This is a genomic window from Streptomyces rhizosphaerihabitans (assembly GCF_025399795.1).
GTDB lineage: Bacteria > Actinomycetota > Actinomycetes > Streptomycetales > Streptomycetaceae > Streptomyces > Streptomyces rhizosphaerihabitans.
Window position 1 is genome coordinate 1 of sequence record NZ_JAODTZ010000048.1, and the last position, 57,671, is coordinate 57,671.

A 57,671-nucleotide genomic window follows, 5' to 3' on the forward strand; every position below is an offset into this window, starting at 1 on the left:
ACGATCATGGTCAGGCCCGCCCCTCGACGGGCGCCCCGGCACCCCACCGCCCCGGATGACAGGCCCCGCCGCTCACCGGCGCGGCGGATATACGCGAAGCCCGCAGCCCTTGCCGCGTTAGCCTGGAGCGTCAGACTCCAGCCAGCTCAGTGAGGGGCGCAAGGATCCCGTGCGCATCGCCAGATTCTCCATCGACGGCAACGTCGCTTTCGGCGCGGTCGAGGGCGACAAGCCGGACGAGCTCGTCCTCGACATCATCAAGGGCATCCCGTTCGCGGACTTCGAGCTCTCCGGTACGAAGGTCCCGCTGAACAAGGTCCGGCTGCTGCCGCCGGTGCTCCCGAACAAGGTCGTGGCCTTCGGCCGCAACTACGCGGAGCACGCCAAGGAGCTCGGCAACGAGGTGCCCGACGCCCCGTTCGCCTTCTTCAAGCCGTCGACCTCGGTGACCGGTCCGGGCGACCCGATCCAGTACCCCTCCTTCTCCAGCGAGCTCCACCACGAGGCCGAGCTCGCGGTCGTCATCGGCCGGATGTGCCGTGAGGTCCCGCGCGAGCGGGTCAAGGACGTCATCCTCGGCTACACCTGCGCCAACGACGTCACCGCCCGCGACGTCCAGAAGCGCGAGAAGCAGTGGGCCCGGGCCAAGGGCTTCGACAGTTCCTGCCCGCTCGGCCCCTGGGTGGAGACGGACCTCGACCCCTCCGACCTGACCATCCAGTGCACGGTCAACGGGCAGCAGCGGCAGCTCGGCCGCACCAGCGAGATGATCCACTCCATCGAGGATCTGATCGTCAACATCACCGAGGCCATGACGCTGCTCCCCGGCGACGTGATCCTCACCGGCACCCCGGCTGGGGTCGGCCCCCTGAACGTCGGCGACGAGGTCGCCGTCACCATCGAAGGCATCGGCACTCTCACCAACAAGGTGATCAAGCGTGGCTAACGCGACCCCCCGCGTACGTTTCTGTCCGTCCCCGACCGGCAACCCCCACGTGGGCCTGGTCCGCACCGCCCTGTTCAACTGGGCGTTCGCCCGGCACAACGAAGGCACCCTGGTCTTCCGTATCGAGGACACCGACGCGGCCCGTGACTCCGAGGAGTCCTACGACCAGCTGCTCGACTCGATGCGCTGGCTCGGCTTCGACTGGGACGAGGGCCCCGAGATCGGCGGCCCGCACGCGCCGTACCGCCAGTCGCAGCGCATGGACATCTACCAGGATGTCGCCCGCAAGCTGCTGGACGCGGGCCACGCGTACCACTGCTACTGCTCGACCGAGGAGCTGGACACCCGCCGCGACGCCGCCCGCGCCGCCGGCAAGCCCTCCGGCTACGACGGCCACTGCCGCGACCTCTCCGCCGAGCGGAAGGCCGCCTACGAGGCCGAGGGCCGCGAGCCCATCGTCCGCTTCCGGATGCCCGACGAGGCGATCACCTTCGACGACCTGGTCCGCGGCGAGATCACGTACCTCCCGGAGAACGTCCCGGACTACGGCATCGTCCGGGCCAACGGCGCGCCGCTGTACACACTGGTCAACCCCGTCGACGACGCCCTGATGGAGATCACCCACGTCCTGCGCGGCGAGGACCTGCTCTCCTCCACCCCGCGGCAGATCGCCCTCTACAAGGCGCTGACCGAGCTGGGCATCGCCAAGGAGACCCCGGCCTTCGGCCACCTCCCGTACGTGATGGGCGAGGGCAACAAGAAGCTCTCCAAGCGTGACCCGGAGTCCTCGCTCAACCTCTACAGGGAGCGCGGTTTCCTCCCCGAGGGTCTGCTGAACTACCTCTCCCTGCTCGGCTGGTCGCTCGCGGCGGACCGCGACATCTTCTCCATCGACGAGATGGTCGCCGCGTTCGACGTCACGGACGTGAACCCGAACCCGGCCCGCTTCGACCTGAAGAAGTGCGAGGCGATCAACGCCGACCACATCCGCCTGCTCGATGTGAAGGACTTCACCGAGCGCTGCGCCCCGTGGCTGCGCGCCCCCTTCGCGCCCTGGGCGCCGGAGGACTTCGACGAGGCGAAGTGGCAGGCGATCGCCCCGCACGCCCAGTCGCGCATGAAGGTCCTCTCCGAGATCACGGACAACGTCGACTTCCTGTTCCTGCCGGAGCCGGCCGTCGACGAGGCGTCCTGGACCAAGGCCATGAAGGAGGGCAGCGACGCCCTGCTCCGCACGGCCCGCGAGAAGCTGGACGCGGCCGACTGGTCCTCCCCGGAGTCCCTCAAGGAGGCCGTCCTGGCCGCCGGTGAGGAGCACGGACTCAAGCTCGGCAAGGCGCAGGCCCCGGTCCGTGTGGCCGTCACCGGCCGCACGGTCGGCCTGCCGCTCTTCGAGTCCCTGGAGATCCTGGGCAAGGAGAGGACGCTGGCCCGCGTCGACGCCGCACTGGAGCGGCTCGCCGCGTAGGCGGAAGACGTAGGTGAGGGGGGTGGTGCCCGGTTCGGGCACCACCCCCCTTCGTGTAAGCCGACCCGTCACCCCGCACCCGTGGCGGCCGGCCGGCGGTCGATCGCGGACGAACACGACCGGCCGAGGGACAGCGGGCCGTGCCCGGGGATACGGTCGCTCCATGGGCATCGACGCCGTGGTCTGGGACATCGACGACACGCTCTTCGACTACACGGCCGCGGACCGGGCCGGCATGCGGGACCATCTCGCGGCCGAGGGCCTGCTCGACGGCCGCACGACCGTCGAACAGGCCCTCACGCGCTGGCGGGAGGTCACCGACGCGCAGTGGGCGCGGTTCTCGGCGGGCGAGACGGACTGGCCGGGCCAGCGACGGGAGCGCGTCAGGGTGTTCCTGGGGGAGCCGCTGAGCGACACCGAGGCCGACGCGTGGTTCGACCGGTACATCACGCACTACGAATGCGCCTGGAGCCTCTTCCCGGACGTCCTGCCCGCCCTGGACGCCCTCGGCGCCAGCCACCGGCACGCGGTCCTGTCCAACTCCAGCCTCCTCGTGCAGGACCGCAAGCTGCGCGTCCTCGGTGTGCACGACCGCTTCGAGGCGATCCTGTGCGCCGCCGAGCTCGGTGTGTCCAAACCCGCCGCGGCCGCCTTCCACGCGGCCTGCGACGCCCTGGGCCTGCCGCCGCACCGGGTCGCCTACGTCGGGGACCATCCGGAGATCGACGGACGGGGCGCGGCCGACGCGGGTCTGCTCTCGGTCTGGATCGACCGTGACGGCACCCACCCCGCCGGCGCCGTCGGGCGGACGGGTCCGCATCGCATCGGATCGCTGGCCGAGTTGCCCGCGGTCCTCGGCGCCGATACCCGTTTTGGAGCGTGGTCCACCTTCGGGTAATGTTCCTTCTGCGCCGCCGGGAGCGGGCCGAAAGGCCGGAGCTCGGAGGTGCTAGCTAAAACAAGATCCCCGTGTGGGGTTGCGTTTCAGTGGCCTATGGTGTAATTGGCAACACTACGGTTTCTGGTACCGTCATTCTAGGTTCGAGTCCTGGTAGGCCAGCTCGCAGAGCTCATCTGCACATGCGGAGATCCAGATCCGCAACGCCCCCGTTGTGTAGCGGCCTAGCACGCTGCCCTCTCACGGCAGTAGCGCCGGTTCGAATCCGGTCGGGGGTACAGATCCTTCCCAGGGAGGCAGTTCGGGTCGCACCCGCTGCCCCTCATGCAGGATCGCTAGGGCCCCCGTTGTGTAGCGGCCTAGCACGCTGCCCTCTCACGGCAGTAGCGCCGGTTCGAATCCGGTCGGGGGTACGGTTAAACCACCATGGGCTATGGTGTAATTGGCAACACTACGGTTTCTGGTACCGTCATTCTAGGTTCGAGTCCTGGTAGCCCAGCTTCTGATCTGCGGAAACGCAAGATTCAGGCCCCCGTTGTGTAGCGGCCTAGCACGCTGCCCTCTCACGGCAGTAGCGCCGGTTCGAATCCGGTCGGGGGTACACGGTTCGAAAGGGTCTTCACTTCGGTGGGGGCCCTTTCGGCGTCCCCGGACGCATTCTCGACCGCCGACCGCCGACCGGAGATCGACTTCTCGAGCCCGGGCCGGAGATCAACTCGGCGTACGCCGTCATGAGTTCGGTCACGCCGGAAAAGACAGCGCGGGGTGTACCGGCCTCGGGGGCCGGTACACCCCGCGTACGGGACGGTGCGCTTCGGGGAGGGCCTGCCGCGGCGTTGAGGCCGGCCCGTCCCGTCGCGCGCGGGAAGTTCGGAGCGACGGTCAGCCCGTGCGGCGCAGGGCCTCGGAGAGGCGGCCGGCCGCGTCGATGACCGCCTGGGCGTGCATACGGCCGGGGTGACGGGTCAGGCGCTCGATCGGTCCGGAGACCGAGACGGCGGCCACGACACGGTTCGAGGGGCCGCGGACCGGTGCGGAGACGGACGCCACGCCCGGCTCGCGCTCACCGATCGACTGGGCCCAGCCCCGGCGCCGTACCCCCGACAGGGCGGTGGCGGTGAAGCGGGCGCCCTGCAGGCCGCGGTGCAGCCGCTCGGGCTCTTCCCAGGCCATCAGGATCTGGGCGGAGGAGCCCGCCTTCATGGTGAGGGTGGAGCCGACCGGGACGGTGTCCCGCAGGCCGGACAGCCGCTCGGCCGCGGCGACGCAGATGCGCATGTCGCCCTGGCGGCGGTAGAGCTGCGCGCTCTCGCCCGTGAGGTCCCGCAGGTGTGTGAGCACCGGGCCCGCCGTCGCGAGGAGACGATCCTCACCCGCGGCCGCGGCCAGCTCGGCGAGCCGGGGTCCGAGAATGAAACGGCCCTGCATGTCGCGCGCCACCATGCGGTGGTGTTCAAGTGCCACGGCGAGGCGATGTGCCGTGGGTCGTGCCAGTCCGGTCGCCGCGACCAGGCCCGCGAGGGTGGCCGGACCGGACTCCAGAGCGCTCAGGACAAGGGCTGCCTTGTCCAGAACGCCGACGCCGCTACTGTTGTCCATGAAACGATACTCGCGTCTCACTCTGTGAAACGCAAGTTCAATTTTCGGTGGAACGCGCCACCCTTGTAGACACAGCGGCCCGCGGACCAACGGGTCCGGCGGACGACGTCCGGTACAAGGGGTACGGACGTTCACCGCCCCGGAAATCTCTAGTTGGGCCGGCGCCACACAAGCCGGCCGGAGGGAAAGCGATGGGTAGGACACTCGCGGAGAAGGTCTGGGACGACCATGTCGTCCGGCGCGCCGATGGCGAACCCGACCTCCTCTTCATCGATCTGCACCTGCTGCACGAGGTGACCAGCCCGCAGGCCTTCGACGGCCTGCGTCAGGCGGGGCGCCCGGTGCGCCGCCTCGACCTCACCATCGCCACCGAGGACCACAACACCCCGACCCTCGACATCGACAAGCCCATCGCCGACCCGGTCTCCCGGGTCCAGCTGGAGACGCTGCGCAAGAACGCCGCCGAGTTCGGCGTGCGGCTGCACTCGCTGGGCGACGTCGAGCAGGGCGTCGTGCACGTGGTGGGACCCCAGCTGGGTCTGACCCAGCCGGGCACCACGGTGGTCTGCGGTGACTCCCACACCTCCACGCACGGTGCCTTCGGCGCCCTGGCGTTCGGCATCGGCACCTCGCAGGTCGAGCATGTGCTGGCCACCCAGACGCTGCCGCTGGCCCGCCCGAAGACCATGGCCATCACGGTCGACGGCGAGTTGCCCGACGGCGTCAGCGCCAAGGACCTGATCCTGGCGATCATCGCCAAGATCGGTACCGGCGGCGGCCAGGGCTACATCCTGGAATACCGCGGCCCCGCCATCGAGAAGCTCTCGATGGAGGCCCGGATGACCATCTGCAACATGTCGATCGAGGCCGGCGCCCGTGCGGGCATGATCGCCCCCGACGAGACCGCCTTCGCGTACCTCAAGGGCCGTGCGCACGCCCCCGAGGGCGAGGACTGGGACGCCGCGGTCGAATACTGGAAGACCCTGAAGTCCGACGACGACGCCGAATTCGACGCGGAGGTCGTCATCGACGCCGCCTCCCTGTCGCCGTTCGTCACCTGGGGCACCAACCCCGGCCAGGGAGCGCCGCTTTCGGCGAACGTCCCCGACCCGGCTTCGTACGAAGACGCTTCGGAGCGCCACGCCGCCGAAAAGGCCCTGGAATACATGGGGTTGACCGCCGGACAGCCGCTGCGCGACATCAAGGTCGACACCGTCTTCGTAGGTTCGTGCACCAACGGCCGTATCGAGGACCTGCGTGCGGCCGCCGAGATCGTCGAGGGCCGCAAAGTCGCCGACGGCGTACGGATGCTGGTCGTCCCCGGCTCCGCGCGGGTCGGTCTGCAGGCCGTCTCCGAGGGCCTGGACGTGGTCTTCAAGGAGGCCGGCGCCGAATGGCGGCACGCGGGCTGCTCGATGTGTCTGGGCATGAACCCCGACCAGCTGGCACCCGGTGAGCGCTCCGCGTCCACCTCCAACCGCAACTTCGAGGGCAGGCAGGGCAAGGGCGGCCGTACACATCTGGTCTCGCCGCAGGTTGCCGCCGCGTCGGCGGTCCTCGGCCACCTGGCCTCCCCGGCCGATCTGTCCGACGCCCCTGTGCCCGCTGGAGTCTGAGAGCCATGGAAGCATTCACCACGCACACCGGCCGGGCCGTCCCGCTGCGCCGCAGCAACGTCGACACCGACCAGATCATCCCCGCCCACTGGCTCAAGAAGGTGACCAGGGACGGCTTCGAGGACGGTCTCTTCGAGGCCTGGCGCAAGGACGCGTCCTTCATCCTCAACCAGCCCGAGCGCAAGGGCGCCACGGTTCTGGTGGCGGGTCCCGACTTCGGTACGGGCTCCTCCCGCGAGCACGCGGTCTGGGCGCTCCAGAACTACGGCTTCAAGGCCGTCGTCTCGTCCCGGTTCGCCGACATCTTCCGCGGCAACTCGCTCAAGAACGGCCTGCTCACGGTGGTTCTGGAGCAGAAGATCGTGGACGCGCTCCAGGAGCTGACGGAGAACGACCCCGAGGCCGAGATCACCGTCGACCTCCAGGCCCGTGAGGTGCGCGCCGAGGGCATCACCGCCGCCTTCGAGCTCGACGAGAACGCCCGCTGGCGGCTGCTGAACGGGCTGGACGACATCTCCATCACCCTCCAGAACGAGGGCGACATCGCGGCGTACGAGGCCAAGCGGCCGTCGCACAAGCCGAAGACGCTGCAGGTCTGACGCTCAGGGCCGGATCGCGGCCGGGTCAAGACTGATTTCAGCCACCGCAACACCCCTCTGTACCCCCAATCGTGGACGGTTGGGGGTACAGCTGTTTCTGCTCCCGCACGGCTCCCGCGTGCCCTCGAGAAGCATGCCAACTCCCTTAGTTACAAGGGAGGTTGCCTGGGTAGGCGGATGCTGGGGCGACTTCTGGCCAGGGTGGTCAGGAGGCCTCCGGGGGGCGGCAGTTACCCCCTGCGCAGGCGACAACTCGCCCCAGATGGCACAATCTGTGCATGGAACGTGACGGCCAACTCGAGCTCTACGCGGCGGTCGCGGTCCAACTCAAGGAAGCGCACACAAGAGTGCGCGCACTGCAAGTCCCGGAGGGCGTACGGATGGCGCTGACCCGGAAGCTGCTGGTCATTACGGCCGCGGCCAAGCACGATCTCGCCGATGCGGCAAGGCGTCTGGAGCGGTTCACCACCGACCTCGACGAGGGTCGATTCCTCGAAGGGGAACGCTGAGGACTTCCGCTGCGGCCCGAGTTCGTTGCGGCACAAGGGTGATTAGCCCGTTTCGTGTTTGATTTGCGGTATATATCTGCCTAACGTGCGAAAAAGCTTGAACGCATTCGTTCGGGCAATGTCTCCGAAGGGGAAGACGTGAACAAGGCGCAGCTCGTAGAAGCGATTGCCGACAAGGTCGGCGGGCGTCAGCAGGCCGCCGACGCGGTCGACGCGGTACTGGACGCCATCGTCCGTGCGGTTGTCAGCGGAGACCGGGTCTCGGTCACCGGCTTCGGTTCCTTCGAGAAGGTTGACCGTCCGGCTCGTTACGCCCGCAACCCGCAGACGGGTGAGCGTGTCCGGGTCAAGAAGACCTCTGTGCCGCGCTTCCGTGCCGGCCAGGGCTTCAAGGACCTGGTGAGCGGCTCGAAGAAGCTCCCGAAGAACGACGTCGCGGTCAAGAAGGCCCCGAAGGGCAGCCTCTCCGGCGGAGCTTCGGCGACGGTGAAGAAGGCCGCGGCCAAGAAGGCCACCACCGCCAGGAAGGCGGCGGTCGGGAGGGCCGCGGTCGCGAAGAAGGCGGTCGCGAAGAAGACCACGGCCACCGCGAAGAAGACCGCGGCGAAGAAGACGACGGCGAAGACGACGACGGCGAAGACGGCCGCGGCCAAGAAGACCGCGGCGAAGACGACCACCGCCAAGAAGGCCGCCGCCAAGAAGGCTCCGGCGAAGAAGGCCACGGCCAAGAAGGCCCCCGCCAAGAAGTCGACGGCTCGCAAGACCACCGCCAAGAAGGCCACCGCCCGCTAGAAGCCGGGCGCAGGGGTACCTCACGCGCCGGGCCGGGCTCCCACCGGGAGCCCGGCCCGCGGCATGTTCAGAACGTCTGCGGCATGTTCAGAACGTCTGCAGCGTGATCAGGGTGATCCGGCGCTCCGCGCCCTCGCCCTCGGTCTCGATCCGCACGCGCTGGCCCGGCCGCAGCAGCCGCAGCCCGCCGGCGTCGAACGCCGGCCCGTCGAAGGGCACCGGAGTGCCGTCGTCGAGCAGCACCTGTCCGCTGCGGGTCTCGGGGTCGTACGTGTACGAGGTCGCCTGCATGGGGGCAGCCTACTGACAGCGCCGCGCGGAGCGCCGCGCGAGGGACGCCCGCCTCGCCCGGCCGCCCGCCTCGCCCGGCCGCGCGGACCCCGGCTCGGGCCGTAGGGGCTCCGGCTCGGCCCCGTACCGGACTCTCCAGTGGGGCGACGGAACGGGCGGCCGGCGAACCGGTGGGGGAGCGGCCCGCCGTGGACGAACCGGCCTGCCGCCGCCTACTGCCCGGGAATCAGCAACCCCGCCGCCGCGGCGGCCGTGCGGGGCCCCACGCCGAGCGTCAGCGCCGCCCGCAGGTCGTCCCGGGTGTCCACGTCCTGTCGTACGGAATGCACCGCGTCGAGACGGAGTTCCGCGGCTCCCGAGGCGCGATGGCGGGCCCGGGAATCGCCGCCGAAAGCGGGGAGCAATTCCCGGCCCGGAGAAGCGGCCAGGAGGGTGGTGCCGATTGCGGCGGCATCGGCCAGAAAAGCGCGGGGGAATTCACCGGCGGCGGCCAGCACCCGGGCCAATTCCAGGGGACGCAGAGCGGGCAGATCGGCGTTCAGGGCCGCAACGGCACTTTCGGGATCCCGGGACCGTACGGCCCTCGCTCCGTGTGTGAGTGCCGCGTTGAGACCCCCTCCCGGCTCGTCCGCGACGATGCGCGCGCCCAGCGCGGACAGTTCCCGCCCGGCCAGCGCGTCCCCCGTGACGACCGCCACATCCCGGACCGCGGCGCAGGCCAGCGCCGCCGCCACGGTGTCCTGCGCGAACGCGAGCGCGAGGCCGGGGCGCACTACGTCGGAGGCGGTGTCCGCCAGCCTGCTCTTGGCCCGCGCCAAAGGTTTGAGGGGTACGACCAAGGTCCACCGCACGAGCGCTCCACCCTCTCCAGTCACGCCCTATTGTGACCCGGTCACACTGGCGGTCCGGGCGCCGGGGCGTACGGTGTTCTCGACAGACAGGCGGCCTGGAGCGACACTTGTGCGGCCCCCCAGGCTCTAGAGGAAGGTGTCCGCGTGCCCCGCCGCAGAATCGGCTTCTGGTACCGCTTCGCAGCGGTTCTCTGCAAACCGCCGCTGGTGGTTCTGATCAAGCGGGACTGGCGAGGAATGGAGAACATTCCGGCCGAGGGCGGATTTATCACCGCGGTGAACCACAATTCCCACGTGGACCCGTTCGCGTATGCGCACTACCAGTACAACACCGGGCGTGTTCCGCGCTTCCTGGCGAAGGCCGGGCTTTTCAAGAACGGATTCGTCGGTGCCGCGATGCGCGGCACCGGACAGATTCCCGTCTACCGCGAGAGCACCGACGCGCTGAGTGCCTTCCGGGCCGCGATCGACGCCGTGGAACGCGGTGAGTGCGTGGCGTTCTACCCCGAGGGCACGCTCACCCGTGACCCCGACGGCTGGCCGATGACCGGCAAGACCGGTGCGGCCAGAGTCGCCCTGCAGACCAAGTGCCCGGTGATTCCGGTCGCCCAGTGGGGCGCCAACGAACTGCTGCCTCCGTATGCCAAGAAGCCCAACGTCCTTCCGCGCAAGACCCACCACGTGCTCGCGGGCCCGCCGGTGGACCTGTCGCACTTCTACGACAGGGAGATGAACCCGGACCTCCTGAAGGAGGTCACGGAGGTCATCATGGCCGCCGTCACCGCGCAGCTGGAGCTGATCCGCGGCGAGAAGGCGCCCGAGAACGTGTACGACCCGCGCGAGGTGCGTATCGCGCAGCGCCGCAAGGCCGTGACCAAGGGAAAAGCACAGCAGGAAGAAGGGCAGGGCACGTGAGCAAGCCGGTCAGGGCGGCCGTCTTCGGGACCGGATCGTGGGGTACGGCCTTCGGCATGGTGCTCGCCGACGCGGGGTGCGACGTCACCCTGTGGGCGCGCCGTCCCGAACTCGCCGACGCGGTCAACTCCACGCGGATGAACCCGGACTACCTCCCGGGGATCGAACTCCCCGAGAACCTGCGGGCCACCTCCGACCCGGCCGAGGCCGCGCGCGACGCCGACTTCACCGTGCTCGCCGTGCCCTCCCAGACGCTGCGCGGGAACCTCGCGGAATGGGTGCCGCTGCTCGCCCCGGACACCGTGCTCGTCTCGCTGATGAAGGGCGTCGAACTCGGCACCGTGAAGCGGATGAGCGAGGTCATCGAGGAGGTCGCCAAGGTCTCCGCGGACCGCGTCGCCGTGGTCACCGGCCCCAACCTCGCCAAGGAGATCGCCCAGCGGATGCCCGCGGCCGCGGTCGTCGCCTGCCGGGACGAGGCCGTGGGCCGGCGCATCCAGGCCGCCTGCCACACGCCGTACTTCCGTCCGTACACGAACACCGACGTGGTGGGCTGCGAACTCGGCGGTGCCGTCAAGAATGTGATCGGTCTCGCCGTGGGCATCGCCGACGGCATGGGCCTGGGCGACAACGCCAAGGGCTCGCTGATCACCCGCGGCCTGGCCGAGACCACCCGGCTCGGACTCGTCATGGGCGCGGACCCGATGACGTTCTCGGGCCTCGCGGGCCTCGGCGACCTCGCCGCGACCTGCTCCTCGCCGCTCTCCCGCAACCACACCTTCGGCATCAACCTCGGCAGGGGCATGACCCTCCAGGAGACCATCGCGGTCACCCGGCAGACCGCCGAGGGCGTCAAGTCCTGTGAGTCCGTGCTGGATCTGGCCCGCAGGCACGGCGTCGACATGCCGATCACGGAGACCGTCGTCAGCATCGTCCACGAGGGCAAGCCCCCGGTGGTCGCCCTCAAGGAGCTGATGTCGCGCAGCGCGAAGCCCGAGCGCCGCTGAACCGGCTCCGCCGAACGGCCAGGTGGGCGACGCTCCGCAACGGTGGGAACGACGCTGAGCAACGGCCGCCGTGGGGCGCTGACTCGCCGCCGTACCACCGGGTACTCTCAACCCGATATGAGCACCGAGAACCTCTCCCAGAACCCTGAGCAGCCGCCTCGCAAGCCGCGCGTGGCCGTCGTCTTCGGCGGCCGCAGCTCCGAACACGGGATCTCCGTGGTCACGGCCGGCGCCGTCCTCAGCGCCATCGACCGTACGAAGTACGACGTACTGCCGATCGGCATCACCCAGGACGGCCGTTGGGCGCTCACCGCGGACGAGCCGGAACGCATGGCGATCATCGACCGCAAGCAGCCCAGCGTCGAGCAGCTCGCCGAGTCCAGCGAGGGCGGCGTGGTGCTCCCCGTCGACCCGGCCAACCGCGAGGTCGTCTACAGCGAACCCGGTTCGGTCCCCAAGGCGCTCGGCGAGGTCGACGTCGTCTTCCCGATGCTGCACGGCCCGTACGGCGAGGACGGCACCCTCCAGGGCCTCCTGGAACTGTCCGGCGTCCCCTACGTCGGCTCGGGCGTGCTCGCCTCGGCCGTCGGCCAGGACAAGGACTACATGAAGCGGGTGTTCACCTCGTTCGGCCTGAAGGTGGGCCCGTACGTCGTGATCCGGCCGCGTGAGTGGCAGCAGGACGAGTCCGCCGCCCGCAAGAAGATCGTCGACTTCGCAGGTGAGCACGGCTGGCCGCTCTTCGTGAAGCCCGCGCGCGCGGGTTCCTCGTTCGGCATCACCAAGGTCGACGACCTCTCGGGCCTCGACGAGGCCATCGAGGAGGCCCAGCGCCACGACCCGAAGATCATCGTGGAGGCGCTGCTGCGCGGCCGCGAGATCGAGTGCGGGGTGCTGGAGTTCGAGGACGGGCCGCGCGCCTCGGTCCCCGCGGAGATCCCGCCCGTGCAGTCGCACGCCTTCTACGACTTCGAGGCCAAGTACATCGACGCGGCCGACGGGATCGTGCCCGCGCCGCTCACCGGGGAGCAGACCGCCGAGGTCCGCCGCCTGGCCGTCGAGGCCTTCGAAGCGGCCTCCTGCGAGGGCCTGGTCCGCGCGGACTTCTTCCTCACCGAGGACGGCGAGTTCGTGATCAACGAGATCAACACGATGCCGGGCTTCACGCCGATCTCCATGTACCCGCGGATGTGGCGGGAGACGGGCATCGGCTACCCGGAGCTCGTCGACCGCCTGATCCAGGCGGCACTGCGGCGGTCCACCGGGCTGCGCTGAGCATCCCCGGGACCACGGTGTCAGTCGGCGATCCCCTTGGGGATCGCCTTCTTGACGGAGGCGGCCAGGTCGACGAGCACACCGGAGACATCGACGCTCCCGTCCACCGTGACCTGGACGTACGCCAGACGCGAAGCGGTGGTGAGGCGGGTCGTCCCGTCGTCCTGCTTCTCCATCAGCCAGTCGACGCCGTCCACGCCGCCGCCGACCGCCTTCGGGTCGTCGCCCGTCGCCACCTTCGGGTCGACCATCTTCGGAGGCCGTTCGACACCGCAGCGCAGTATGATCGCCGGGCTTCCCCAGCCCGCGGTCAGCGCGGACCGGGGCTCCGGGTCCTCACGGCCCCGGCCGTCCACTGTCCGCGGCAGCACCTTGTCCAGGTTCTGGCACAGCTCGGTGACCTTCGTGTCCGGGCTCGGAACCGCGACGGACGTGCTGTCGTCTGCTGAGGAGCAGCCCGCGATCGCGATCAGCGTTGCGAGAGCGGGCAGCCCGAGCAGAGCGGTGTGCCGGTGACGGAAGAAGTTCACCGGCCAAGGGTAGACGGGGGCTACAGGTGCACGACCGGGCAGGTCAGGGTGCGGGTGATGCCGTCCACTTGCTGGACCTTGGCGACCACCATGCGACCGAGGTCGTCGACGGTGTCCGCCTGGGCGCGCACGATCACGTCGTACGGTCCTGTCACGTCCTCGGCCTGGATCACCCCCGGGATCTTGCTGATCGTCTCGGCGACGGTCGACGCTTTGCCGACCTCCGTCTGGATCAGGATGTACGCCTGTACCACGGAACCTCCAGGGCGGCCACGAGGATCATGTGGGGAAAAGGAACGCCACGGTATCGCGTTGCCGCGCGCCACGGGGAGACCCGCGGTGACTGGGGCTCGCGCGCCGGGGTGGAGGGACTGCGCAAGTTGACGGTCAACTCGACCGTACCGAGTACTCAGACGGCTCGCGACCGGGCACGAGCAGCGACAGAGGGAGCACGACGATCATGAAGGGCACCGTGGGCGAGTTGGGGGAGTTCGGGCTCATCCGAGAGCTCACCTCGCGTCTCACCACCACCCCGGCGGTCCGGGTCGGCCCCGGCGACGACGCCGCGGTGGTGGCAGCGCCGGACCGCAGGGTCGTGGCGAGCACCGACATCCTCCTCGAAGGACGGCACTTCCGCCGCGACTGGTCCACCGCGTACGACGTCGGCCGCAAGGCGGCCGCGCAGAACCTCGCGGACATCGCCGCGATGGGCGCCGTACCGACCGCGCTGCTGCTCGGCCTGGTCGTGCCCGCCGAGCTTCCGGCCACCTGGCCCTCGGAGCTGATGGACGGGCTGCGCGACGAGTGCCAGGTCGCGGGCGCGGCCGTGGTCGGCGGGGATGTCGTACGGGGCGAGACCATCACCATCGCGATCACTGCGCTCGGCGATCTGCGCAACCACGAGCCGGTCACCCGGGCCGGCGCGCAGCCCGGTGACGTCGTCGCAGTGACCGGCTGGCTGGGCTGGTCCGCGGCGGGGTTCGCGGTGCTCTCGCGGGGATTCCGCTCGCCGCGTGCCTTCGTCGAGGCCCACCGCCGGCCCGAGCCGCCGTACCACGCGGGTCCGGCCGCCGCAGGGCTCGGCGCGACCTCGATGACGGACGTCAGCGACGGCCTGATCGCCGACCTCGGGCACATCGCCGAGGCGAGCAAGGTGCGCATCGACGTGCGCTCCGGGGACATCGACATCCCCTCCCAGATGAACGACATCGGTCAGGCCGTCGGCGTCGACCCCATCCAGTGGGTGCTCACCGGGGGCGAGGACCACGCGATCGTCGCGACGTTCCCGCCGGACGTGAAACTGCCCGCACGCTGGAAGGTGATCGGCGAGGTCCTCAACCCGTCGGCCCTGCCGCAGGTGACCGTGGACGGCGCCCCCTGGACGAAGAAGGGCGGCTGGGACCACTTCGGGGACATCGAGTCCTGAGGCCACGGCGCAGGGGCGCGCCTCCGGCGTCCGACACGCCGTCCGGGGAATGGACTTCGGGGTCCGGGGAGTGAAATGACGCCGTCCGTCGGCACGGTGGACCGGGCATGGTGGAACTGTCCCGGGCCGTGGCCGAGTTGTCCGTGTCCCGGTGCCCGCGCGCGGGGGACCGGCGTGCACAGGGACAGGCCCGCGGTTCACGGGCGCGGAAGGTCCCGCGGTTCACGGGCGCGGATGGCTCCGTGGCTTACGGACGCGGATGATCCCTCGGCTCACGGCCGCGGATGCCCCTGTGACTCACGGCCGCGGATAGTCCCGCAGCTCGATGCCGGTCGCGGCCTTCTCGGTGAGTCTTCTGAAGAAGCCCGCGAGCGGCCGTGAGCTCAGGAGCCGGTACATGAGGTCACGGCCGCGGATCCTGCGCTCGGTGGCCGGCGCGAAGAACGGGCCCGCGTTCCCGGAGATCTTCTGGCAGCCCTTGGCGAAGTCCCGGATCCGGTTCTCGTACTCGGCGAACGCGGTGCGGTGGTCGCCGCCCGCCAGAGCCAGTTCACCGGCCAGGACGTACGCCGCCACGATCGCGACGCCGGTTCCCATGCCTCCCATGGTGGCGCCGTACCCGGCGTCCCCGAGGAGCGCCACCCGCCCCTGGGTGAGCCGGTCGACATGGATCTGGGCGATGGCGTCGAAGTACAGGTCGTCGGCCCCCTCCAGGGCCTTCAGGACACGCGGGGCCTCCCAGCTCATCCCGGCGAACCGCTCGGCCAGGATCCGCTTCTGCGCGGCCATGTCACGCCGGTCGAACTCCAGCCTCTTCGACCGGAAGACGAGCAGCGCGCCCGAACGGTCCGGTTCGCCGTCGTAGTTGCCGATGGCGACCGCCCGGCCCGGCTCGCTGTAGAGCCGGCCGACGCGGTCCAGGCCCAGGTGGTTCGGGATGCTGAAGGCCGCCACGTAGTGGTCCAGGAAGCGCAGGTGGCGGGATTCGTCGCCGAACACCAGACGGCGGGTGAGGGAGTGCAGTCCGTCGGCGCCCACGACGAGGTCGAAACGGCGGGGCGCGCCGCGTTCGAAGGTCACGTCGACGCCGTCGGGGGACTCGCCGAGCGTGGCGATCGAGTCGCCGAAGACGTACTCGACCCGGTCCGAGGTGCGTTCGTACATGATCCGGGCCAGGTCGCCGCGGAGGATCTCCACGTCGCCGCTCATCATCTCGGCCGGCAGCTCGACCCGCGGGGTGCCGTCGGCGTCGACGACGGTCTGCGGGCCCATGTGGGTCTGCCGGGCGTGGATCTCGTCCCAGATGCCCATCGAGGTCAGCACGGTCCGGTGCACCTGGCCCCGGAAGTCGACCGGGAACCCGCCCTCACGCAGATCGGGCGCCTTCTCGACGACGGTGACACGGGCGCCGTACCGCGCCAGGCCGAGGGCGAGTGTGGGCCCGGCGACGCCGGCGCCCGAGATGAGGACGTCGAGGTGGGCGAGCCTGCCGGTGCGGTTCTCTGTCGGGTTCTTCGTCATGGCCGGAACCTTCGCCGCCGTCGCTGACCGTGCTCCTACCGTTCGCTGACCGCCGCCGCCCCGAGGCTTCGTCCCTTCCGGAAGGCCTTGTCGTACGCCTCCGCGGAGAGCCGACTTCTTACGCGGTCTCTGGTACGGACGATCTCGGGGTCGCCGTCGGCCGCGAAGCCCCGCAGGACGACGGCCGCGCCGAGCAGGACGGCGGCCTGTTCGGGAGCCCTGGCGACGGCGGCCGACGCCTCGGCGACGTCCGCGAGTTCGAGTCCGCCGTGCACCTCGCGGGCGAGGGCACCGGCCTGGGCGAACCAGTCACGGGCCTCGTCGGGGCGCCCCTCGGCGAGGGCGGTGCGGCCCAGCCCGATCAGGATCCGCACGGACTCGCCGATGCTGAACCAGTTCCGCGCGCACGCCTCCAGGGCGCTTTCGTAGTGCACGCGCGCGCGTGCCGTGTCCCCGTGCTGCCGGGCCGTGTCGCCGAGACCCCGGTGCGCGGCCGCGACCTTGTCCGGGGCGCCGGCCGTACGGGCCAGGGAGGCGGCGCGCGTGTAGTGCGCGGCCGCTCCTTCGAGGTCCCCGAGATGCAGGAGGACGGTGGCCCGGCGCTGCAACAGGTCACCGGTCTCCTCCGACGCCGCGAGCTCCCGTACGTACGTCAGGGCCTCGTCGATGAAGGCCAGGGCCCGCAGGTGCTCGCCGCGCACGTCGGCCAGCAGCGCCAGCCAGTCGAGGCAGTTGGCCAGGCCCCAGCGGCACCCGGTGGCCCGGAACCCGGTCAGTCCCCGGGTGAAAGCCGCCTCGGCGGCCTCGGGCCGCCCGGCGAACATCTGCTGGAGGCCGTCACCGAGCTCCAGCAGGGCCAGTGCCCAGGGGGCGTCGCCGGCCTGGCGGCGCACCTGGTCGTCGGTGACGCGCCGCGGCCCGTCCGCGACCGACCACATCACGAGGGCGAAGGGCAGTCGCAGGGGTTCGGTCAGCGTGGCGAACAGGGCGGCGGCCCGGTCCAGGCGTTCCTGCGCACAGGGATCGTCGCCGTCGCCGGAGACCGTGTTGATCAGGCACAGGACGTACTCCTCCGTCAGCCCCGGCGGAGGGCCGTCGCCGAGGGCCGTCAGCAGTTCCCGGGCGAGCGGCACCTGCTCGCCGTGCAGCCCGCGCAGACGCCAGAACCACGACAGGACGGCCATGAGGAGCAGGGCCCGTCGCGGGTCGGCGCGGACGAGGCGGTGCAGGGCCGCGTCCAGGTTTCCGCGCTCCGCGCTCAGCCGGGCCAGCCAGGGGAGTTGTCCGCCGCTCCGCAGATGCGGTTCCGCCTCCTCGGCCAGGCCGAGGAAATACCGGGCGTGCGCGTCCCGCAGCCGGTCCTCCTCACCGGCCGACGCCAGGTGCTCGGCGGCGAACGCGCGGATGGTCTCCAGCATCCGGTAGCGCCCGTCGACGGCCTCCAGCAGCGACTTCTCCACCAGGGAGGCCAGCAGGTCCTCGGGATACGGCACGGCGCACACGGCCTCGATCGCGGCGAGGGTCGCGCCCCCGGAGAACACCGTCAGCCGCCGCGCCAGCCCGCGTTCCTCCTCGTCCAGCAGGTCCCAGCTCCACTCCACGACCGCCCGCAGTGTGCGATGGCGGGGCGCCTTGGTGCGATCACCCCGGGACAGTAGGCGGAAGCGGTCGCCGAGGCGGTCGGCGAGGCGGTCGGCGAGTTCGTCGGGGGTGAGGGTGCGCAGCCGGGCGGCGGCCAGTTCGATGGCCAGCGGGAGCCCGTCGAGCGCGGCACAGATGCGGGCCACGCGCGGGTGCCCCGTGAAACCCGGCCGCACGGCCGCCGCCCGGTCGAGGAAGAGCCGCACCGCGGCCTCCGGCGGCAGCGGCGGCACCGGGCAGAGCACCTCACCCGTGATGCCCAGCGATTCCCGGCTGGTCGCGAGGATCCGCACGCCGGGACAGGCGCCGAGCAGCAGCGCGGCCACCTGGGCCGCCTCCTCGACCAGGTGCTCGCAGTTGTCCAGTACCAGCAGCAGCTCACGGTCCTCCAGCGCGGCGAGGAGGCGTCGCGTGGTGTCGCTCGCCGGCGTACGGAATCCCTCGTGGACACCGAGTGCGGTGAGGATGGCGTACGGGATCCGGGAGCCGTCGGTGAGGTCGGTCAGCTCGACGACGCAAACGTCCGCGTAAGCGCTTGCGCAAGCGTTTACGTGGCTGTGGCTGTGGCTGTGGCTGTGGCTGTGGCTGTGAGTGCCGGTGCCGGTGCCGGTGCGTGCGGGGGCGGGGTCGCCGGTACTCGTTGCCCCTGCGCAGATGCGCGCCGCCTCGATCGCGAGGCGGGTCTTTCCGGCTCCCCCCGGTCCGGTGAGCGTCACCAGACGGGCCTCGGCGAGGAGATCCCCGACCCGCCGCAGTTCGGCGTCGCGGCCGATGAAGCGGGTCAGCTGGGCCGGAAGGCGCCGCCGGGCCGGCTTCGCGCCCTGGAGCAGTTCAAGGTGGAGCGCGGACAGTTCGGGCGACGGATCGGCGCCGAGTTCGGCGGCGAGCGTACGGCGGGCCTCCTCGTACACCGCGAGTGCCTCGGCGGGCCGCCCGTCGGCGTGCAGGGCCCGCATCAGCTGTCCGTACAGCCGCTCGCCCAGTGGATGCGAGCGGATCAGCTCGCGCAGCTCCGGTACGAGTTCCGGGCCACCGCCGACCGCGAGGTCGGCGTCGACGCGGTCCTGGAAGGCGGCGAGCCGCAGCTGGTCGAGGCGGGCGACCTGGGCGTGCGCGTCCGGGAGGTCGGCGAGAGCGGGGCCCCGCCACAGGGCGAGCGCTTCCCGGAGTAGGCCGGCCGCAGCCATGTGATCGCCGCCCGTGAGGGCGATGCGCCCCTCGCGGGCCAGGCGCTCGAAACGGTGGGCGTCCACGGAGTCGGGGGAGACGAGGATGCGGTAGCCGGCCGGGGTGGCCTCGATCTCCGGAGGGGTGCCGAGCCGTTTGCGCAGCCGGGAGATCTGGGACTGGAGGGCGTTGGCCGCCCCGGCCGGCGGTTCGGCGCCGTACAGGCCGTCGGTGAGCCGCCGCGTGGACACCGTCCGCCCCGCGTGGAGGAGGAGCAGGGTGAGCAGGGCGCGGGGCCGGGGTCCGCCGGGATCCAGCGGACCGCCGTCCTCGGTGCGGATGTCGAGGGGGCCCAGGATGCCGAAGCGCATTGGACAGATTCTGGCAGCGGGCGGAGCGCCGCTGCCAGAGGGAAGGGCGCCGCGTGAAACCGCATGACGTCACACGAGGCCCCGTGAGCGGGAGGCGGCGTATGCGAGGGAACGAACGAGGGCAGCAAAAAACCCGCCCACCGTGAGGTGGACGGGCTCAGTGCAGACGTACCAGCAGTGGCCGCGCGCTAGCGGTTGTCAGCGCGTGACCTTGCCGGCCTTGATGCACGAGGTGCAAGCGTTCACGCGCTTCGGCGTCCCGCCGACCACGGTACGAACGCGCTGGATGTTGGGATTCCAGCGACGCGGCGTACGACGGTGCGAAAACGAGATGCTATTGCCGAAGCCCGGCCCCTTGCCGCAGACATCGCAGTTGGCAGCCACGGGTCACTCCAAAAACTTCAGATGCACTTACGGTTGATCCCGGCATGCCGAGAATCAAGATCTAGGATCTGAGTGGCGGTGCCAGGGGGATGGCCCGATCGGATCGGGCAACTGGAGCAGCATACAACGACTGCGTCCGGAGAACGAAACTACCATGACCGGCCGGTTGCCACCCCGCCCTCCTCAGGGCCCTCTACCGGCAGTAACCCTTTCTGGGTCTACGCTGCGTCCCACGTCCAGCAGCTCAAGGAGGCGCAGGTGCCGCAGGTGCCGCAGACATTCGATGCTCTCGCGGTGCGCACCTGGTGCGGGCTCGCGCTGGAGGCCCTCGGCCGCGCGCGCGAGGAGATCGACGCGATCAATGTCTACCCGGTTGCGGACGGCGACACCGGGACGAACCTGTATCTGACGGTGGAGTCGGCGGCGGCCGCGGTCGAGGCGGTGTTCGCGGGGTACGAGGCGGTGGCCCCTTCGGCGCCCGGCGCCGCCGAGGGGAACGGGGCGGCCGAAGGAGCCGGGACCGCCCAAGGACCGGGGGCTGCCGGAGGGGGTGGTGTCTCCCTCGCCGATGCCGTGCGGGCCATGGCGCACGGAGCCCTGATCGGGGCCCGGGGCAACTCCGGAACCATCCTCGCGCAGCTGCTGCGGGGCATGGCCCAGGTGCTCGCCGCCGACGGTGAGAGCAACTGCACCGATGGCCGGGGCATGCGCCTCGCCCTGCGCAACGCCGCCGATTCCGCACGCAAGGCCGTCGCGCACCCCGTCGAGGGCACGGTCCTCACCGTCGCCTCGGCCGCCGCCGACGCGGCTTCCGGCACCGAGGGGGACTGCGGCACGGTCGCGCTCGCGGCCTACGAGGGAGCGAGCGCCGCGCTCACCGCGACCACCGGGCAGCTCGCCGTCCTGGAACACGCCGGTGTGGTCGACGCGGGCGGGCGGGGACTGGTGGCGGTGCTCTCGGCCCTGGTGGAGACGTTCACGGGGGAGGCACCGAGGACGCCCGCGGGGTCCGCCTGCCGCCACGAGCCGGAGGCGGAGACTGCTTTCGACGCCACCGGCGGCGCCACTGCGGCCGGCATCCCGGCGCCCGGAACCGTCCTCCACACCCCGGACGCTTGTCCCGAGGCCACCGGAGCCACCCGAGCCGGCGCGGGCCGGCGTCCCGGTCATCGCGTGTACGGGGCCGACGGGACGGACGCGCTGGGGGCGGACAGGACGGACAGGGCCGACGCGGCCGACGCCTGTGTGGACGGGGCGGCGCAGAACGGTCACCCCGCCTTCGAGGTGATCTACCTCCTGGAAGCGGAGGACGCCGCCGTGGACCGTCTGCGGGACCGGCTCGACGGCCTCGGCGACTCCCTCGTCGTGGTCGGCGGCGACGGCCTGTGGAACGTCCATGTGCACGTGGACGACGCGGGCGCGGCCGTCGAGGCGGGCGTCGAGGCGGGGCGGCCGTACCGCATCCGGATCACCCACTTCGGGCTCGGAGACGTGCACACCGGAGCCGGGGCCGGGCGTCCGCCCCGGGAGCGGGCGCAGCGAGCCGTCGTGGCCGTCGTGCCCGGCGAGGGCCTGGCCGGGCTCTACACGGAGGCCGGGGCGACCACCGTGCTGGCGAGGCCGGGGGAGCCGCCCGCCAGCGGGGAGCTCGTGGAGGCCGTACGACGGGCCCACGCGCGCGAGGTGGTGCTGCTGCCCAACGACGCCGACCTGCGGCACACCGCGGCGGCGGCCGCCGAACAGGCCCGCACCGAGGGCGTGCGGGTCGCGCTGATCCCGACCCGTTCCGCAGTGCAGGGCATCGCCGCGCTGGCCGTGCACGAACCGGAGCGCCGCTTCGACGAGGACGTCGTCGCGATGACCTCGGCGGCCGGCGCCACCCGCTACGCCGAGGTCGCCGTCGCCGAGCGGCAGTCCTGGACCATGGCCGGCATCTGCCAGGCCGGGGACGTCCTCGGCCTCATCGACGGCGACGTCGCCGTCATCGGCGCCGACCTCACCACCACGGCGGAGACCGTCCTCGACCGGATGCTCTCGGCGGGCGGCGAGATGGTCACCCTCGTCCTGGGCGACGAGGCCCCCGAGACCATCGCCGCGCACCTGGAGTCCCGGGTGCGGGAGTCGTACCTCGCGGTGGACACCGTGGTGTACCGGGGCGGGCGCCAGGGCGCGCTGCTGCTGATCGGGGTCGAGTAGCGGCAGCGGGACGCCGCCTGCGCAGGCGCTCGGACGCCCGCCTGCGCAAGGCGCTCAGACGCCCGCGGGAACCGTGTCCCGTCGAGGGTGCTCCCTGGGTACGACCGCCCGGTGGGCGCGTTCGACGGCCTGCCCCCAGTAGGTTCCGGCGACCATGAGCACGGCACCGAGGGCGGTGAGGGCCGTGAGGTGTTCGCCGCCCAGGCCGATGCCGATGGCGACGGCCCAGACCGGTTCGGTGCCCAGCAGCAGACTGGCCCGGCTGGCGGAGCTGCGCTGCACCGCCCAGGTCTGGGCGAGGAAGGCGAACACGCTGCAGAACAGGGCGAGATGGAGAAGCTGCGCCCAGCCGGCGGCATCGACTCTGCCCAGCGTCGGCAGGGTGCCGGCGACGGGCACCACGAACAGGGCGGAGCCGAGAACCGTCTGGACGGCCGTGACGTGCAACGGCCGAACCGTGTGACGGGCCGTGAGCCGCCCCACGAGCGCCACATGGGCCGCGCGGACCAGCGCGGCGGCGAGGATCAGCAGGTCACCGCTCCGGGGTGAACGGAAACCGCTGCCGGACACCAGGAGCCCGACGGCCAGCAGGCACAGGCCGGTGGCGGCGAAGTAGCGGAGCGGCAGCCCCGCCGCGCCGGACGTGCGGTCCAGCAGCGGGGTGAGGACGACGGTGAGGCTGATGATCAGACCCGCGTTGGCCGCGCTGGTGTGCGCGACCCCGTACGTCTCCAGGACCAGGACCGCCGCCTGAGTGACCCCCAGCGCCGCCCCGACGCGAAGCTCGTCGCGCGTGCAGCGCCTCGTCCGGCGCCGGGCGGCGACGAGTGCGACGCAGGCGACGGCCGAGATGCCGTACCGGGCGAACAGGACGAGCAGGACGGGGAGCGCCGAAGTGGCTGTCTTGGCGGCCAGATAACTGGAACCCCAGACAGCGGCGACAAGAAGGAGCACCGCGTCGGTGCTGCGGACTCTGGACACGCCCCACACGCTCCCCCACACCGACTCTGAAGCCCAGAGCGAAGTTCTTCAGTGTCTTTTAAGCATCACTACAATGAGCGGATGAACGAGCGGCAGCTGCGGATCTTGCGCGAACTCGGTGAGCTGGGAAGTGTCACCGCCGTTGCGGAGGCGCTGCTGATGACCCCCTCGGCGATCTCCCAGCAGCTGCGCCTGCTGCAACGCTCGATCCCCGTTCCGCTCACCGAACGCGACGGACGACGGCTGGTGCTGACGGACGCCGGGCGGGCGCTGGCCGGCGCGGCGATCGAGGTGGAGAGCGCCCTCGCCCGAGCACGGCACTGTGTGGACGAGTTCGTCGACGAGCCGGCCGGAGACGTGTCGGTGGCCGCCTTCCACAGCGCGGGCGCCACTTTCTTCCCGATCCTGCTGCGCGGCCGGGACCCGCAGGCTCCGCGGCTCTCGCTCGCCGACGAGGACGTGGCGCAGGACCACTTTCCCCGGCTGACGCGGGACTACGACCTCGTACTCGCTCATCACCTCGCGCACGCGCAGCCCTGGCCACGCACCGTCACCGCCACCACGCTGCTGCGTGAACCGCTCGACGTCGCCATGCCGGCCGACCACCCGCTGGCCCGCGAAGAGCGCCTGACCCCGCGTGATGTCGCGGACCGGCCGTGGATCACCGTGCACGACGGATTCCCGCTGATGGCCACCATCGACGCCATCGCGGCGGCCGCGAACCGGCGGCTCGACATCGTCCACCGCATCAACGAATTCGCGGTCGTCGCGGAGACGGTCGCCGCGGGAGGCGGGCTCGCCCTGATGCCCCGCTGGACCACACGCCGGCATCCCGCCCTGGTCCTCAGACCACTCAGCGGGGTCCACGCCATACGGCACATCGACGTGCTCCACCGTCCCGAACGCGTGGCACGGAAGGCCGTCCGGACGGTGCTCGGCGAACTGCGCCGTGCGGCCGAGGCGATCCGGGGCGCCGACGACGCCGATTTCGAGGCCTCCGGGATCCCCGCCGTCGGCCCACCGTGAGACCCGGCAGGGAGGTTCCCGGCCCCTGGGCGGCGCGGACGCGGTTCGTTCACCGCGAACGAACCGCCGTGCAGTACCCCATGCCTCATGTCTCGCGCGGACGCGGCTGTCACGGGCGCGGACACGGCGGTCAGGAGCGACGGCATGGCTGCCAGGGCGGCTGCGCGGATCCCAAGGACGACGACACGGCTCTCGACGGCAGCGGCGCCTCGACGCCGTACGCCCCCCCCATACGCCCCGAGGCCCCGCCCGAGGCCTGGAGACCTTGTGCTGCAGCCGCGACGCGCTGCAGTCCTGAGGCGCTGCAGTCCTGAGGCGCTGCAGTCCTGAGGCGCTGCAGTCCTGAGGCGCTGCAGTCCTGAGGCGCTGCAGCCCCGAGGCCTGCAGCCCCGAGGCGCTGCAGCCCCGAGGCGCTGCAGCCCCGAGGCCTGCAGTCCCGAGGTCTGACTCCCCGAAGCCTGACGCGCTGACGCCGCGACGCGCTGACGCTCCGAGGCCGGACGCCTTGACGCCCCGACGCCCGGCGGCCTGGTGCCGACGCCCAGAGAGCTGATGCGTTGGCGAGGGGCCCCCGCGCCGCCTGCGCACCGATTCGGATGGTCCGCCAGATACGGCACGGTCGCGCAGGCGGCGTGCTCAGGCCTTGCCGGCCTTCTCCATGAGCGTGAGCATCTTCTCGGCCTCGGCCCGCCGGGCCTCGGCGACCTCCCCGTCCAGCCGCGCGCACGCGGCAAGGACCACGCGCGCACGTGCGGTGGCGGCGCCGTGCCGCCCCAGGTCGGCCTCCAGCCAGCCGGCCGCCAACTCGGCACCCGTCCGGGCGTCGAGCAGGGCGTCCCCGAGGGAGGCGAACACCGGGATCGCCCGGGTCATGTGCCCGAGGGCCTCCTCGAACGCTTCCCGTGTGGCGGCCTCCTCCGCGTCGTTCGCCACGGAACGGGCCACCAGATCCCCGAACTGGCGGTGGGTGTGCCCGAGTTCGGCGACGATACGGCGCCGAGCCTCTTCGTCCTCGAGCCCGACGCCGGTCCCGGGTCCGGGGCCGGCGTCGGGTCCCGCTTCGACTGTGGTTCCGGTCCCGGTACCCGTCCCGAGTCGGGTCCCGGTCTCGACGGCGGTTCCCGCTTCGTCCCGGCCTCCGGCTCCGGGCTCGCCCCCGCCTCCGGCCCCGGTTGAGTCGTCCGGCATGCCCGAGCGTTCTGCCCCCGGTGAGCCCGGTGAGCCCGGTGAGCCCGGTGAGCCCGGTGAGCCCGGGGCAGTAGACCAGCTCTCCACCGCCGACGCGCACTCCTGGACCGCCGCTCCCATCAGCTCCCGCGCCCCGTCGAGTCCCCCGTCCAGCCGGGCCGCGGCCCACGCGCGTGCCCGGAGCGCCCGGACCAGCCCGTGGACGTTGCCCAGCTCGCGCCAGAGGTCGCCCGCACGGGCGTACGCCTGATCGGCCTGGGCGGTCATCCCGGCGCGCCCGAGAGCCTCGGCCGCGAGGTGCGCGAGCATCGCGTGGTCGCGCTGCTCGGGCCAGTGCCGGGCGATGTCCGCGGCGCGCAGCCAGTGCTCGGCGGCCTCGCGATGCTCGCCGAGCTCGGTGAGGCAGTCGCCGAGCCACCAGCGCGTCTGCACGATCACGCCGTCGCCGTGCATCTCGCCGGTCAGATCCGGCAGCGCCGACTCCAGGATCTCGGCGGCCTCCGCCCATCGTCCCCGGCGGAGCAGGAAACCACCGAGCTGGTGGCGTGCCCAGGCCCCGAACGTGGCGGCCTCGCCCGCTTCGTCGGCCCAGTGCGCGGCCTCCAGGGCATGCTCCGAAGCGGGGCCGAACCGCCCGGTCGCGGCGAGTATCTCGGCGAGCCGGAGATGCAGCTGGGCATGGCCGGCCGGCTCCAGGTGGGAACCTCCGTGGTCCAGCGCCGCGCGCGTCGCCCGCTCCGCCGCCTCCGTGTCGCCGAGGTGCATCGCGATCCCGGCGAGCCGGGAGTCGTACTCGACGGCGAACCACGGCAGCCCCGCCGCCACGAACCCTTCGACGGCGCGCGTGAGGAGCTCGGCGGCCCCTTCGGCGTCATCGGCGCGGGCCGCGAGCTCGCCGAGCATCGCGTACGCCTCGGCGGCCCGCGACGCCAGCGCCACGTCGTCCCCGGCATGCGGCTCCGCGAGGGCCAGCAACTCCCGCGCGGCCTCCTCGGCGGCGACCGTCACATCGCCCTCGGAGCCGGTGCCGGCGAGCGGCTGCCCGTCCTCCGGACCGGCCTCCAGCTCGTCCACCCGATGCATCAGCGTCCGCGCCCGCCCCACCAGCACGGACGCCGTCTGCGACACCTCCGCCCCGCCCTCCGCGAAGAGCGCCAGCACCTGCTCGCGCAGCTCCGCGACGGTGTCCAGGACCTTTGCGGCCCCGCCCGACAGCGCCTGGACGTACGCGGCGCGGGAACGGGCCGCCAGCGCCTCCCCGGGGTCGCCCGCCTCGGCGTACAGCTCGGCGGCCCGGTGGAAGAGGCCGGCGCCCTCCGGCCCGCGGCCCATCGCCGCGTGATCGGCGATCTCCGCGCGGTCGCGGACCTGCAGCTCGTGGCCCTCGGAGGCGCGCGAGACCGCCGCCCACGCCTCCACCGCGTCCGGGTCGCGCAGCGCCGAGAGCCGCCGGGCTTCGGCGAGCAGCGCGTCCAGGTGGGGTTCGGCTGCCTCGGCCACGGCCTGCGGCAGGGGAGCGGCCGGCGCCGACAGGTGAGGTCCGGTGCGCGCCGGGCGCGCGGAGCGCACGCCCAGCGGCAGCCGGTCGACGAGCGCCGGCTGATCCATGCGCGCGAGGGCCCGCTCACTGACGTACGACGTGCCGTTGCGGGCGTCGAACCGCTCGGCCAGCGCGAGCGCCTCCCCGCGCGCGTGCACGGCGAGTTCCGCCGCCGTCCATGCGCGCCCCGCGGGCCCGGGAACCGGCTGCCCGCCGAGTCCGCGGGAGGTCAGGCGGTCCATGGTGAGCGCCACCACCGCCATGAAGTCCAGCCCGCTGCGCGGGTCCCCGGAGTCCGTGAAGTAGGCCGGGCGCTCCGCGAGCAGTTCCAGGGCGCGCGCCTCGTTGCCGGTGAGGGCGCAGAACTCCACATGGTCCGCGTACGCGCCCCGCATGCTCTCCATGCCCCGCACCAGCCGGAAGCCGCGCAGATGATGGGCGCGCGCCTCGTCGACGCGCCCGAGGCGCAGCAGCGGCAGCAGGGAGGACGCGAGGACGGTGTGCGGCTCGTGGGCGCAGGTGTACTCGCCCTCCAGCACCGGCGCCCACAGCTCCAGCGCCTCCGGGTCCGCGCCGCGCACCGCCCGCCACCACCCCTGCCCGTGCAGCTCGCACGCGTGGCAGTCGGCCATGGAGTCGCGGTCCGCGGCCATCCAGGCGGTGTACGCCCGCTCGGCGCGCGCCAGGTCGCCCAGGTGGGCGGCGACGCTGAACTCGGCGCTGCGTACGGCCCGTTCGGAATGACCGGCGAGACGGTAGCGCCGCTCCATCTCGCCGAGCCACTTCTCTATGGAGGCGAGCGGAACGTGCGGCTGGTCGAGCATGCCCGCCGACATCCACTTGAAGACCCAGTGCAGGGAGTGGATCTCGAACTCGTCGAAGTCCTCGGGGTGTTCGTCCCACATGCGCAGCAGGCGCGCGAAGGGGACGAACATCTTGCCCTTCTCGGAGCTGTAGTTGTAGACCTTCAGCTGGTGGCCGAGCGCCTCGATGACGGCGAGCGGGATGTTCAGCTTCTCGGCCTCCACGAGCAACTGCTCCGCGCGCGCGTTGCGGCCGGGCCCCTCCGGCTGCTCGTAGTTGTCCGCCATCGCCCGGCGCAGCGTGTCGAAGTCCATGGCCGGGTTCATCGGCGGTCGTCCTTTCCGGGGTCGGTGTGGGTGGCCCACTCCAGGAGGCCGATGAAGGCGCGGTTGAGGAGCGCCGAGTCCGCGGGCCGCAGCGGGCGCTGGGCCATCAGCAGGGCCTGTCCGTAGAGGGACTCCGTGGCCGTGCCTATCAGGTCCGGATCACCGAGCGAACTGATCCTGCGGATCAGCGGGTTGAGGTGATTGAGGACCAGACGCGCGCGGGGGGTGCTGCCGCGCAGCGAGCCGAGAATGCCCGCCCACAGGTCGTCGGCCTGCTCCTCGGCCTGAGCGCGGGCCTGTTCGTGGCGGGCCGCCCGGTCGTCCAGATGCAGGGCGGGCACCGACATGGGGTGGAAGGCGCGCAGGACCACATCGCAGTTCAGCGGGTCGAGCCTGGCCCGTGCGACCCCCAGGAAGGCCGACAGGGCCAGCTCCTCGGCCGGGTCCACCGCGTCCAGGTGAGCCGTCACGGTGTCCGCGTCCAGCTCCGAGACGACCGTCCCGGGACGCACGGCCGGCAACGCCTCGATCAGCTCGCTGTCGTACGTGTAGCCGCCGTTGACGACCCCGACGCCCTGCGCGGAGGCGATCGGCGCGACCTGCCGGTACTCCTCGACGGTCCGTGTGAAGTGCACCACCGGGTGCCGCTGCGCGAACTCCTCCAGGGACAGCCGTCCGTCGGTCGTCTCGAAGGGCAGCCACGGCAGCATCGTGCGCAGCATCTCCGTGTCGTGCCGCGCCAGCGACTTCACGCCCAGGTGGTGCACCGAAAGGAACGCGGCGAGCCGTTCCGGATCGCCCGCCGCGAGCCCCGTCAGCCAGGACCGGATGCGCTCGCCCAGTGCCTCCCGTACGGCGGCGAGGGTCTCGTCCTCGTACAGCGACTCGCGGGACGCGGTGGGCCGCAGGCTGTCCGTGTCGAGGACGCAGCGCACGAAGAACGCCCAGTCCGGCAGCAGCTGTTCGGCCCGCTCGGTGAGCAGCATGCCCTTCAGGTGCACACGATGGCTCGCGCGCTGGGCGGGGCTGACCGCCGACGGCAGGACGTAGGCCACGCCCCGGATCCCGGCGACCGGCACGTCCAGGTCGATCGAGTCCAGCGGAGTGAAACCGAACAGGTCGTGGCAGTGCCGTGCCAGGGCGACTCTCCGGGTGGCGGGACTCGGATAGGGCCGGTCCCAGGGCGCGGGCAGGTCCGCGATCGGCTCGTCGCCGACCCGTACGTCGTACGGCAGCAGCGCGCCGAAGTCGCGCGCCAGCGAACGGACCCGCTCCTCGCTCAGCCACTCGCCGGCCCCGGCACGGGCCACCAGGTGCACGGTGGTTCCCGGTTCGGTGCGCGCCTCGTGCGGCAGGGTGCGCACGGTGTACGAGCCGTCGTCGGCCGCCGTCCACTCGACGGGCGCCGCGTCGGGCGTCCGGGCACTGCGGCTGACCACCCGGATGCGCTCGGCGACGACGAAACACGCCAGCAACCCGATGCCGAACTGGCCGAGGAAGTCCGAACGCGCCGACTCCAGGCCGTCGTTCCGCTTGGAGCTGCGGCCGATCGTCGCCAGCAGGCTGTGCACGTCGGACTCGGTGAGCCCGACGCCGGAGTCCTCCACCCGCAGGGTGCCGCCCTCGGCGTACAGGCGAACCGTGGCCGGGGCGTCCGGCTGCTCGGCGCGCCGCGCGGTGATCGCGTCGACGGCGTTCTGCAGCAGTTCGCGCAGATAGACCTTGGGACTGGAGTAGAGGTGATGGGAGAGGAGGTCGACCAGACCGCGCAGGTCGACCTGGAACGTATGAGGTGACGGGGAGGCCTGGGACGGCTGTGAGGTCTGGGAGTCCATCGTCGCTGCGCCGGTCGGTGGGGGGACGGGCGACGGCGCGGGGTCGGGCGGTCCCGGGGGAGGTGACCGCGAAGAGGGCCGGAGCGCGTCATCCTAGGCCCGGAACGAGCCGTCTGACCAGCGGATTTCCGGGACGTATACGGCAATGTCAGTGCCGTGGTGTGCAATGGATCTCGTGCCCGTGCTCGAAGAACCACTGAAGAAGGCGCTCGGTCCCGCCACCGCGAAGGTGATGGCCGAGCACCTCGGCCTGCACACCGTCGGCGACCTGCTGCACCACTACCCCCGCAGATACGAGGAGCGCGGGCAGCTCACGCACCTCGCCGACCTGCCGCTGGACGAGCACGTGACCGTGGTCGCCCAGGTCGCCGACGCGCGCCTGGCCACCTTCGCCTCGTCCAAGGCGCCCCGCGGCAAGGGGCAGCGCCTCGAAGTCACCATCACGGACGGCAGCGGCCGCCTCCAGCTGGTCTTCTTCGGGCACGGCGTGCACAAGCCCCACAAGGACCTGCTGCCCGGCACCCGCGCGATGTTCTCCGGCAAGGTCTCCGTCTTCAACCGCCGCCTCCAGCTCGCCCATCCGGCGTACGAACTGCTGCGCGGCGACGGCGAGGAGGCCGTGGAGAGCGTCGACAGCTGGGCGGGCGCCCTCATCCCGATCTACCCGGCCACCGCCAAGCTGGAGTCCTGGAAGATCGCCAAGTCGGTGCAGACGGTGCTGCCGAGCGCCCAGGAAGCGGTCGACCCCCTCCCGGACCCGCTGCGGGACGGCCGCGGCCTGGTCACCCTCCCCGAGGCCCTCCTCAAGATCCACCGCCCGCACACCAAGGCCGACATCCACGACGCCCGCGCCCGCCTCAAGTGGGACGAGGCCTTCGTCCTCCAGGTCGCCCTGGCCCGCCGCCGCCACGCCGACGGCCAGCTCCCCGCCGTCGCCCGCGTCCCCGCACCGGACGGCCTGCTCACCGCCTTCGACGCCAAGCTCCCCTTCACCCTCACCGAGGGCCAGCAGAAGGTCTCCAAGGAGATCTTCGACGACCTCGCCACCGAACACCCGATGCACCGGCTGCTCCAGGGAGAGGTGGGCAGCGGGAAGACAATGGTGGCCCTGCGCGCCATGCTCGCCGTCGTCGACGCGGGCGGGCAGGCCGCGATGCTCGCGCCCACCGAGGTGCTCGCCCAGCAGCACCATCGGTCGATCACCGAGATGATGGGCGAGCTGGCCGAGGGCGGCATGCTCGGCGGGGCCGAGCACTCCACGAAGGTCGTGCTGCTCACCGGTTCCATGGGGGCGGCGGGCCGGCGGCAGGCGCTGCTCGACCTGGTCACCGGCGAGGCCGGGATCGTGATCGGCACGCACGCGCTGATCGAGGACAAGGTGCAGTTCCACGACCTGGGCCTGGTCGTGGTCGACGAGCAGCACCGCTTCGGCGTCGAGCAGCGCGACGCCCTGCGCGGCAAGGGCAAGCAGCCCCCGCACCTCCTGGTGATGACCGCCACCCCCATCCCGCGCACGGTCGCGATGACGGTCTTCGGCGACCTGGAGACCTCGGTGCTCGACCAGCTCCCCGCCGGGCGCTCCCCGATCGCCAGTCATGTCGTCCCGGTCGCGGACAAACCGCACTTCCTCACGCGCGCGTGGGAGCGCGTGCGCGAGGAAGTGGAGAACGGCCATCAGGCGTACGTTGTCTGCCCCCGCATCGGTGACGAGGACGACGACCCGAAGAAGGGCGGCAAGAAGAAGTCCCCCGAGGACGAGGCGGAGAAGCGTCCGCCGCTGGCCGTCCTCGACGTCGCCGCCCAGCTCGCCAAGGGCCCCCTCCAGGGCCTCAAGGTCGAAGTCCTGCACGGCCGGATGCATCCCGACGACAAGGACGCCGTCATGCGCCGCTTCGCCGCGGGCGAGACGGGCGTCCTCGTCGCCACGACCGTGATCGAGGTCGGCGTGAACGTACCGAACGCCACCGCCATGGTGATCATGGACGCCGACCGTTTCGGTGTCTCCCAGCTCCACCAGCTGCGCGGCCGCGTCGGCCGTGGCTCGGCCGCGGGACTCTGCCTCCTGGTCTCAGAGATGCCGGAGGCGAGCCCGGCGCGTCAGCGGCTGAACGCGGTGGCCTCGACCCTGGACGGTTTCGAGCTGTCCCGCATCGACCTCGAACAGCGCCGTGAGGGCGACGTCCTCGGCCAGGCCCAGTCCGGCGTCCGTTCCTCCCTGCGCATGCTCGCCGTCATCGACGACGAGGAGATCATCGCGGAGGCCCGCGAGGAGGCCACCGCGGTCGTCGCGGCGGACCCGGACCTCAAGGGCCTTCCCGGACTGCGTACCGCCCTGGACGCCCTGCTGGACGAGGAACGGGAGCAGTACCTGGACAAGGGCTGAGCGGCGGCGAGGGGCCGGCGGCTGAGAGACTGGGAGGAACCGACACACCCCCAGCGCAAAGGACCCTCATGACCCGCGTGATCGCCGGCCGGGCCGGCGGACGCCGTCTGGCCGTCCCGCCGGGCACCGGCACCCGCCCCACGTCCGACCGGGCGCGCGAGGGACTCTTCTCCACCTGGCAGTCCCTGCTCGGCGGCCCGCTGGAGGGCGAGCGCGTGCTCGACCTGTACGCGGGCTCGGGCGCCGTCGGCCTGGAGGCGCTCAGCCGCGGCGCCGGACACACCCTGCTCGTCGAGGCGGACGCCCGTGCGGCCAAGGTCATCCGCGACAACGTGAAGTCGCTCGGCCTGCCGGGCGCCGAGGTCAGAGCGGGCAAAGCGGAGCAGATCGTCCGGACGGCGGCGCCGGAGGCACCGTACGACCTGGTCTTCCTCGACCCTCCGTACGTCGTCCTGGACGACGATCTTCGGGAGATTCTGCTCACACTCCGGGCCGGGGGCTGGCTCGCGGAGGATGCGCTCGTCACCGTGGAGCGCAGCACCAGAGGCGGCGCATTCGGATGGCCGGACGGTTTTGAAGCCGTCAGGGCCCGTCGATACGGCGAGGGAACGTTTTGGTACGGTCGCGCCGCCTCTACGTGCGAAGACGCACGATGACCGGACCGGAGAGCGAGGGACCACTGTTGCGCCGCGCCGTCTGTCCGGGGTCATTCGACCCCATCACCAATGGACACCTCGACATCATCGCCCGCGCCTCCCCGCTGTACGACGTCGTGCACGTCGTGGTGATGATCAATCAGTCGAAGAAGGGCCTGTTCACGGTCGACGAGCGGATCGAGCTGATCCGCGAGGTCACGGCCGAGTTCGGCAATGTCCAGGTCGAGGCCTACCACGGCCTCCTCGTCGACTACTGCAAGCAGCGGGACATCCCGGCCATCGTCAAGGGCCTGCGCGCGGTGAGCGACTTCGACTACGAACTCCAGATGGCCCAGATGAACTACGGCCTCTCGGGCGTGGAGACCCTGTTCATCCCGACCAGCCCCACTTACAGTTTCCTCTCCTCCTCACTGGTCAAGGAAGTCGCGAACTGGGGCGGTGACATCTCCCATCTGGTGCCGCCGGTGGTCCTTGCGGCGCTCAAGGAGCGGCTGGGCCAGGACTGAGTGCCTGACAGCCCGTCACCCGGTGTCGGACGGGGCAGCAGTGGTCGTACAGTCGACCCGTCCGTCTCCATCACAGCTGTAGAGAGTGGCGAGCACACGGTGGACGTGCAGAAGAAGCTCGATGAGATCGTCGCGGCGGTCGGCAGTGCCCGTTCCATGCCCATGTCGGCCTCGTGCGTGGTCAACCGCGCCGACCTGCTGTCGATGCTGGAAGAGGTGCGCCAGGCGCTGCCCGGTTCCCTCGCCCAGGCGCAGGAGCTGATCGGCGGCCGCGAGGAGATGGTCGAGCGGGCCCGCCAGGAGGCCGAGCGGATCATCGAGACCGCGCATGCCGAGCGGGGCTCCCTGATCTCCGACACCGAGGTCGCCCGCCGCTCGCAGAACGAGGCGGACCGGATCCTCGCCGAGTCCCGCAAGGAGGCCGAGGAGATCCGCGCCGAGGCCGACGACTACGTCGACTCCAAGCTCGCCAACTTCGAGGTCGTCCTCACCAAGACCCTCGGCTCCGTCGGCCGCGGCCGCGAGAAGCTCCTCGGCTCCGGTCCGGGCCTCGACGAGCAGGGGTACGAGGACGAGGACGCCCCCGAGCGCAGTCACGACCCGGAGACCCTGCGCCGCAACGCCGACGAATACGTCGACATCAAGCTCGGCGCCTTCGAGGCCGTCCTCGCCAAGACCCTGGAGGCCGTCGGCCACGGCCGGCGGAAGCTGCACGGCCGGATCGCCAGCGACGACCTCGGCGATCTGAGCGCCTTCGGTGACGACGGGACGCCCGGTGCGCACACCAGCGACGCCGACTACCTGGCCGGCCTCGCGGAGCTCTCCGACGTCCCGGAGCGGCCCGACCGGACCCCTGAGCCGGCCGCCCAGCCGTCCTACGGGCAGCAGCAGGAGGCGTACGCCTACCAGCAGCAGGCCGACCCGTACGGCTACCAGCAGCAGTACACCCAGCAGCAGGACGCCTACGGCTACCAGCAGGCGGACCCGTACGCCGCCTACCAGCAGCAGGGCTACGACCAGCAGCAGGCGTACGACCAGAACCAGCAGGTCTACGCCCAGCAGCAGGCCCATGCCATGGATCAGCAGAACCACGCCCTCGACGAGGCCAGCCTCTTCGACACCAGCATGATCAGCGCGGAGCAGCTGAGGGCGTACGAGCAGGGGCGCGGCGGCCACTGACCGCGGGGTCAGGAGGGGCGCGCACCGTCGGCCGGGACCGGCGGTACGGACCGGATTGGGCCGAGAGCGAAAGGTCCAGTATCCTGGCTCTTCGGTCGCGTGTACGTCCGCGATCCACGCTGCCCGCGGGACACCAAGGGCGGCGTTCCCTTGAGTTCGAAGATCGAAAGCAGGAATGGCTCTGAACGCCCGCCTCGACCACCGCAATCCTCTCGTGTTCGACACACACGAGCTGGGGCGGCGTCCTGGCGCGCTCCAGCGCCTGACCCGCACGATCGACGCTCCCAAGGATCTGGGGATCCAGGGTGTCATCGGAGTGCCGGAAGGTACCCCGATGGAGCTCGCGCTCCGTCTGGAGTCGGTCATGGACGGGGTGCTTGTCACAGGCACCGCCCGTGCATCGGCCAAGGGGGAGTGCGTAAGGTGTCTGGAGCCGCTTGAGCAGGTGCTCGCAGCGGATTTCCAGGAGATGTTCTCGTACCCTGACGCCGATGACCGGGGCCGCCCCAAGGCGGAGCCGGTCGACGACGCCGAGGACGACGAGGACACGCTCTTCCTCGAGGACGGCCTGTTCGACCTCGAACCCGTGCTGCGTGATGCGGTGGTGCTCGCACTGCCGATGCAGCCGGTGTGCCAGGACGACTGCCCGGGCCTGTGCTCCGAATGTGGAGCCCGGCTCGCGGACGACCCGGAGCACCACCATGACGCCGTCGACATCCGTTGGGCGGCACTGCAGGGACTCGCCGGTTCACTCGAAGATGGCGAGAAGGACGAGTTGAGCGGCGCCGAACCTGGCGTCGACGAGAAGCAGGAGAAGTAGCCGTGGCTGTTCCGAAGCGGAAGATGTCGCGCAGCAACACGCGCCACCGCCGGTCGCAGTGGAAGGCTGCGGTCCCCACCCTGGTTGCGTGCGAGCGCTGCCACGAGCCCAAGCTGCAGCACATCGCGTGCCCGGCTTGCGGCACCTATAACAAGCGCCAGGTCCTCGAGGTCTGAGCGGCTGGTGAGAGGTCTGATGTCTGACGCCAAGGCGGATCCGACCGCCAAGAAAAAGGCGGACAACACAGCCTCGTCCCACACGCTTCTGGAAGGGCGGCTCGGCTACAAGCTCGAGTCCGCCCTTCTGGTGCGTGCGCTGACCCACCGTTCCTACGCGTACGAGAACGGCGGTCTGCCGACCAACGAGCGTCTGGAGTTCCTCGGGGACTCCGTACTGGGCCTCGTGGTCACGGACACGCTGTATCGCACCCACCCCGACCTGCCCGAAGGCCAGCTGGCCAAGTTGCGGGCCGCGGTGGTCAATTCTCGTGCGCTGGCGGAAGTGGGCCGCGGCCTCGAACTCGGCTCCTTCATCCGGCTCGGCCGGGGCGAGGAAGGCACGGGAGGCCGGGACAAGGCGTCCATCCTCGCCGACACCCTTGAAGCGGTGATCGGCGCCGTCTATCTCGACCAGGGGCTGGAGGCGGCGGGCGAACTCGTCCACCGGCTCTTCGACCCGCTGATCGAGAAGTCATCGAATCTTGGTGCCGGCCTGGACTGGAAGACCAGTCTCCAGGAACTCACGGCGACCGAGGGGCTCGGAGTTCCCGAGTACCTGGTCTCGGAGACCGGCCCGGACCACGAGAAGGTCTTTACTGCTGCCGCCCGCGTCGGAGGCGTCTCGTACGGCACCGGCACCGGCCGCAGCAAGAAGGAGGCGGAGCAGCAGGCCGCGGAATCCGCGTGGCGTGCCATCCACTCCGCCGCGGACGAACGCGCGAAGTCGGCCCAGGCCGCCGAACAGGCGGCTCGTGCCGCCCAGCAGGCGGCTCAGGACGTCGAGGAGACCGCCGACACCTCCTCGACACCGACCACCGACACGGCCACGGCCTGACTCCTTCATCCAACTGAAGTACCCGCAGTACCCGCAGTACCCGCAGTACCCGTAGTACCCGTAGTACCAGCAGTACCAGCAGGACCGGACCCCGTCGCAGCGCTCTCGCGCCGCGGCGGGGTCCACGCGTTGACGCGGCTCCGGCCCCGGACGGAGGCTGGAGCTGGAGCTGGAGCTGGAGCTGGAGCTGGAGCTGGAGCTGGAGCCGGAGCCGGGGAGGGCGCGGGCCGGCCCAACTCCTCGGCGGCTGCGTGCCGCTGGACCGGGACGAACCGCTCGCCGACGACCGCCGCCGAGCGCGATGTACCCTTCCGGCATCACCCGCTCAGCCCGCACCTTTGGAGGAGTCCCGTGCCCGAGCTGCCCGAAGTCGAAGTCGTGCGGCGGGGCTTGGAGCGCTGGGTCACCGGGCGGGTCGTGAATTCGGTGGACGTACGGCATCCGCGGGCCGTGCGGCGGCATCCGGCGGGACCCGACGGCTTCGCGAAGGCGCTCGCCGGGCACCGGGTGGGCGAGGCGATGCGCCGCGGCAAGTACCTGTGGCTGCCGCTCGACGACTCGCCGTTCTCCGTGTTGGCGCACCTCGGTATGAGCGGCCAGCTCCTCGTGCAGCCGGAGGACGCCGTCGAGGAGAAGCACCTGCGCGTCCGCATCCGCTTCGAGGACGACCGGGGCACCGAGCTGCGTTTCGTCGACCAGCGAACGTTCGGCGGGCTGTCGCTGCACGAGAACACGCCGGACGGCCTCCCCGACGTCATCGCACACATCGCCCGCGACCCGCTCGACCCCCTCTTCGACGACGCCGCGTTCCACACCGCGCTGCGGGCCCGCCGTACGACGGTCAAACGGGCTCTGCTCGACCAGTCGCTGATCAGCGGCGTCGGGAACATCTACGCGGACGAGGCGCTCTGGCGCTCCAAGCTGCACTACGAACGCCCGACGGGGACCATGACCCGGCCGCGCACCGCCGAACTCCTCGGCCACATCCGCGACGTGATGAACGACGCCCTCGCCGTCGGCGGCACCAGCTTCGACAGCCTCTACGTCAACGTCAACGGTGAGTCGGGCTACTTCGACCGCTCGCTCGACGCGTACGGGCGCGAGGGGGAGCCCTGCCACCGCTGCGGGACGCCGATGCGCCGGCGGGCCTGGATGAACCGCTCCAGCTACTTCTGCCCACGCTGCCAGCGGCCACCCCGCCCCGGAGTCTGACCTCTGGGTCACCCGGCTCCGGAGTCTGACCTCTGGGTCAGCAGGTCCCGGTGTCCGATCTCCCGGGCGGCGCCCCCGGTCCGACCCCCTACGCCTCGGGCCGGGCCGCGCGCGTCTCGTCGTAGCGTCCGCGGGCCTCCAGGACGTCGTCCATGCGGCCCTCGACGAACGTGATGAGGGTCAGCAGCCGCTCGGCGACCTCGTGGCCCAGCGGTGTGAGGGTGTAGTCGACGCGCGGCGGGTTCGTGGGCCGCGCGTCGCGGTGCACCAGACCGTCACGCTCCAGCGAGTGCAAGGTCTGAGAGAGCATCTTCTCGCTGACGCCGTCGACCCGGCGGCGCAGCTCGTTGAACCGGAACGTGCCGTCGTGGAGCGCTCCCAGCGTGAGCGAGCCCCAGCGGCCGGTGACGTTCTCCAGCGTGCCCCGCGAAGGGCAACCGCGGGCGAACACGTTGTACGCGAGGTCCTTGCCGTCGGCGCACACGGTGTTCTCGTCACTCTCGGCGCGTTCCGTGATCCGCGCGGACGATTCCATACCACCAGCATACTCAGCCACAGCGCTGCCCAGGGGGTTGCACTAACTCCTGGTTAGCCTTTGTGGGCTGGGCGGCCCGGACACTGGAACCAACCCAGCCGTATTGACGTGCAGATATGGGGAGTGCCTGGGATGCCGTCCCCGGATCGGGACATGACCGCACAGGCCGACGGATGGATGCGAGTACGGACCACATGGATGCAATCCACGATGACGTAGCGGAGTTCGCGTTACTGCTGATGCGTCTGAAGGAGCGCACAGACCGCAGCTACGCGGCGCTGGCCCGCCGTCTGGGCATGAATGCCTCCACGCTGCACCGCTATTGCGCCGGAGAGGCGGTTCCCCTGGACTTCTCCGGGATCGAGCGGTTCGCCGCGCTCTGCGGAGCCTCCCCCGAGGAACGCGTGGAGTTGCACCGCCGGTGGATCCTGGCAGTCGCGGCGCGGCAACGACCACGCCCATCCGATGCCAGGCGGGCACCGACGCCCCACGGCACCACCAGCACCGCGGTATCGGCAGCATCCGCGAGCCACAGAGGCCCGGCGGACGGGGCACCCGAGCCGATCTCGCCGGCCGATCCGCGCCCCGAGCCGATCTCGCCGACCGACCGGCGGCCTCGCACCGGGCGCCCCCGACGACGGCCCGTGCGATCGATAGCACTGGCGGCCTCGCTCGCCGTCGCGCTTGCCGGCCTCACCACATCTGCTGCCGGACCCCCCTCCGGTGGCGGTGGGTCGTCGGCCTCCGCCCGCACCGCACCGAAACCCTCAGCGCCGGGCAAGCACAGCGGCGGCAGGCCGCAGTCCGCTGCCGGACCTCCCTCCGGTGGCGGTGAGCCGTCGGCTTCCGCCCGCACCGCACCGAAACCCTCAGCGCCGGCCACGCACAGCGTCGGCAGCCCGCAGAAGAACCGGGCGAGCGGCGGCACGGTCCCACTGGCGACCCCGCTCACCTGGACGGCCGACTCCCATCTCTGGCAACTCGAATGCGACCACGACTACGTCATCGCCAAGCCACCGCAGCAGGTCCCGCCGCCGCCGACCCCGGGGGACGCCGCGGCGTGGGCCGCGTCCCAGCAGGCGGTGCACGGGCGCACCACCGATCTGCGGATCTCGGTGCAGGGACGCGGCTCCGACGCCGTCGTCCTGGAGGCACTGCACGTGCGCGTGGTCAACAGCATCACCCCCGCCGCCCGCCGGGGCATCGCCTACTCCATGTACGAAGGCTGCGGCGCCGTCCTCGCCCCCCGCTACTTCTCCGTGGACCTCGACGCGCACCGCCCGCTGGCCCGTTCGATGCCCGGCAACGACCCCGACAGACCGATCCCCGCGATCGACTTCCCGTACCGGGTGTCCCTGCAGGAGCCGGAGGTCCTGCTGGTCTCCGCGCGCACCGAGTCCTGCACCTGCGACTGGTACCTCGACCTCGACTGGTCCTCACAGGGCCGGACCGGCACGGTGCGCATCGACGACCACGGCCGCCCGTTCCGTACCACCAGCATCAAGGGGCTGCCGCACTACTGGTACCGCAACCCCTCTGGCTGGGTCCCCATGACCGCCGCCCACGACACGGCGGAAACCGGCGGCTGACGAAGCGGCAGGCCCTCGCTGTACCCCCAACTCGCCTCACCCCGCGTCCACTCGCCTCACCCCGCGTCCTGGGTGCCCGAGGGCATGGGTGTACCAGGGGCGGGTGCATGGTGGGTGGGGTGTCGTGGTGCGATACGACGCTCGACTTCGGAGCGGTCAAACCGGAGGAATCCGGCCCGGCCGTGGACAAGAAGCCCCCAAGGCGGTCGGCGGGCGCATGCCCGACTTCGCCGGCAAGTCGGTCAAAGCGGCGCGCGCAGCCCTGGATTCGGGGACGTCGATCACTGTCGACGACGTGTCGGGGGAGGACCGATTCGTCTTCCTGGAGTCGAACTGGCAGGTGTGCACGCAGACCCCGGCGGCAGGGGTGTCCGTGAGCGGACAGCCGGTGACGCCGAAGGCCGTCAAGTTCGGCGAGGCCTGCCCGTAGCCCCAGCCCACCAGTGAAGCCCCGGATCCGTACCGTCCGGGGCTTCGCCGATATCGCCGATATCGCTGACGGCCGCGCTGCTGCGTGATCGCGCTCCGCTCGGCCGGCGCGGCGAGGGAGTCGGGGTTTCGGCGCCCTGAGAGCTGGGTCACCTCGCGAACGACGTCGCGGGCAAGGTGATGCCCATCGATCTGCTCGGGGGGAAGCCTCGGCTTCCAGGGGTGCGGCTGTGGCGTACACGCACCTGATGCCGTCGAGCGGGACCCGGACCCGGGCCGCTGTGGAGATGGTGTCTTCAGTGATGAAGAACCCACAGGGACGGCCCGGATGTGGTCCAGGAAGGTGCTTAGCTCTCTGACCTGCGGTTATTTCAGTAGCCGAAGTCCTGCGTCCACCAAGGGCCGCCCGTGGCGAAGTGAACTCCGACGCCGAGGGTCTTGAAGTCGCAGTTCAGGATGTTGGCCTTGTGGCCGGGGCTGTTCATCCAGGCCTCCATGACGGCTGCCGCGTCGGCCTGGCCGCGGGCTATGTTCTCGCCGCCGAGGCTGGCTATCCCGGCCGTCGCCGCACGGTCCCACGGGCTGAGCCCGCTCGGGTCGGTGTGGTCGAAGAAGTCACGCGCCGCCATGTCCTCGCTGAAGGCCTGGGCCAGGTCCGTCAGGGCACTGTTCGCGGCGACCGGGCTGCAACCGACCTTGGCGCGCTCGTCGTTGACGAGCTGGAGCACCTCGGCCTCGGCGGCGGTCTGAGCGGACACGTCCACCGGGGTCTTGGCGACCGGGGCCTTTGTCTCCTTCTTGGAGGGCTTCGAAGCTTCGGGAGCCTTGGGCTCCTTCGTCTTCTCCTCCTTGGAGGCTCCGTTGCCCTGCTTCTTCGGCGGCTCCGTTGTGGTCGGAGCGGCCGACGGCGACGTGGAGGTCGAGGGGGCGACGGTCGAGGGGGTCGTCGCGCGACCGGAGCCGCGGCTGGTCGACGTGCCCTCACGGGCGTCCGCGCTGCCCGAGGTGCCGCCCTGCGGGGTGTCGATGGTGGACGGCGAACCGGCGGCCTGAACGCTGTCGGAGTTGCTGCCGCCACCGCCGAGCGCGTAGTTGTCGGCGCCGGGCATGACACCGGCGGCGACGGCCACGGTGCCGAGGGCCACGGCCGCCGAGACGCCGAGCAGTCCCGTCTTGACCGGGCTCGGCCCCTTCCGCTTGCGGTGCGAGCGGTTGGAGGCCGCGGACGGGAGATCGGCGACGGCCGCGTAGCCGTACAGGTTCTCCGGGCCGTAGCTTTCCGTGTGGGCACTGCTCGTATCTGTGACTCCGGTGGCGCGCCCTGTGGCGGCGCGGCCGGCGTCGGAGCGTCGGTGGCGTCCCATCTCTTGGGCCTTCCTCGATCTTGAGTCAGCGATCCTCACCTGAACCTCACCCGAAAGAGTGAGTTTCTAATGAGACTCATTGGGTCGGGACGGTACCCCATGGCGCAAGGGGAGGATGTGCTCCGCGAGACATTGTCCGGTTAGCGTGCAGCCATGAACGAGGTTGCACGGCTGGTCGTCTGGGTGCGCGGACGGGTCCAAGGTGTGGGTTTCCGCTGGTTTACGCGGGCCAAGGTGCTGGAGATCGGCGGGCTGAGTGGTTTTGCTCTCAATCTCGACGACGGACGCGTCCAGGTGGTCGCCGAGGGCTCCCGGGCCGGCTGCCAGAACCTGCTCGACTGGCTCCAGGGAGACGACACGCCCGGCCGGGTGGACGGAGTCACTGAGATCTGGGACACGCCCCGGGGGATCTACGACGGCTTCGCCATCCGGTGACGATGACGGCCTCGATGCCCCGAAAAGATGTCATGGCGTATGCCACCGGCACCCGTCAGTAGCGGAAACGGCCTGGTGGTTGCCAAGAACGGCTCGAAGTGGCAGGCTCCCGAGGTAACGATGATCTCGACGCCCTGAGGGCCCCGCAGGAGTCGCCGCGCCGCCGTTTCAGAAGCCGCGCGACAGTGGGTTGCCCGCCGATGCAGGGCGTGATCGTGTTGACCGTCAAACTTTTTGGTGAGACGCTGAAAGCCCCGCGCACCTTAGCTGTTTGGCATGTGGAACGGCAGCAGGACATCAGCAGTGTCAAGCATCGCGGGTGCGATTCCCTCACGACCCACACCGCTTCGGTCGGTCACTCAGTGTGGAGGACCATCCATCATGGCAAAGGCGCTTCTCGGTTACGTCGGCGGTTCCGATCCGCGACTCATTGCCGAGATGCGACGGCTCCAGCAGCGCGTCCAGGACCTCGAATCCGAGCTCGTACGGATTCAGGCCGAGAACGACGCGCTCGCGGCTGCCGCTTCTCACGACTCGCTTCTCGAGAGCATCGACGTACCCCAGGCGGAGCCTGCGCTCACCTGATCACTGCACCGCACCACGACAGCAGTGGTTGGGCAGCCCGAATCAACCGCTAAGTTGTCAGATTTGCAAGGGACGCCCTCAGGCGTCCCTTCTTTCTTTCCCCCGAGCACCCTTCCCCCTCTTTAACGTCTGGTGTGCCCTGCGCGTTCATGGGTGAAACCGGGCGTTCATGGAGTGAGACCGACCCGAAAGGTAGAGTCCAGCGGCGTGCACCTCAAGGCCCTGACCCTGCGCGGGTTCAAGTCGTTCGCCTCCGCGACCACGCTGCGGTTCGAGCCGGGCATCACCTGTGTCGTGGGCCCCAACGGCTCGGGCAAGTCCAACGTCGTGGACGCGCTCAGCTGGGTCATGGGCGAGCAGGGGGCCAAGTCGCTGCGCGGCGGAAAGATGGAGGACGTCATCTTCGCCGGCACCACCGGGCGTCCGCCGCTCGGCCGTGCCGAGGTCTCCCTCACCATCGACAACTCCGACGGGGCCCTGCCCATCGAGTACGCCGAGGTCACCATCACGCGGATCATGTTCCGCAACGGCGGCAGCGAGTACCAGATCAACGGCGACACCTGCCGACTGCTGGACATCCAGGAGCTGTTGTCCGACTCCGGCATCGGCCGTGAGATGCACGTCATCGTCGGACAGGGCCAGCTCGACTCCGTCCTGCACGCCGACCCGATGGGCCGCCGCGCCTTCATCGAGGAGGCGGCGGGCGTCCTCAAGCACCGCAAGCGCAAGGAGAAGGCGCTGCGGAAACTGGACGCCATGAAGGCGAACATGGCCCGCGTCCAGGACCTCACGGACGAGCTGCGGCGCCAGTTGAAGCCGCTCGGCCGGCAGGCCGCCGTGGCACGTCGCGCCGCCGTCATCCAGGCCGACCTGCGCGACGCCCGGCTGCGCCTTCTCGCCGACGACCTCGTACGCCTGCGGGGGGCGCTCCAGTCCGAGATCGCCGACGAGGCCGCGCTCAAGCAGCGCAAGGACTCCGCCGAGGCCGAGCTGAAGCAGGCGCTCCAGCGGGAGGCCCTGCTGGAGGACGAGGTACGGCAGCTGACGCCGCGCCTGCAGCGCGCCCAGCAGACCTGGTACGAACTCTCCCAGCTCGCCGAACGGGTGCGCGGCACGATCTCGCTGGCCGACGCGCGCGTGAAGAGTGCCACCTCGGTGCCCGCCGAGGAACGGCGCGGACGCGACCCCGAGGACATGGAGCGCGAGGCCGCCCGCATCCGTGAGCAGGAGGCCGAACTCGAAGCGGCTCTGGAGGCGGCCGAACGGGCCCTGGAGGACACCGTCGCGCACCGCGCCGAACTGGAGCGTGAACTCACCGTCGAGGAGCGCCGCCTCAAGGACGTGGCCCGCGCCATCGCCGACCGCCGCGAGGGCCTCGCCCGCCTGGGCGGCCAGGTCAACGCCGCACGTTCACGCGCGGCCTCCGCGCGGGCCGAGATCGACCGGCTCGCCGCCGCCCGCGACGAGGCCCAGGAGCGCGCTGTCACCGCCCAGGAGGAGTACGAGCAGCTGAAGGCCGAGGTGGACGGTCTCGACGCGGGCGACGCCGACCTCGCCGAACAGCACGAGGCGGCCAGGCGGGCGCTGTCCGACGCGGAGGCCGCGCTGAGCGCGGCCCGCGAGGCGGCCACCGCGGCCGAACGCGAGCGGGCCGCCACCCAGGCCCGCCGCGAGGCGCTGGCCCTCGGCCTGCGGCGCAAGGACGGCACGGGAGCCCTGCTCGGCGCCACGGACCGGCTCACGGGCGTACTGGGTCCCGCCGCCGGACTGCTGTCGGTCACTCCCGGCTTCGAGGTTCCGCTCGCCGCCGCGTTCGGCGCGGCCGCGGACGCCATCGCGGTCAGCACACCCGCCTCGGCGGCGGAGGCCATCCGTCTGCTGCGCAAGCAGGACGCGGGCCGCGCGGCGCTGCTGCTCGCCGGAGCACCCGAGGAACCCCGCGCCGACGCCGGTCCGACGGGCGGCGCCTCCATGGACGTACCCCTTCGTGATGACCAGGACCGGGGCCGGGACCGGGGCCAGAATCAGGGCCAGAACCGGGACCGGGAACAGGAACAGGACCGGGACGTGGAGCGGGGCGACGGGCCGCCGTACGCCGCCGATCTCGTCCGTGGTCCCGCCGAGCTGATGCCCGCCGTACGGCGGCTGCTGCGCGGGATCGTCGTCGTAGGGACCCTCGAAGAAGCCGAGGATCTGGTCTACGCGCGGCCCGGACTCACCGCGGTGACCGCCGAGGGCGACCTGCTCGCGGCGCACTTCGCGCACGGCGGGTCCGCAGGGGCGCCCAGCCTGCTCGAAGTGCAGGCCTCCGTGGACGAGGCGGCGGCCGAGCTGGAGGAACTGGCCGTCCGCTGCGACGAGTTGACCGAGACGCAGCGTCTGGCGGCCGAGTTGCGCACGCAGCGGGCCGCGCTCGTCGAGGAGTTGGGGGAGCGGCGGCGGGCCGCCGAGCGGGAGAAGTCCTCGGTCGCGCAGCAGCTCGGACGGCTGGCCGGGCAGGCGCGGGGCGCCGCGGGCGAGGCGGAACGCAGCACCGCGGCCGCCGCCCGCGCGCAGGAGGCGCTCGACCGGGCCGTGGAGGAGGCCGAGGAGCTGGCCGAACGGCTCGCCGTGGCCGAGGAGATGCCCGTCGAGGAGGAGCCCGACACCTCGGTACGGGACCGGCTCGCCGCCGACGGCGCCAACGCGCGGCAGACGGAGATGGAGGCCCGGCTCCAGGTGCGTACGCACGAGGAGCGGGTCAAGGGACTCGCCGGACGGGCCGACTCGCTCGACCGGGCCGCCCGCGCCGAACGCGAGGCACGCGCGCGGGCCGAACAGCGCCGGGCGCGGCTGCGTCATGAGGCGGCCGTCGCCGAGGCCGTCGCCTCCGGTGCCCGGCAGTTGCTCGCGCACGTCGAGGTCTCGCTCGGCCGGGCCGAGGAGGAGCGCACCGCCGCCGACAGCGCCAAGGCCCACCGTGAGCAGGAGCTCGTCGCCGCGCGCGGCCAGGGCCGCGATCTCAAGGCGGAGCTCGACAAGCTCACCGACTCGGTGCACCGGGGCGAGGTGCTCGGCGCGGAGAAGCGGATGCGCATTGAGCAGCTGGAGGCGAAGGCGCTGGACGAACTCGGCGTCGAGCCGGCGGGCCTCGTCGCGGACTACGGCCCCGACCAGCTCGTACCGCCGTCGCTGCCCGCCGAGGGCGAGGAACTGCCCGAGGACCCGGAGCACCCGCGCAACCAGCCGCGGCAGTTCCACCGTGCCGAGCAGGAGAAGCGGCTCAAGTCGGCCGAACGGGCGTACCAGCAGCTCGGCAAGGTCAATCCGCTCGCCCTGGAGGAGTTCGCCGCGCTGGAGGAGCGCCACAAGTTCCTCAGCGAGCAGCTGGAGGACCTCAAGAAGACGCGCGCCGACCTCCTCCAGGTGGTGAAGGAGGTCGACGAGCGCGTCGAGCAGGTCTTCACCGAGGCGTACCGGGACACCGCCCGGGAGTTCGAGGGCGTCTTCAGCCGGCTGTTCCCGGGCGGGGAGGGGCGGCTCATCCTGACCGATCCCGACAACATGCTCACCACGGGTGTCGACGTGGAGGCCAGGCCGCCGGGCAAGAAAGTCAAGCGGCTCAGCCTGCTCTCCGGCGGCGAGCGGTCGCTGACCGCCGTCGCGCTCCTCGTGTCGATCTTCAAGGCGCGCCCCAGCCCGTTCTACGTGATGGACGAGGTCGAGGCGGCGCTGGACGACACCAATCTCCAGCGGCTGATCAGGATCATGCAGGAGCTGCAGGAGGCCTCCCAGCTGATCGTGATCACGCATCAGAAGCGCACGATGGAGGTCGCCGACGCGCTGTACGGCGTCTCCATGCAGGGCGACGGCGTCTCGAAGGTCATCAGCCAGCGACTGCGGTGACGCCCCGGCGCACCCTCCGTGCGCCCGTGTCGGCTGACGCCCACGCATGCCCTGTGCGCCCGTGTCGGCTGACGCCCACGCATGCCCTGTGCGCCCGTGCTCGTACCCCGTACCCACCCGATGCCGTGGGTCTACCGCCCGTCCGGCTCCGGCAGGTCCTCGCCGACGCCCTCGTCGGCGAGTTCGGCGATCACCTCCGCGTGGCAGCGCTCCGGGACGCACCAGCAGCCGAGCCGGTGGCCGCGCAGGGCGGGGAGCCGGGCCAGGAGCTCCGGACGCGCGAGCAGATGGGCGCGGTACATCTCGACGACCTCCTCCCGGGTGCCGTCGTGGCCCGGACGGAACGGGCTCGCCAGCGGGGACCCGGCCAGGTGCCAGCCGCCCCGGTGCATGGCGCGGCCGACGTACACCACATCTGCGTACGCGGGATCGTCGCGGTGACCCTTCAGGTTGACGACCGTGGTGGGCGGCATGACCGGATCCTCGCCGCTCGGGCCGTCACGGGCAACGCGAACACGGCACGGACGGTGTCGGCGCGGGCGTACCCCCGCGGGCCGTCCGCCGTGTTCCGCATGTCACACCCGGGCGTTTCGTTCAGGATCCGCATGCCGGGACAACGCTCCGGCCGTCGCCCGAGCCGGAGGTCCCGACGGGCGCGATCCCACGTGCGGTCGGCCGTGGGCAGGCCGAAACGCTGCGGATTCCGCTGCTCCGACACGCGGGAGTGGCAGCGCGGCCCGGCGCTCACCGTGACCTTTGATGGAGCATTCAGGCACTCAACATTCAAGTATTGAACACAGCTACGTCACATGAGACAGATAAACGCACATGGCGCCAACTTTGACTTCGAAAGTTGAAGACATAGTCTCTCCGACGTTGCTTTTACCTTCAGGTGGTGGCCCACGTGAACATGTGCGCCACTGGTACCACCAGCGAAGGGTTTCGCCCCCCACCCCCGGCAGCGAGGCCGGTGGCCCGAGGAGTTTTACGTGACCAGCGCATCGCAGGCACCCAAGTCAGAAGCCAGGTTGGCTCACCCCGAACATCTCGGGCATGTCATCTTCATCGCGGCGGCGGCCGCCATGGGCGGCTTTCTGTTCGGCTACGACAGTGCCGTGATCAACGGTGCCGTCGAGGCCATCCGAAGCCGCTACGACATCGGCTCCGCCGCCCTGGCCCAGGTCATCGCCATCGCCCTGATCGGCTGCGCCATCGGCGCCGCGACCGCCGGCCGCATGGCCGACCGCATCGGCCGCATCCGCTGCATGCAGATCTCCGCGAGCCTCTTCACCATCAGCGCCATCGGCTCGGCGCTGCCCTTCGCGCTGTGGGACCTCGCCTTCTGGCGCATCGTCGGCGGATTCGCCATCGGCATGGCCTCCGTCATCGGCCCCGCCTACATCGCCGAGGTCTCCCCGGCCGCGTACCGCGGACGGCTCGGCTCGTTCCAGCAGGCCGCGATCGTCGTCGGCATTGCCATCTCGCAGCTCGTCAACTACGCGATCCTGAACGCCGCCGGCGGCGAACAGCGGGGCCAGCTCCTGGGCCTGGAAGCCTGGCAGGTCATGCTCGGCGTCATGGTCATCCCGGCCGTCCTCTACGGTCTGCTCTCCTTCGCCATCCCCGAGTCGCCGCGCTTCCTGCTCGAGGTCGGCCGCAGGGACCGTGCCCGTGAGGTGCTCAAGGAGGTCGAGGGCGACAAGATCGACCTGGACGCCCGTGTCGCCGAGATCGAGCACGCCATGAAGCGCGAGCACAAGTCGACCTTCAAGGACCTGCTCGGCGGGACCGTTTTCTTCAAGCCGATCGTCTGGGTCGGTATCGGCCTCTCGGTCTTCCAGCAGTTCGTCGGCATCAACATCGCGTTCTACTACTCCGCGACGCTGTGGCAGTCGGTCGGCGTCAACCCGACGGACTCGTTCTTCTACTCGTTCACCACGTCGATCATCAACATCATCGGCACCGTGATCGCCATGATCTTCGTGGACCGCATCGGCCGTAAGCCGCTCGCCCTCATCGGCTCCGTGGGTATGGCCATCGGTCTCGGCGCGGAGGCCTGGGCCTTCTCCTACGACCTGGTCGACGGCAAGCTGCCGGCCACCCAGGGCTGGGTCGCCCTGATCGCCGCCCACGTCTTCGTCCTCTTCTTCGCCCTCTCGTGGGGTGTCGTGGTCTGGGTCTTCCTGGGCGAGATGTTCCCGAACCACATCCGCGCCGCCGCGCTCGGTGTCGCAGCCTCCGCGCAGTGGATGGCCAACTGGGCCATCACCGCGAGCTTCCCGTCGCTGGCCGACTGGAACCTGTCCGGCACCTATGTGATCTACACGTTCTTCGCCGTGCTCTCCATCCCCTTCGTGCTCAAGTTCGTCAAGGAGACGAAGGGCAAGACGCTGGAGGAGATGGGCTAGCCGCCCGCGTCACCGGCGGCTCCTCGCGAGCCCCGGTGGCACCCATGAACTCGAGGAGAAGGGCCAAGTCCCCGCTGCCCCTCTCCTCGTACTCGTGAAGAGGGCGTGCTGCCCCGGCTCGGACCGTCAGGTCAATCGAGCCGGGGCAGCACGCTTTCGCAGAACAGCTGCAGACTGCGCCAGCCCTCGTCCACGGGCATTCCGCCGGACAGCGGATGCAGGACGAGGTTGTCGAGGCCCTGAGCCACGCACTGGTCGGGCGTGAGGATGCGGTAGACGCCCTCGGCGCGCAACTCCTCGACCGTCGTGGCCGCCGACTTCACCGCCGAGCGGATCTCGCCGGACTGCCAGGAGGCGTACGTCCGCGCCTCGTGCAGGAAGTGGGAGCCGTACTCGGCCCAGGCCCGGTCCGGGTCCTCGGCGATGTGCAGCAGGGGCGTCTCTGCGCCGGGCATCATGGTCCAGCCCTCGGTGCCGTACGCGATGAGCCGCTCCTTGTAGTAGGCCTCCAGCTCGGGCAGGTGCGCGCTCGGGAAGAACGGCAGCCCGAGCCGGGCGGCGCGCCGGGCCGCCGCCCTGGAGGAACCGCCCACCAGCAGCAGGGGATGCGGATCGGAGAACGGACGCGGGGTGATTCGTACCGTGCGGCCCCGATAGGTGAACTCCTCGCCGGTCCACGCCTTCAGCACCGTCTCCAGGAGCTCGTCCTGGAGCTCGCCGCGCCGTTTCCAGTCGACGTCGAAGAGCGCATACTCCTCGGGCCGGTAGCCGATGCCGGCCACGGTCACCAGGCGTCCGCCGCTGAGCAGGTCGAGTACGGCGATCTCCTCGGCGAGACGCAGCGGGTCGTGCAGCGGGCCGATGACGGCCGAGACGGTGACCGCGAGACGCCGGGTCGCCCCGAAGACCGCGCCCGCGAACGCGAACGGCGAGGGCAGCCAGTTGTTGGCGACTCCGTGGTGCTCCTCGGTCTGCACCGTGGTGATCCCGCGGTCGTCGGCGTACGTGGCCATCTCGACGGCCGCCTGGTAGCGGGCACTGAGCGAGGCGGGGGTGGCGTCGGGTTCGACGAGGTTGAAGCGCACGACCGTTACGGGCATGGGGAGCCCCCCTTCGTGTGTGGAGGGGGACGGTAGCTGACGGTGCGTCAGGTTGCCATAGCGGCGGACGCCGGGGCCGGGTCGGAGCGCCGGTCGGACCGACGGGCCCGGTGGGGGTGCCGGACGTGGCCCGCGCCCACCGGCGCGGACCGCGCGCTCCCGGAGCCGCGCGGGGGGCGCCCGGGTCCACCCCGGAGCTCCAAGTGTTCGTACAAAACTACAAGAGTTCCCTTGCGTGGGGGGAAAAGCCTCCCGTGCAGGGGATGGCTGATACTGGGTCTGTTATGGAAACCATCATCCTTGCTGTAGTCATCGCCGTGGTGGTGATCGCCGCGCTCGGTGGGCTCGTCGTCGGCAGTCGCAAGCGGAAGCAGCTGCCCCCGCCGCCCCCCGCCGCCCCCGACATCACCGCACCTCCGGCCGAACCGCACGTCGGCGACGAGGCCGAGGCGCCACGCGACGAACCGCGCCGCACGATAGAGGAAGTGGATCTTCCCGACGGATCGGCCGCCCCGTCGGTCGTCGTCGAGGAACCTCCGGTCGCCCCCGAGATCGAGATCCCGGAACCGACAGCCGGCCGCCTGGTGCGACTGCGCGCCAGGCTCTCCCGCTCGCAGAACGCGCTCGGCAAGGGGCTGCTCACGCTGCTCGCGCGCGAGCACCTCGACGAGGAGACCTGGGAGGAGATCGAGGACACGCTGCTCGTCGCCGACGTCGGTGTGCAGCCCACCCAGGAACTGGTCGAGCGGCTGCGCGAGCGCGTGAAGGTGCTCGGCACCCGGACGCCGGACGAGCTGCGCGGCCTGCTGCGCGAGGAGCTGATCCAGCTGCTCGTCCCGGAGTTCGACCGCACGGTCAAGACCGACTCGAACCTCGACACCCCGGGCATCGTGATGGTCGTCGGCGTCAACGGCACCGGCAAGACCACCACCACCGGCAAGCTCGCACGGGTGCTTGTCGCCGACGGCAAGAGCGTCGTGCTGGGCGCGGCCGACACCTTCCGTGCCGCCGCCGCCGACCAGCTCCAGACCTGGGGCGAGCGCGTGGGCGCTCGTACCGTCCGCGGCCCCGAGGGCGGCGACCCCGCCTCGGTCGCGTTCGACGCGGTCAAGGAGGGCATCGCGGAGGGCGCGGACGTCGTCCTCATCGACACGGCGGGCCGGCTCCACACCAAGACCGGCCTCATGGACGAGCTCGGCAAGGTCAAGCGCGTCGTCGAGAAGCACGCGCCGCTCGACGAGGTGCTGCTCGTCCTCGACGCGACCACCGGCCAGAACGGTCTGGTCCAGGCGCGCGTGTTCGCCGAGGTCGTGGAGATCACCGGCATCGTGCTGACCAAGCTCGACGGCACGGCGAAGGGCGGCATCGTCATCGCGGTGCAGCGTGAGCTGGGCGTCCCGGTCAAGCTGGTGGGGCTCGGCGAGGGCGCGGACGACCTGGCGCCGTTCGAGCCGGAGGCGTTCGTTGGCGCCCTTATCGGAGAGTGACCACCCGCGCGAACGCGTAGGTGCCCGAAGAAGCGCCCGCCCCCACAGGACTGTCGGGGGACGGGCGCTTCGTCCTGTGCGGCTCGTGCCGTCGACGGATTCGGCCGCCGCGAGGCGCGGCGACGGCGGGCGGACCTGTGCGGGAAGGCGCGGGCCGGAGCCTCAGGCCCGCGAACGGTGTGCCACGTGGGCGAGCGTGCCCAGCAGCAGCCGGCCCGGGGGCGGCTTCGTGGCGGAGTCGAGGGCGGGGGAGCGCAGCCAGCGGACCGGGCCGAGTCCCGCGCGGTCGGAGGGCGGGGCGGTGATGTACGTACCGGGGCCCAGGCCGTGCAGGTCGAGGGAGGCGTCGTCCCAGCCCATCCGGTAGAGGAGTTCCGGAAGCTCGGCGGCGGAACCGGGAGAGACGAAGAAGTGGGCGCGGCCGTCCGCGGTGGCCGTGACCGGACCGAGGGGCAGGCCCATGCGCTCCAGGCGGACGAGCGCGCGGCGCCCCGCCGGCTCGGCCACCTCGATCACGTCGAACGCCCGGCCGACCGGCAGCATCACCGCGGCACCCGGGAACTCGGACCAGACACCGGTCGCCTCTTTCAGCGTCGCGCCGGCCGGGATCGTCGGGGCGAAGCCCAGGGGGTGCGCCCCCGGCGCCGCGCAGTCGGCCCTGCCGCACGAGCACGCCCCCGCGGCGGCTCGGGCGCCCGGGACCACGTCCCATCCCCACAGTCCGGTGAACGCGGCCACGGCGGTGCCCTCCGACGAGCGGCCGCGGCGACGAGCGCCGGTCCGGATGTCGCGCATCGCCCGACTACTGCCGATCGTGAAGCCCATGCCCCCTCCAACGGGTCCGATGCGCAGGTGGTTACGTGACGGAACCGGATTGTCACCCTCTGTTCCTGGCTGCCCGATATCGCGCGATCCAGGCGGCGCCTTGTGGTGCGCGGGGTGGTGCGCTCGACTTCACGCGCCCTGGAGTGCACCTCTCTGCCCACTCTTGGCTGTTCTGTGTCAAGTGAATCGCGAGCAGGGCGCCCGGAGTTCATTCGAAGGGGTGGCGAATGGTGGCGTTTCACGGATCGCCATGGTTAGACGCGTGATCGTAGGATTACTTTGTGTGCACGAGTCCTGGGGTTGTCTGTACTCGTGGGTATGCCAAGGGCAAGCCGGTTTCCCGTTCGAAGGGTGAGAACTGCCGGACGCACGGCCGTGTTTACCGGCATTCTGATAGGGCTTGGCGCAGAGCGGCGGCAAGTGGTCTCGGGGAGTGGGGGCGTTCCAGTGGGCGGCAACGGCGGAGGCGGGACGAACGCTGACAAGCGCCCCAACGACATGCTCGGCTCGTGGTTTGTGCGCAGCGGTTGGTCGAAGGGCGAGCTCGCGCGTCAAGTGAACCGCAGGGCCCGCCAGTTGGGTGCCAACCACATCTCGACGGACACCTCGCGGGTGCGCCGCTGGCTGGACGGGGAGAACCCGCGCGAGCCGATCCCGCGGATCCTGTCGGAGCTGTTCTCCGAGCGGTTCGGCTGTGTCGTCGCCGTGGAGGACCTCGGTCTGCGCGCGGCCCACCAGGCACCCTCCGTGTCCGGCATCGACCTGCCGTGGACGGGCCCCCAGACCGTCGCGCTGATCAGTGAATACTCGCGCAGCGACCTGATGTTGGCGCGGCGCGGCTTCCTCGGCAGCTCGCTGGCGCTCTCCGCGGGGCCGGCCCTCATCGAGCCCATGCAGCGCTGGCTCGTGCCCACACCCATGGCGTCGTACGAGGAGCCGGAACCGCAGGCCTCGACGCGCCGCGGCGGCCGGCTCTCCCAACCGGAGCTGGACCTCCTGGAGTCCACCACCGTGATGTTCCGTCAGTGGGACGCCCAGTGCGGCGGCGGACTGCGCCGCAAGGCCGTCGTGGGCCAGTTGCACGAGGTGACCGACCTCCTCCAGGAGCCGCAGCCCGCCGCCACCGGCAAGCGCCTGTTCAAGGTCGCGGCCGAACTGGCCGAACTGGCGGGATGGATGAGCTACGACGTGGGCCTCCAGCCCACCGCGCAGAAGTACTTCGTGCTCGCCCTGCACGCCTCGAAGGAGGCGGGCGACAAACCGCTCGGCTCGTACATCCTCTCCAGCATGAGCCGCCAGATGATCCACCTCGGGCGGCCCGAGGACGCGCTGGAACTGATCCATCTCGCGCAGTACGGCAGCCGCGACTGCGCGAGCCCGCGCACCCAGTCGATGCTGTATGCGATGGAGGCCCGCGCCTACGCGAACATGGGTCAGCCCGGAAAGTGCAAGCGGGCCGTCCGGATGGCCGAGGACACCTTCGCCGACGTGCACGAATGGGACGACCCGGACCCCGACTGGATCCGCTTCTTCTCCAAGGCCGAGCTGTACGGCGAGAATTCGCACTCCTACCGTGACCTCGCCTATGTCGCCGGCCGCAGCCCCACGTACGCCTCCATGGCCGAGCCCCTGATGCAGCAGGCGGTCGACCGTTTCGGCAAGGATTCCGAGCACCAGCGTTCGTACGCACTCAACCTCATCGGCATGGCCACCGTGCACCTTCTGCAGCGTGAGCCCGAGCGGAGTGCGGTCCTGGCCAAGGAGGCCTTGAGGATCGGCAAGAAGGTGCGGTCGGAGCGCGTCAACACTCGTATCCGAAAGACGGTCGACACCGCCGTCCGTGATTTCGGGGACCTCGCCGAGGTCATCGATCTCACCGACCAGCTGGCCGTCGACCTGCCCGAGACCGCGGCGGTCTGATACCGGGCCGCCCAAGCGGCCTTGCCCAGTACCCCGGCTGCGGCCGGTCGTCCCGAACTGCCCGACTCGGCTCCCCCATGCCAGGTCATCGGACGGCCGGCCGTGGCCGGTTCTGCTGTATGCGGCCCCGGCCGGCCTCGCTCTCGCGGATGTGGCTGGTCACCGCGGGGATGCTCCACACGGTGGTCACGGCCTTCCTCGTCGAACAGGTCACGAGCGCCCTGCCGGAGATTGCGTCACGATAACGATCGGTTCGACCGCAATCCGGCAGTTCATGAATGCGTAACACGCAGAGCGCCTTCGTCACTGGTGCGAAACATCGAGGGGCTTCCACGGAAACGGCGCTGCGCCAATCTCATGGCGCATAACCGGCCCACCCCTCACGACCACTCAGGCTTCGCCCGCACGGGGCCGTACCAACGACGAGGAGACGCCGATGGCACCAGCCATCACCCTTGCCGCAGAGGCACCCAAGCTTTCTGCCGCCAACACAGGGTTCATGCTCATCTGTTCCGCCCTGGTGCTCATCATGACGCCCGGCCTCGCCTTCTTCTACGGAGGCATGGTCCGCGTCAAGAGCACCCTCAACATGCTGATGATGAGTTTCATCAGCATGGGGATCATCACCATCCTGTGGGTGCTGTACGGCTTCTCCCTCGCCTTCGGCACGGACAAGGGATCGTTCATCGGCTGGACCTCCGACTGGGTCGGCCTCAGCAACATCGGCCTGACGGAGCTCTGGCCCGGCTACACCATCCCGGTGTTCGTCTTCATGGTCTTCCAGATGATGTTCGCGATCATCACGCCCGCGCTGATAAGCGGTGCTCTCGCGGACCGCGTGAAGTTCACCGCGTGGTCGATCTTCATCGCGCTGTGGGCCACGCTCGTCTACTTCCCGGTCGCCCACTGGGTCTGGGGCACGGGCGGCTGGGCCTTCGACCTGGGCGTGATCGACTTCGCCGGTGGTACGGCGGTCCACATCAACGCGGGCGCCGCGGCGCTCGGCGTGATCCTGGTCATCGGCAAGCGCGTCGGGTTCAAGAAGGACCCGATGCGTCCGCACAGCCTTCCGCTGGTGATGCTCGGCTCCGGTCTGCTGTGGTTCGGCTGGTTCGGATTCAACGCCGGCTCGTGGCTCGGCAACGACGACGGCGTCGGCGCGCTGATGTTCGTCAACACGCAGGTCGCCACCGCGGCCGCCATGCTGGCCTGGCTCATCTACGAGAAGATCCGGCACGGCGCGTTCACCACGCTGGGCGCCGCCTCCGGCGCGGTCGCCGGTCTGGTCGCCATCACCCCGTCCGGTGGCGCGGTCTCCCCGCTCGGCGCCATCGCGGTCGGTGCCGTCGCCGGTGTCCTGTGCGCCATGGCCGTGGGCCTGAAGTACCGGTTCGGCTACGACGACTCCCTGGACGTCGTCGGTGTCCACCTCGTCGGCGGTGTCATCGGCTCCCTGCTGATCGGTCTCTTCGCCAGCGGCAAGGGCCAGTCCACGGTCGAGGGCCTCTTCTACGGCGGCGGCATGACCCAGTTCTGGAAGCAGTGCGCCGGCGTCTTCGCCGTCCTCGGCTACTCCCTGGTCGTCTCCGCCATCCTCGCCTTCCTCATCGACAAGACGATGGGCATGAGGGTCACCGAGGACGAGGAGATCGCCGGTATCGACCAGGCCGAGCACGCCGAGACCGCATACGACTTCAGCGGTGCCGGCGGCGGCGCTGCCCGGACCGCCGTGCCCGCCCCGGCCGACACGGACGCCAAGAAGGTGGACGCATGAAGCTCATCACCGCCGTCGTGAAGCCTCACCGGCTCGACGAGATCAAGGAGGCCCTGCAGGCCTTCGGGGTTCACGGACTGACGGTCACCGAAGCGAGCGGCTACGGTCGGCAGCGGGGACACACCGAGGTCTACCGCGGTGCCGAGTACACCGTCGACCTCGTCCCCAAGATCCGCATAGAGGTGCTGGTCGAGGACGACGACGCCGAACAGCTCATCGACATCGTCGTGAAGGCGGCCCGTACCGGCAAGATCGGTGACGGCAAGGTGTGGTCCATCCCGGTCGATACGGCCGTCCGGGTCCGGACCGGTGAGCGCGGCCCGGACGCGCTCTGACCGGACCGGCCCGCAGGAAGAAAGACAGGAGTCGCTGGGTGACGAGTACGGACACGCGAGTGGAAGCAGAGGACTCGGGACCCAGCGGCTATGCGGCGGCCCGGCTGCGCCTCCTCCAAGAGGGGGCGCGGTCCGGGCCGCCGCGCCGTGCGGCCCTCGCCGAACTGACGGACGACTGGCTGACCGGCCTGTTCGCCGCCGGGTCCGAGGGCCTGCGCGGGGTCTCCCTCGTCGCCGTCGGCGGCTACGGCCGCGGTGAGCTCTCCCCCCGCAGCGATCTCGACCTGCTCCTCCTGCACGACGGCGGTGACTCCGGCGCCGTCGCCGCCCTCGCCGACCGCATCTGGTACCCCGTCTGGGACCTGGGCCTCGACCTCGACCACTCGGTCCGTACCCCCGCCGAGGCCCGCAAGACCGCCGCCGACGACCTCAAGGTCCAGCTCGGCCTCCTCGACGCCCGCCACCTCGCGGGAGATCTCGGCCTCACCGCCGGATTGCGTACGGCCGTCCTCGCCGACTGGCGCAACCAGGCGCCGAAGCGACTGCCCGAACTCCAGGAGCTGTGCGCGGAGCGCGCCGAGCGCCAGGGCGAACTCCAGTACCTCCTCGAACCGGACCTGAAGGAAGCGCGCGGCGGACTGCGAGACGCCACCGCACTGCGCGCCGTCGCCGCGTCCTGGCTCGCGGACGCACCCCGCGAAGGCCTCTCCGACGCCCGCCGCAGACTCCTGGACGTCCGCGACGCCCTGCACCTCGCCACCGGGCGCGCCACCGACCGCCTCGCGCTCCAGGAACAGGACCAGGTCGCCGCCGAACTCGGTCTGCTGGACGCCGACACGCTGCTGCGCCAGGTCTACGAGGCCGCACGCGTCGTGTCGTACGCCAGTGACGTCACCTGGCGTGAGGTGGGGCGCGTCCTGCGCTCGCGTGCCGTGCGTCCGCGGCTGCGCGCCATGCTCGGCGGCGGCAAGCCGGCCGCCGAGCGGTCCCCCCTCGCCGAGGGCGTGGTCGAACAGGACGGCGAGGTGGGGCTCGCCCGCACCGCACGTCCCGAACGCGACCCCGTGCTCCCGCTCCGCGCGGCCGCCGCGGCCGCGCAAGCGGATCTCCCGCTGTCCCTGCACGCCGTACGGCGCATGGCCGCCGTCGCGCGTCCCCTCCCCACGCCCTGGCCCGCCGAGGCACGCCAACAGCTCGTCACGCTCCTCGGCTCGGGCCGCCCGACCATCGAGGTCTGGGAGGCACTGGAGGCGGAAGGGCTGATCACCCGGCTGCTGCCCGACTGGGAGCGGGTGCGCTGCCGGCCCCAGCGCAACGCCGTCCACATCTGGACCGTCGACCGCCACCTCATCGAGACGGCCGTCCGCGCCTCCGAACTGACCCGCCGCGTCGGCCGCCCCGACCTCCTCCTCGTCGCCGCCCTCCTCCACGACATCGGCAAGGGCTGGCCCGGAGACCACTCCGTGGCGGGCGAGATCATCGCCCGCGA

Annotated in this window: 48 protein-coding genes and 5 tRNA genes (1 of these 53 running past the window's edge); 37 read left to right on the forward strand and 16 right to left on the reverse strand. The window is 71.0% G+C overall.

Annotated features, from left to right (window positions below):
* The first annotated feature begins 169 nt into the window (after positions 1–169).
* The 8 genes from N4G66_RS34525 (at position 170) to N4G66_RS34560 (ending at position 3,913) form a co-directional block, all read left to right on the forward strand.
* On the forward strand, positions 170–946 hold the full coding sequence (locus tag N4G66_RS34525) for a fumarylacetoacetate hydrolase family protein (protein ID WP_261708236.1): 777 nt from the start codon (positions 170–172) through the stop codon (positions 944–946).
* Complete coding sequence (gene gltX / locus N4G66_RS34530) at positions 939–2,414, forward strand: glutamate--tRNA ligase (RefSeq protein ID WP_261708237.1); 1,476 nt, start codon at positions 939–941, stop codon at positions 2,412–2,414. The genes N4G66_RS34525 and gltX overlap by 8 nt, the downstream gene beginning before the upstream one ends.
* 163 nt (positions 2,415–2,577) lie before the next feature.
* Positions 2,578–3,312 (forward strand): HAD family hydrolase, encoded by a 735-nt coding sequence (locus N4G66_RS34535; RefSeq protein WP_261708238.1) that lies wholly within the window; start codon positions 2,578–2,580, stop codon positions 3,310–3,312.
* A 90-nt stretch (positions 3,313–3,402) separates the two neighbouring features.
* Positions 3,403–3,474, forward strand: a tRNA-Gln gene (locus N4G66_RS34540).
* A 43-nt stretch (positions 3,475–3,517) separates the two neighbouring features.
* Positions 3,518–3,590: transfer RNA gene (locus tag N4G66_RS34545), tRNA-Glu, on the forward strand.
* Between the two features lie 62 nt (positions 3,591–3,652).
* Positions 3,653–3,725 (forward strand) — tRNA-Glu (locus N4G66_RS34550).
* A gap of 14 nt (positions 3,726–3,739) precedes the next feature.
* Positions 3,740–3,811: transfer RNA gene (locus tag N4G66_RS34555), tRNA-Gln, on the forward strand.
* 29 nt (positions 3,812–3,840) lie between these two features.
* Positions 3,841–3,913 (forward strand) — tRNA-Glu (locus N4G66_RS34560).
* Between the two features lie 281 nt (positions 3,914–4,194).
* On the opposite strand, the gene ndgR is transcribed toward N4G66_RS34560, so the two are convergent.
* A complete protein-coding gene (gene ndgR, locus N4G66_RS34565; RefSeq protein ID WP_006383662.1) occupies positions 4,195–4,911 on the reverse strand; it encodes an IclR family transcriptional regulator NdgR in 717 nt (238 codons plus the stop codon).
* A gap of 191 nt (positions 4,912–5,102) precedes the next feature.
* Between ndgR and leuC the strand changes: the two genes are divergently transcribed.
* From leuC to N4G66_RS34585, 4 genes are all read left to right on the forward strand, one after another.
* A complete protein-coding gene (leuC, locus tag N4G66_RS34570) occupies positions 5,103–6,527 on the forward strand; it encodes a 3-isopropylmalate dehydratase large subunit (RefSeq protein WP_261708239.1) in 1,425 nt (474 codons plus the stop codon).
* A 5-nt stretch (positions 6,528–6,532) separates the two neighbouring features.
* A complete protein-coding gene (gene leuD, locus N4G66_RS34575; RefSeq protein WP_261708240.1) occupies positions 6,533–7,126 on the forward strand; it encodes a 3-isopropylmalate dehydratase small subunit in 594 nt (197 codons plus the stop codon).
* A gap of 278 nt (positions 7,127–7,404) precedes the next feature.
* Positions 7,405–7,635, forward strand: a complete 231-nt coding sequence (locus N4G66_RS34580; protein WP_261708241.1) for an SCO5555 family protein — start codon at positions 7,405–7,407, stop codon at positions 7,633–7,635.
* Between the two features lie 138 nt (positions 7,636–7,773).
* Entirely contained in the window at positions 7,774–8,427 is a 654-nt protein-coding gene (locus tag N4G66_RS34585) for an HU family DNA-binding protein (protein ID WP_261708242.1), read from the forward strand.
* An 87-nt stretch (positions 8,428–8,514) separates the two neighbouring features.
* Here N4G66_RS34585 and N4G66_RS34590 read toward each other — a convergent pair whose 3' ends face one another.
* Positions 8,515–8,718: a hypothetical protein gene (locus tag N4G66_RS34590; RefSeq protein WP_261708243.1), complete on the reverse strand. Its 204-nt coding sequence runs from the start codon at positions 8,716–8,718 to the stop codon at positions 8,515–8,517.
* Positions 8,719–8,930: 212 nt separating this feature from the next.
* Positions 8,931–9,569 carry a 2-phospho-L-lactate guanylyltransferase gene (cofC, locus tag N4G66_RS34595; RefSeq protein ID WP_261708244.1) on the reverse strand — a complete coding sequence of 213 codons (639 nt, stop codon included), beginning with the start codon at positions 9,567–9,569 and terminating at the stop codon, positions 8,931–8,933.
* Positions 9,570–9,713: 144 nt separating this feature from the next.
* Here cofC and N4G66_RS34600 point away from each other — a divergent pair, with 144 nt between their 5' ends.
* From N4G66_RS34600 to N4G66_RS34610, 3 genes are all read left to right on the forward strand, one after another.
* The gene (locus tag N4G66_RS34600) at positions 9,714–10,484 is read left to right on the forward strand and encodes a lysophospholipid acyltransferase family protein (protein ID WP_261708245.1); all 771 of its coding nucleotides are present in this window, start codon (positions 9,714–9,716) and stop codon (positions 10,482–10,484) included.
* The gene (locus N4G66_RS34605; protein WP_261708246.1) at positions 10,481–11,491 is read left to right on the forward strand and encodes an NAD(P)H-dependent glycerol-3-phosphate dehydrogenase; all 1,011 of its coding nucleotides are present in this window, start codon (positions 10,481–10,483) and stop codon (positions 11,489–11,491) included. The genes N4G66_RS34600 and N4G66_RS34605 overlap by 4 nt, the downstream gene beginning before the upstream one ends.
* Positions 11,492–11,608: 117 nt before the next feature.
* Positions 11,609–12,766: a D-alanine--D-alanine ligase family protein gene (locus N4G66_RS34610; RefSeq protein ID WP_261708247.1), complete on the forward strand. Its 1,158-nt coding sequence runs from the start codon at positions 11,609–11,611 to the stop codon at positions 12,764–12,766.
* A 20-nt stretch (positions 12,767–12,786) separates the two neighbouring features.
* On the opposite strand, the gene N4G66_RS34615 is transcribed toward N4G66_RS34610, so the two are convergent.
* On the reverse strand, positions 12,787–13,296 hold the full coding sequence (locus N4G66_RS34615) for a DUF3515 domain-containing protein (RefSeq protein WP_261708248.1): 510 nt from the start codon (positions 13,294–13,296) through the stop codon (positions 12,787–12,789).
* A gap of 20 nt (positions 13,297–13,316) precedes the next feature.
* Positions 13,317–13,550: an Lrp/AsnC family transcriptional regulator gene (locus N4G66_RS34620; protein WP_003997603.1), complete on the reverse strand. Its 234-nt coding sequence runs from the start codon at positions 13,548–13,550 to the stop codon at positions 13,317–13,319.
* Between the two features lie 206 nt (positions 13,551–13,756).
* Here N4G66_RS34620 and N4G66_RS34625 point away from each other — a divergent pair, with 206 nt between their 5' ends.
* Positions 13,757–14,722, forward strand: a complete 966-nt coding sequence (locus N4G66_RS34625; protein WP_261708249.1) for a thiamine-phosphate kinase — start codon at positions 13,757–13,759, stop codon at positions 14,720–14,722.
* A gap of 297 nt (positions 14,723–15,019) precedes the next feature.
* On the opposite strand, the gene N4G66_RS34630 is transcribed toward N4G66_RS34625, so the two are convergent.
* From N4G66_RS34630 to rpmB, 3 genes are all read right to left on the reverse strand, one after another.
* Positions 15,020–16,243, reverse strand: coding sequence for an FAD-dependent monooxygenase (locus N4G66_RS34630; protein ID WP_261708250.1), 1,224 nt, complete (start codon positions 16,241–16,243; stop codon positions 15,020–15,022).
* Positions 16,244–16,278: 35 nt separating this feature from the next.
* Positions 16,279–19,422 (reverse strand): BTAD domain-containing putative transcriptional regulator, encoded by a 3,144-nt coding sequence (locus tag N4G66_RS34635; RefSeq protein ID WP_261708251.1) that lies wholly within the window; start codon positions 19,420–19,422, stop codon positions 16,279–16,281.
* A 198-nt stretch (positions 19,423–19,620) separates the two neighbouring features.
* Positions 19,621–19,806, reverse strand: a complete 186-nt coding sequence (rpmB, locus tag N4G66_RS34640; RefSeq protein ID WP_261708252.1) for a 50S ribosomal protein L28 — start codon at positions 19,804–19,806, stop codon at positions 19,621–19,623.
* A gap of 258 nt (positions 19,807–20,064) precedes the next feature.
* Here rpmB and N4G66_RS34645 point away from each other — a divergent pair, with 258 nt between their 5' ends.
* Positions 20,065–22,002 (forward strand): DAK2 domain-containing protein, encoded by a 1,938-nt coding sequence (locus N4G66_RS34645; protein WP_261708253.1) that lies wholly within the window; start codon positions 20,065–20,067, stop codon positions 22,000–22,002.
* Between the two features lie 54 nt (positions 22,003–22,056).
* Here N4G66_RS34645 and N4G66_RS34650 read toward each other — a convergent pair whose 3' ends face one another.
* Entirely contained in the window at positions 22,057–22,983 is a 927-nt protein-coding gene (locus N4G66_RS34650) for a DMT family transporter (RefSeq protein WP_261708254.1), read from the reverse strand.
* Positions 22,984–23,064: 81 nt separating this feature from the next.
* Here N4G66_RS34650 and N4G66_RS34655 point away from each other — a divergent pair, with 81 nt between their 5' ends.
* Positions 23,065–24,009: a LysR family transcriptional regulator gene (locus N4G66_RS34655; RefSeq protein WP_261708255.1), complete on the forward strand. Its 945-nt coding sequence runs from the start codon at positions 23,065–23,067 to the stop codon at positions 24,007–24,009.
* Positions 24,010–24,645: 636 nt separating this feature from the next.
* On the opposite strand, the gene N4G66_RS34660 is transcribed toward N4G66_RS34655, so the two are convergent.
* Together N4G66_RS34660 and N4G66_RS34665 are read right to left on the reverse strand one after the other, a co-directional pair.
* Positions 24,646–27,867 carry a tetratricopeptide repeat protein gene (locus N4G66_RS34660; protein WP_261708256.1) on the reverse strand — a complete coding sequence of 1,074 codons (3,222 nt, stop codon included), beginning with the start codon at positions 27,865–27,867 and terminating at the stop codon, positions 24,646–24,648.
* Positions 27,864–29,702 carry an HSP90 family protein gene (locus N4G66_RS34665; protein WP_261708257.1) on the reverse strand — a complete coding sequence of 613 codons (1,839 nt, stop codon included), beginning with the start codon at positions 29,700–29,702 and terminating at the stop codon, positions 27,864–27,866. Before N4G66_RS34665 ends, N4G66_RS34660 begins: the two co-directional genes overlap by 4 nt.
* Before the next feature lie 166 nt (positions 29,703–29,868).
* On the opposite strand from N4G66_RS34665, the gene recG reads away from it, so the two are divergent.
* The 8 genes from recG (at position 29,869) to mutM (ending at position 37,511) form a co-directional block, all read left to right on the forward strand.
* Positions 29,869–32,085: an ATP-dependent DNA helicase RecG gene (gene recG, locus N4G66_RS34670; RefSeq protein ID WP_261708258.1), complete on the forward strand. Its 2,217-nt coding sequence runs from the start codon at positions 29,869–29,871 to the stop codon at positions 32,083–32,085.
* A gap of 29 nt (positions 32,086–32,114) precedes the next feature.
* A complete protein-coding gene (rsmD, locus tag N4G66_RS34675) occupies positions 32,115–32,741 on the forward strand; it encodes a 16S rRNA (guanine(966)-N(2))-methyltransferase RsmD (RefSeq protein ID WP_261708303.1) in 627 nt (208 codons plus the stop codon).
* Positions 32,742–32,767: 26 nt separating this feature from the next.
* Positions 32,768–33,247 carry a pantetheine-phosphate adenylyltransferase gene (coaD, locus tag N4G66_RS34680; RefSeq protein WP_261708304.1) on the forward strand — a complete coding sequence of 160 codons (480 nt, stop codon included), beginning with the start codon at positions 32,768–32,770 and terminating at the stop codon, positions 33,245–33,247.
* A gap of 99 nt (positions 33,248–33,346) precedes the next feature.
* A complete protein-coding gene (locus tag N4G66_RS34685; RefSeq protein ID WP_261708259.1) occupies positions 33,347–34,426 on the forward strand; it encodes an ATP synthase F0 subunit B in 1,080 nt (359 codons plus the stop codon).
* A 175-nt stretch (positions 34,427–34,601) separates the two neighbouring features.
* Positions 34,602–35,246 (forward strand): YceD family protein, encoded by a 645-nt coding sequence (locus N4G66_RS34690; RefSeq protein WP_261708260.1) that lies wholly within the window; start codon positions 34,602–34,604, stop codon positions 35,244–35,246.
* Positions 35,247–35,248: 2 nt separating this feature from the next.
* Positions 35,249–35,422, forward strand: coding sequence for a 50S ribosomal protein L32 (rpmF, locus tag N4G66_RS34695; RefSeq protein WP_006139588.1), 174 nt, complete (start codon positions 35,249–35,251; stop codon positions 35,420–35,422).
* Between the two features lie 19 nt (positions 35,423–35,441).
* Positions 35,442–36,299 carry a ribonuclease III gene (rnc, locus tag N4G66_RS34700; protein WP_261708261.1) on the forward strand — a complete coding sequence of 286 codons (858 nt, stop codon included), beginning with the start codon at positions 35,442–35,444 and terminating at the stop codon, positions 36,297–36,299.
* A 351-nt stretch (positions 36,300–36,650) separates the two neighbouring features.
* A complete protein-coding gene (gene mutM, locus N4G66_RS34705; RefSeq protein WP_261708262.1) occupies positions 36,651–37,511 on the forward strand; it encodes a bifunctional DNA-formamidopyrimidine glycosylase/DNA-(apurinic or apyrimidinic site) lyase in 861 nt (286 codons plus the stop codon).
* A gap of 88 nt (positions 37,512–37,599) precedes the next feature.
* Here mutM and N4G66_RS34710 read toward each other — a convergent pair whose 3' ends face one another.
* Positions 37,600–38,046: a winged helix-turn-helix transcriptional regulator gene (locus N4G66_RS34710; protein ID WP_261708263.1), complete on the reverse strand. Its 447-nt coding sequence runs from the start codon at positions 38,044–38,046 to the stop codon at positions 37,600–37,602.
* 194 nt (positions 38,047–38,240) lie between these two features.
* Between N4G66_RS34710 and N4G66_RS34715 the strand changes: the two genes are divergently transcribed.
* Positions 38,241–39,635, forward strand: coding sequence for a helix-turn-helix domain-containing protein (locus N4G66_RS34715; protein ID WP_261708264.1), 1,395 nt, complete (start codon positions 38,241–38,243; stop codon positions 39,633–39,635).
* Positions 39,636–39,852: 217 nt separating this feature from the next.
* The gene (locus N4G66_RS34720; RefSeq protein ID WP_261708265.1) at positions 39,853–40,065 is read left to right on the forward strand and encodes a PASTA domain-containing protein; all 213 of its coding nucleotides are present in this window, start codon (positions 39,853–39,855) and stop codon (positions 40,063–40,065) included.
* A gap of 370 nt (positions 40,066–40,435) precedes the next feature.
* Here N4G66_RS34720 and N4G66_RS34725 read toward each other — a convergent pair whose 3' ends face one another.
* Entirely contained in the window at positions 40,436–41,428 is a 993-nt protein-coding gene (locus N4G66_RS34725; RefSeq protein ID WP_261708266.1) for a CAP domain-containing protein, read from the reverse strand.
* Positions 41,429–41,581: 153 nt separating this feature from the next.
* Between N4G66_RS34725 and N4G66_RS34730 the strand changes: the two genes are divergently transcribed.
* From N4G66_RS34730 to N4G66_RS34740, 3 genes are all read left to right on the forward strand, one after another.
* The gene (locus tag N4G66_RS34730) at positions 41,582–41,863 is read left to right on the forward strand and encodes an acylphosphatase (RefSeq protein WP_261708267.1); all 282 of its coding nucleotides are present in this window, start codon (positions 41,582–41,584) and stop codon (positions 41,861–41,863) included.
* Between the two features lie 381 nt (positions 41,864–42,244).
* Positions 42,245–42,448, forward strand: a complete 204-nt coding sequence (locus N4G66_RS34735; RefSeq protein ID WP_028802434.1) for a hypothetical protein — start codon at positions 42,245–42,247, stop codon at positions 42,446–42,448.
* A gap of 207 nt (positions 42,449–42,655) precedes the next feature.
* Positions 42,656–46,333 carry an AAA family ATPase gene (locus N4G66_RS34740; protein ID WP_261708268.1) on the forward strand — a complete coding sequence of 1,226 codons (3,678 nt, stop codon included), beginning with the start codon at positions 42,656–42,658 and terminating at the stop codon, positions 46,331–46,333.
* 131 nt (positions 46,334–46,464) lie between these two features.
* On the opposite strand, the gene N4G66_RS34745 is transcribed toward N4G66_RS34740, so the two are convergent.
* Positions 46,465–46,806, reverse strand: coding sequence for a DUF4326 domain-containing protein (locus N4G66_RS34745; protein ID WP_261708269.1), 342 nt, complete (start codon positions 46,804–46,806; stop codon positions 46,465–46,467).
* Between the two features lie 516 nt (positions 46,807–47,322).
* Between N4G66_RS34745 and N4G66_RS34750 the strand changes: the two genes are divergently transcribed.
* Positions 47,323–48,741 (forward strand): sugar porter family MFS transporter, encoded by a 1,419-nt coding sequence (locus N4G66_RS34750; protein WP_261708270.1) that lies wholly within the window; start codon positions 47,323–47,325, stop codon positions 48,739–48,741.
* A gap of 131 nt (positions 48,742–48,872) precedes the next feature.
* On the opposite strand, the gene N4G66_RS34755 is transcribed toward N4G66_RS34750, so the two are convergent.
* A complete protein-coding gene (locus N4G66_RS34755; RefSeq protein WP_261708271.1) occupies positions 48,873–49,841 on the reverse strand; it encodes an LLM class flavin-dependent oxidoreductase in 969 nt (322 codons plus the stop codon).
* A gap of 284 nt (positions 49,842–50,125) precedes the next feature.
* Between N4G66_RS34755 and ftsY the strand changes: the two genes are divergently transcribed.
* Entirely contained in the window at positions 50,126–51,328 is a 1,203-nt protein-coding gene (ftsY, locus tag N4G66_RS34760; protein ID WP_261708272.1) for a signal recognition particle-docking protein FtsY, read from the forward strand.
* Between the two features lie 162 nt (positions 51,329–51,490).
* On the opposite strand, the gene N4G66_RS34765 is transcribed toward ftsY, so the two are convergent.
* Positions 51,491–52,153 carry a bifunctional DNA primase/polymerase gene (locus N4G66_RS34765; protein ID WP_261708273.1) on the reverse strand — a complete coding sequence of 221 codons (663 nt, stop codon included), beginning with the start codon at positions 52,151–52,153 and terminating at the stop codon, positions 51,491–51,493.
* A 447-nt stretch (positions 52,154–52,600) separates the two neighbouring features.
* Here N4G66_RS34765 and nsdA point away from each other — a divergent pair, with 447 nt between their 5' ends.
* From nsdA to N4G66_RS34785, 4 genes are all read left to right on the forward strand, one after another.
* On the forward strand, positions 52,601–54,073 hold the full coding sequence (nsdA, locus tag N4G66_RS34770; RefSeq protein WP_261708274.1) for a transcriptional repressor NsdA: 1,473 nt from the start codon (positions 52,601–52,603) through the stop codon (positions 54,071–54,073).
* A gap of 436 nt (positions 54,074–54,509) precedes the next feature.
* Positions 54,510–55,847, forward strand: a complete 1,338-nt coding sequence (locus N4G66_RS34775; protein WP_261708275.1) for an ammonium transporter — start codon at positions 54,510–54,512, stop codon at positions 55,845–55,847.
* Positions 55,844–56,182, forward strand: coding sequence for a P-II family nitrogen regulator (locus tag N4G66_RS34780; protein ID WP_261708276.1), 339 nt, complete (start codon positions 55,844–55,846; stop codon positions 56,180–56,182). Before N4G66_RS34775 ends, N4G66_RS34780 begins: the two co-directional genes overlap by 4 nt.
* A 38-nt stretch (positions 56,183–56,220) precedes the next feature.
* Positions 56,221–57,671, forward strand: the 5' portion of a protein-coding gene (locus N4G66_RS34785) for a [protein-PII] uridylyltransferase (RefSeq protein WP_261708277.1). Its footprint extends 1,009 nt past the window's final position; only the first 1,451 of its 2,460 coding nucleotides appear in the window; it begins with the start codon at positions 56,221–56,223; the stop codon falls past the right edge of the window.

Excerpts from the sequence above, each read along its gene's own strand:
- N4G66_RS34635 (WP_261708251.1), bottom strand. The coding sequence starts at position 19,422 with ATGCGCTTCGGCATCCTGGGCCCCCTCGACATCCGCACCGAGGACGGC.
- recG (WP_261708258.1), top strand. The coding sequence starts at position 29,869 with ATGGATCTCGTGCCCGTGCTCGAAGAACCACTGAAGAAGGCGCTCGGT.
- N4G66_RS34660 (WP_261708256.1), bottom strand. The coding sequence starts at position 27,867 with ATGAACCCGGCCATGGACTTCGACACGCTGCGCCGGGCGATGGCGGAC.
- N4G66_RS34780 (WP_261708276.1), top strand. The coding sequence starts at position 55,844 with ATGAAGCTCATCACCGCCGTCGTGAAGCCTCACCGGCTCGACGAGATC.
- N4G66_RS34745 (WP_261708269.1), bottom strand. The coding sequence starts at position 46,806 with ATGCCGCCCACCACGGTCGTCAACCTGAAGGGTCACCGCGACGATCCC.
- N4G66_RS34720 (WP_261708265.1), top strand. The coding sequence starts at position 39,853 with ATGCCCGACTTCGCCGGCAAGTCGGTCAAAGCGGCGCGCGCAGCCCTG.
- N4G66_RS34535 (WP_261708238.1), top strand. The coding sequence starts at position 2,578 with ATGGGCATCGACGCCGTGGTCTGGGACATCGACGACACGCTCTTCGAC.
- N4G66_RS34630 (WP_261708250.1), bottom strand. The coding sequence starts at position 16,243 with ATGACGAAGAACCCGACAGAGAACCGCACCGGCAGGCTCGCCCACCTC.
- N4G66_RS34690 (WP_261708260.1), top strand. The coding sequence starts at position 34,602 with ATGGCTCTGAACGCCCGCCTCGACCACCGCAATCCTCTCGTGTTCGAC.
- leuD (WP_261708240.1), top strand. The coding sequence starts at position 6,533 with ATGGAAGCATTCACCACGCACACCGGCCGGGCCGTCCCGCTGCGCCGC.
- N4G66_RS34625 (WP_261708249.1), top strand. The coding sequence starts at position 13,757 with ATGAAGGGCACCGTGGGCGAGTTGGGGGAGTTCGGGCTCATCCGAGAG.
- N4G66_RS34655 (WP_261708255.1), top strand. The coding sequence starts at position 23,065 with ATGAACGAGCGGCAGCTGCGGATCTTGCGCGAACTCGGTGAGCTGGGA.
- N4G66_RS34765 (WP_261708273.1), bottom strand. The coding sequence starts at position 52,153 with ATGGGCTTCACGATCGGCAGTAGTCGGGCGATGCGCGACATCCGGACC.
- N4G66_RS34775 (WP_261708275.1), top strand. The coding sequence starts at position 54,510 with ATGGCACCAGCCATCACCCTTGCCGCAGAGGCACCCAAGCTTTCTGCC.
- leuC (WP_261708239.1), top strand. The coding sequence starts at position 5,103 with ATGGGTAGGACACTCGCGGAGAAGGTCTGGGACGACCATGTCGTCCGG.
- N4G66_RS34710 (WP_261708263.1), bottom strand. The coding sequence starts at position 38,046 with ATGGAATCGTCCGCGCGGATCACGGAACGCGCCGAGAGTGACGAGAAC.
- N4G66_RS34730 (WP_261708267.1), top strand. The coding sequence starts at position 41,582 with ATGAACGAGGTTGCACGGCTGGTCGTCTGGGTGCGCGGACGGGTCCAA.
- N4G66_RS34665 (WP_261708257.1), bottom strand. The coding sequence starts at position 29,702 with ATGGACTCCCAGACCTCACAGCCGTCCCAGGCCTCCCCGTCACCTCAT.
- N4G66_RS34755 (WP_261708271.1), bottom strand. The coding sequence starts at position 49,841 with ATGCCCGTAACGGTCGTGCGCTTCAACCTCGTCGAACCCGACGCCACC.
- N4G66_RS34610 (WP_261708247.1), top strand. The coding sequence starts at position 11,609 with ATGAGCACCGAGAACCTCTCCCAGAACCCTGAGCAGCCGCCTCGCAAG.
- N4G66_RS34580 (WP_261708241.1), top strand. The coding sequence starts at position 7,405 with ATGGAACGTGACGGCCAACTCGAGCTCTACGCGGCGGTCGCGGTCCAA.
- N4G66_RS34725 (WP_261708266.1), bottom strand. The coding sequence starts at position 41,428 with ATGGGACGCCACCGACGCTCCGACGCCGGCCGCGCCGCCACAGGGCGC.
- ndgR (WP_006383662.1), bottom strand. The coding sequence starts at position 4,911 with ATGGACAACAGTAGCGGCGTCGGCGTTCTGGACAAGGCAGCCCTTGTC.
- ftsY (WP_261708272.1), top strand. The coding sequence starts at position 50,126 with ATGGAAACCATCATCCTTGCTGTAGTCATCGCCGTGGTGGTGATCGCC.
- rnc (WP_261708261.1), top strand. The coding sequence starts at position 35,442 with ATGTCTGACGCCAAGGCGGATCCGACCGCCAAGAAAAAGGCGGACAAC.
- N4G66_RS34735 (WP_028802434.1), top strand. The coding sequence starts at position 42,245 with ATGGCAAAGGCGCTTCTCGGTTACGTCGGCGGTTCCGATCCGCGACTC.
- N4G66_RS34590 (WP_261708243.1), bottom strand. The coding sequence starts at position 8,718 with ATGCAGGCGACCTCGTACACGTACGACCCCGAGACCCGCAGCGGACAG.
- N4G66_RS34715 (WP_261708264.1), top strand. The coding sequence starts at position 38,241 with ATGGATGCAATCCACGATGACGTAGCGGAGTTCGCGTTACTGCTGATG.